The sequence below is a fragment of the Bradyrhizobium sp. CCBAU 25360 genome (assembly GCF_028128695.1).
Classification (GTDB): domain Bacteria; phylum Pseudomonadota; class Alphaproteobacteria; order Rhizobiales; family Xanthobacteraceae; genus Bradyrhizobium; species Bradyrhizobium ottawaense.
Genome location: NZ_LBJA01000039.1, coordinates 229976 through 285957, shown reverse-complemented (window position 1 = coordinate 285957; position 55982 = coordinate 229976). Strand labels below are relative to the sequence as shown.

At 64.8% G+C, this 55982-nt stretch carries 54 protein-coding genes (2 of these 54 running past the window's edge); 11 read left to right on the top strand and 43 right to left on the bottom strand.

Going from position 1 to position 55982, the window contains the following annotated elements:
* From XH81_RS19065 to tolQ, 5 genes are all read right to left on the bottom strand, one after another.
* On the bottom strand, positions 1 to 324 hold the start of the coding sequence (locus XH81_RS19065; RefSeq protein WP_038974611.1) for a putative bifunctional diguanylate cyclase/phosphodiesterase. It extends 2007 nt beyond the left edge of the window; 324 of the gene's 2331 nt are visible here — the first part of the coding sequence; the start codon lies at positions 322 to 324; its stop codon lies beyond the left edge, outside the window.
* A gap of 252 nt (positions 325 to 576) precedes the next feature.
* Complete coding sequence (gene tolB / locus XH81_RS19060; RefSeq protein ID WP_028140320.1) at positions 577 to 1923, bottom strand: Tol-Pal system beta propeller repeat protein TolB; 1347 nt, start codon at positions 1921 to 1923, stop codon at positions 577 to 579.
* A gap of 41 nt (positions 1924 to 1964) precedes the next feature.
* Positions 1965 to 2924 carry a hypothetical protein gene (locus XH81_RS19055; RefSeq protein WP_028140321.1) on the bottom strand — a complete coding sequence of 320 codons (960 nt, stop codon included), beginning with the start codon at positions 2922 to 2924 and terminating at the stop codon, positions 1965 to 1967.
* A 3-nt stretch (positions 2925 to 2927) separates the two neighbouring features.
* Positions 2928 to 3377, bottom strand: coding sequence for a protein TolR (gene tolR / locus XH81_RS19050; RefSeq protein WP_028140322.1), 450 nt, complete (start codon positions 3375 to 3377; stop codon positions 2928 to 2930).
* A gap of 43 nt (positions 3378 to 3420) precedes the next feature.
* Entirely contained in the window at positions 3421 to 4137 is a 717-nt protein-coding gene (gene tolQ, locus XH81_RS19045) for a protein TolQ (protein ID WP_018317771.1), read from the bottom strand.
* 523 nt (positions 4138 to 4660) lie between these two features.
* Here tolQ and XH81_RS19040 point away from each other — a divergent pair.
* Positions 4661 to 5179, top strand: coding sequence for a DUF2231 domain-containing protein (locus tag XH81_RS19040; protein ID WP_028140323.1), 519 nt, complete (start codon positions 4661 to 4663; stop codon positions 5177 to 5179).
* Positions 5180 to 5272: 93 nt separating this feature from the next.
* On the opposite strand, the gene XH81_RS19035 is transcribed toward XH81_RS19040, so the two are convergent.
* A complete protein-coding gene (locus XH81_RS19035) occupies positions 5273 to 6037 on the bottom strand; it encodes a serine O-acetyltransferase (protein WP_028140324.1) in 765 nt (254 codons plus the stop codon).
* A 320-nt stretch (positions 6038 to 6357) separates the two neighbouring features.
* Between XH81_RS19035 and XH81_RS19030 the strand changes: the two genes are divergently transcribed.
* Entirely contained in the window at positions 6358 to 7521 is a 1164-nt protein-coding gene (locus tag XH81_RS19030; RefSeq protein ID WP_028140325.1) for an acyl-CoA desaturase, read from the top strand.
* A 90-nt stretch (positions 7522 to 7611) separates the two neighbouring features.
* Here the strand turns inward: XH81_RS19030 and XH81_RS19025 are convergent, their stop codons facing one another.
* From XH81_RS19025 to XH81_RS18995, 7 genes are all read right to left on the bottom strand, one after another.
* Positions 7612 to 8376: a peptidoglycan-binding domain-containing protein gene (locus XH81_RS19025; protein WP_080670080.1), complete on the bottom strand. Its 765-nt coding sequence runs from the start codon at positions 8374 to 8376 to the stop codon at positions 7612 to 7614.
* Positions 8377 to 8420: 44 nt separating this feature from the next.
* Positions 8421 to 9314: a peptidoglycan-binding protein gene (locus XH81_RS19020; RefSeq protein WP_049801846.1), complete on the bottom strand. Its 894-nt coding sequence runs from the start codon at positions 9312 to 9314 to the stop codon at positions 8421 to 8423.
* A 394-nt stretch (positions 9315 to 9708) separates the two neighbouring features.
* Positions 9709 to 10194 (bottom strand): DUF2852 domain-containing protein, encoded by a 486-nt coding sequence (locus XH81_RS19015; protein WP_271596322.1) that lies wholly within the window; start codon positions 10192 to 10194, stop codon positions 9709 to 9711.
* A 122-nt stretch (positions 10195 to 10316) separates the two neighbouring features.
* Complete coding sequence (locus XH81_RS19010) at positions 10317 to 11057, bottom strand: TetR/AcrR family transcriptional regulator (protein ID WP_028140328.1); 741 nt, start codon at positions 11055 to 11057, stop codon at positions 10317 to 10319.
* Positions 11058 to 11186: 129 nt separating this feature from the next.
* Positions 11187 to 11552, bottom strand: a complete 366-nt coding sequence (locus tag XH81_RS19005; protein WP_028140329.1) for a YciI family protein — start codon at positions 11550 to 11552, stop codon at positions 11187 to 11189.
* A 58-nt stretch (positions 11553 to 11610) separates the two neighbouring features.
* On the bottom strand, positions 11611 to 12015 hold the full coding sequence (locus XH81_RS19000) for a YciI family protein (RefSeq protein WP_028140330.1): 405 nt from the start codon (positions 12013 to 12015) through the stop codon (positions 11611 to 11613).
* A gap of 125 nt (positions 12016 to 12140) precedes the next feature.
* The gene (locus XH81_RS18995; RefSeq protein WP_028140331.1) at positions 12141 to 12503 is read right to left on the bottom strand and encodes a nuclear transport factor 2 family protein; all 363 of its coding nucleotides are present in this window, start codon (positions 12501 to 12503) and stop codon (positions 12141 to 12143) included.
* A 316-nt stretch (positions 12504 to 12819) separates the two neighbouring features.
* On the opposite strand from XH81_RS18995, the gene XH81_RS18990 reads away from it, so the two are divergent.
* From XH81_RS18990 to XH81_RS18975, 4 genes are all read left to right on the top strand, one after another.
* Complete coding sequence (locus XH81_RS18990; protein ID WP_028140332.1) at positions 12820 to 14484, top strand: methyl-accepting chemotaxis protein; 1665 nt, start codon at positions 12820 to 12822, stop codon at positions 14482 to 14484.
* Positions 14485 to 14592: 108 nt separating this feature from the next.
* On the top strand, positions 14593 to 15381 hold the full coding sequence (locus XH81_RS18985) for an SDR family NAD(P)-dependent oxidoreductase (RefSeq protein ID WP_028140333.1): 789 nt from the start codon (positions 14593 to 14595) through the stop codon (positions 15379 to 15381).
* A gap of 128 nt (positions 15382 to 15509) precedes the next feature.
* Positions 15510 to 15947 carry a hypothetical protein gene (locus XH81_RS18980; protein ID WP_028140334.1) on the top strand — a complete coding sequence of 146 codons (438 nt, stop codon included), beginning with the start codon at positions 15510 to 15512 and terminating at the stop codon, positions 15945 to 15947.
* Positions 15948 to 16490: 543 nt separating this feature from the next.
* Entirely contained in the window at positions 16491 to 16853 is a 363-nt protein-coding gene (locus XH81_RS18975; protein WP_028140335.1) for a hypothetical protein, read from the top strand.
* A gap of 112 nt (positions 16854 to 16965) precedes the next feature.
* On the opposite strand, the gene XH81_RS18970 is transcribed toward XH81_RS18975, so the two are convergent.
* From XH81_RS18970 to XH81_RS18955, 4 genes are all read right to left on the bottom strand, one after another.
* The gene (locus XH81_RS18970) at positions 16966 to 17379 is read right to left on the bottom strand and encodes a VOC family protein (protein ID WP_028140336.1); all 414 of its coding nucleotides are present in this window, start codon (positions 17377 to 17379) and stop codon (positions 16966 to 16968) included.
* Positions 17380 to 17409: 30 nt separating this feature from the next.
* Positions 17410 to 17949, bottom strand: a complete 540-nt coding sequence (locus XH81_RS18965) for an SRPBCC family protein (RefSeq protein WP_028140337.1) — start codon at positions 17947 to 17949, stop codon at positions 17410 to 17412.
* 207 nt (positions 17950 to 18156) lie between these two features.
* The gene (locus XH81_RS18960; protein ID WP_095426686.1) at positions 18157 to 19449 is read right to left on the bottom strand and encodes an RNA polymerase sigma factor; all 1293 of its coding nucleotides are present in this window, start codon (positions 19447 to 19449) and stop codon (positions 18157 to 18159) included.
* The gene (locus tag XH81_RS18955; protein WP_028140339.1) at positions 19446 to 19814 is read right to left on the bottom strand and encodes a YciI family protein; all 369 of its coding nucleotides are present in this window, start codon (positions 19812 to 19814) and stop codon (positions 19446 to 19448) included. The genes XH81_RS18960 and XH81_RS18955 overlap by 4 nt, the downstream gene beginning before the upstream one ends.
* A 142-nt stretch (positions 19815 to 19956) precedes the next feature.
* Between XH81_RS18955 and XH81_RS18950 the strand changes: the two genes are divergently transcribed.
* Together XH81_RS18950 and XH81_RS18945 are read left to right on the top strand one after the other, a co-directional pair.
* Complete coding sequence (locus XH81_RS18950; RefSeq protein WP_212429075.1) at positions 19957 to 20922, top strand: 2-hydroxyacid dehydrogenase; 966 nt, start codon at positions 19957 to 19959, stop codon at positions 20920 to 20922.
* A gap of 302 nt (positions 20923 to 21224) precedes the next feature.
* The gene (locus XH81_RS18945; protein ID WP_161966359.1) at positions 21225 to 23192 is read left to right on the top strand and encodes a methyl-accepting chemotaxis protein; all 1968 of its coding nucleotides are present in this window, start codon (positions 21225 to 21227) and stop codon (positions 23190 to 23192) included.
* Between the two features lie 167 nt (positions 23193 to 23359).
* On the opposite strand, the gene XH81_RS18940 is transcribed toward XH81_RS18945, so the two are convergent.
* Entirely contained in the window at positions 23360 to 24022 is a 663-nt protein-coding gene (locus XH81_RS18940; protein WP_095426688.1) for a TetR/AcrR family transcriptional regulator, read from the bottom strand.
* A 103-nt stretch (positions 24023 to 24125) separates the two neighbouring features.
* Between XH81_RS18940 and XH81_RS18935 the strand changes: the two genes are divergently transcribed.
* Positions 24126 to 24770 (top strand): glutathione binding-like protein, encoded by a 645-nt coding sequence (locus XH81_RS18935; protein WP_095426689.1) that lies wholly within the window; start codon positions 24126 to 24128, stop codon positions 24768 to 24770.
* A gap of 980 nt (positions 24771 to 25750) precedes the next feature.
* On the opposite strand, the gene XH81_RS18930 is transcribed toward XH81_RS18935, so the two are convergent.
* From XH81_RS18930 to XH81_RS18890, 9 genes are all read right to left on the bottom strand, one after another.
* Positions 25751 to 27055, bottom strand: coding sequence for a TRAP transporter large permease (locus XH81_RS18930; RefSeq protein ID WP_095426690.1), 1305 nt, complete (start codon positions 27053 to 27055; stop codon positions 25751 to 25753).
* Between the two features lie 31 nt (positions 27056 to 27086).
* The gene (locus XH81_RS18925) at positions 27087 to 27680 is read right to left on the bottom strand and encodes a TRAP transporter small permease subunit (RefSeq protein ID WP_038951026.1); all 594 of its coding nucleotides are present in this window, start codon (positions 27678 to 27680) and stop codon (positions 27087 to 27089) included.
* Between the two features lie 7 nt (positions 27681 to 27687).
* Complete coding sequence (locus XH81_RS18920) at positions 27688 to 28686, bottom strand: TRAP transporter substrate-binding protein (RefSeq protein WP_095426692.1); 999 nt, start codon at positions 28684 to 28686, stop codon at positions 27688 to 27690.
* Positions 28687 to 28719: 33 nt separating this feature from the next.
* Complete coding sequence (locus XH81_RS18915; RefSeq protein WP_038951027.1) at positions 28720 to 30378, bottom strand: hydantoinase B/oxoprolinase family protein; 1659 nt, start codon at positions 30376 to 30378, stop codon at positions 28720 to 28722.
* A gap of 2 nt (positions 30379 to 30380) precedes the next feature.
* Positions 30381 to 32465 carry a hydantoinase/oxoprolinase family protein gene (locus XH81_RS18910; protein ID WP_028140348.1) on the bottom strand — a complete coding sequence of 695 codons (2085 nt, stop codon included), beginning with the start codon at positions 32463 to 32465 and terminating at the stop codon, positions 30381 to 30383.
* A 141-nt stretch (positions 32466 to 32606) separates the two neighbouring features.
* Positions 32607 to 33428 (bottom strand): NAD-dependent protein deacetylase, encoded by an 822-nt coding sequence (locus tag XH81_RS18905; RefSeq protein ID WP_028140349.1) that lies wholly within the window; start codon positions 33426 to 33428, stop codon positions 32607 to 32609.
* 76 nt (positions 33429 to 33504) lie between these two features.
* A complete protein-coding gene (locus tag XH81_RS18900) occupies positions 33505 to 35304 on the bottom strand; it encodes a cation:proton antiporter domain-containing protein (RefSeq protein ID WP_028140350.1) in 1800 nt (599 codons plus the stop codon).
* Between the two features lie 116 nt (positions 35305 to 35420).
* On the bottom strand, positions 35421 to 36257 hold the full coding sequence (locus XH81_RS18895) for an SDR family oxidoreductase (protein WP_028140351.1): 837 nt from the start codon (positions 36255 to 36257) through the stop codon (positions 35421 to 35423).
* A gap of 73 nt (positions 36258 to 36330) precedes the next feature.
* The gene (locus tag XH81_RS18890) at positions 36331 to 37650 is read right to left on the bottom strand and encodes a solute carrier family 23 protein (RefSeq protein WP_028140352.1); all 1320 of its coding nucleotides are present in this window, start codon (positions 37648 to 37650) and stop codon (positions 36331 to 36333) included.
* A 140-nt stretch (positions 37651 to 37790) separates the two neighbouring features.
* On the opposite strand from XH81_RS18890, the gene XH81_RS18885 reads away from it, so the two are divergent.
* Positions 37791 to 39125 carry a dicarboxylate/amino acid:cation symporter gene (locus XH81_RS18885; protein WP_028140353.1) on the top strand — a complete coding sequence of 445 codons (1335 nt, stop codon included), beginning with the start codon at positions 37791 to 37793 and terminating at the stop codon, positions 39123 to 39125.
* A 186-nt stretch (positions 39126 to 39311) separates the two neighbouring features.
* Here the strand turns inward: XH81_RS18885 and XH81_RS18880 are convergent, their stop codons facing one another.
* The 10 genes from XH81_RS18880 to XH81_RS18835 all read right to left on the bottom strand — a co-directional run bounded on the left by XH81_RS18880 (position 39312) and on the right by XH81_RS18835 (position 49295).
* The gene (locus XH81_RS18880; RefSeq protein WP_028140354.1) at positions 39312 to 40925 is read right to left on the bottom strand and encodes an ABC-F family ATP-binding cassette domain-containing protein; all 1614 of its coding nucleotides are present in this window, start codon (positions 40923 to 40925) and stop codon (positions 39312 to 39314) included.
* Positions 40926 to 41086: 161 nt separating this feature from the next.
* The gene (locus XH81_RS18875; RefSeq protein WP_027545617.1) at positions 41087 to 41434 is read right to left on the bottom strand and encodes a RidA family protein; all 348 of its coding nucleotides are present in this window, start codon (positions 41432 to 41434) and stop codon (positions 41087 to 41089) included.
* Positions 41435 to 41451: 17 nt separating this feature from the next.
* Complete coding sequence (locus tag XH81_RS18870; protein ID WP_028140355.1) at positions 41452 to 42573, bottom strand: NAD(P)/FAD-dependent oxidoreductase; 1122 nt, start codon at positions 42571 to 42573, stop codon at positions 41452 to 41454.
* Positions 42570 to 43988, bottom strand: coding sequence for an FAD/NAD(P)-dependent oxidoreductase (locus XH81_RS18865; protein ID WP_028140356.1), 1419 nt, complete (start codon positions 43986 to 43988; stop codon positions 42570 to 42572). The genes XH81_RS18870 and XH81_RS18865 overlap by 4 nt, the downstream gene beginning before the upstream one ends.
* Entirely contained in the window at positions 43985 to 44281 is a 297-nt protein-coding gene (locus XH81_RS18860; RefSeq protein WP_028140357.1) for a (2Fe-2S)-binding protein, read from the bottom strand. The genes XH81_RS18865 and XH81_RS18860 overlap by 4 nt, the downstream gene beginning before the upstream one ends.
* 29 nt (positions 44282 to 44310) lie before the next feature.
* A complete protein-coding gene (locus XH81_RS18855) occupies positions 44311 to 45507 on the bottom strand; it encodes an NAD(P)/FAD-dependent oxidoreductase (RefSeq protein ID WP_028140358.1) in 1197 nt (398 codons plus the stop codon).
* An 8-nt stretch (positions 45508 to 45515) separates the two neighbouring features.
* Positions 45516 to 46325, bottom strand: a complete 810-nt coding sequence (locus XH81_RS18850) for an ABC transporter permease (protein ID WP_018317729.1) — start codon at positions 46323 to 46325, stop codon at positions 45516 to 45518.
* Positions 46322 to 47197 (bottom strand): ABC transporter permease, encoded by an 876-nt coding sequence (locus XH81_RS18845; protein WP_028140359.1) that lies wholly within the window; start codon positions 47195 to 47197, stop codon positions 46322 to 46324. The genes XH81_RS18850 and XH81_RS18845 overlap by 4 nt, the downstream gene beginning before the upstream one ends.
* Positions 47194 to 48234: an ABC transporter ATP-binding protein gene (locus XH81_RS18840; protein ID WP_028140360.1), complete on the bottom strand. Its 1041-nt coding sequence runs from the start codon at positions 48232 to 48234 to the stop codon at positions 47194 to 47196. The genes XH81_RS18845 and XH81_RS18840 overlap by 4 nt, the downstream gene beginning before the upstream one ends.
* A gap of 26 nt (positions 48235 to 48260) precedes the next feature.
* Positions 48261 to 49295, bottom strand: a complete 1035-nt coding sequence (locus tag XH81_RS18835; protein WP_028140361.1) for an ABC transporter substrate-binding protein — start codon at positions 49293 to 49295, stop codon at positions 48261 to 48263.
* A gap of 273 nt (positions 49296 to 49568) precedes the next feature.
* On the opposite strand from XH81_RS18835, the gene XH81_RS18830 reads away from it, so the two are divergent.
* Positions 49569 to 50486, top strand: coding sequence for a LysR substrate-binding domain-containing protein (locus XH81_RS18830; protein WP_028140362.1), 918 nt, complete (start codon positions 49569 to 49571; stop codon positions 50484 to 50486).
* On the opposite strand, the gene XH81_RS18825 is transcribed toward XH81_RS18830, so the two are convergent.
* The 6 genes in view from XH81_RS18825 to XH81_RS18800 are tightly spaced (at most 40 nt apart) and all read right to left on the bottom strand, a layout consistent with a single transcriptional unit that may run on beyond the window.
* Positions 50476 to 51849 (bottom strand): amidohydrolase family protein, encoded by a 1374-nt coding sequence (locus tag XH81_RS18825; protein WP_097668339.1) that lies wholly within the window; start codon positions 51847 to 51849, stop codon positions 50476 to 50478. The genes XH81_RS18830 and XH81_RS18825 overlap by 11 nt on opposite strands.
* Positions 51846 to 53429 carry an ABC transporter substrate-binding protein gene (locus tag XH81_RS18820; RefSeq protein WP_028140364.1) on the bottom strand — a complete coding sequence of 528 codons (1584 nt, stop codon included), beginning with the start codon at positions 53427 to 53429 and terminating at the stop codon, positions 51846 to 51848. The genes XH81_RS18825 and XH81_RS18820 overlap by 4 nt, the downstream gene beginning before the upstream one ends.
* 40 nt (positions 53430 to 53469) lie before the next feature.
* A complete protein-coding gene (locus XH81_RS18815; protein WP_028140365.1) occupies positions 53470 to 54126 on the bottom strand; it encodes an aspartate/glutamate racemase family protein in 657 nt (218 codons plus the stop codon).
* A gap of 8 nt (positions 54127 to 54134) precedes the next feature.
* The gene (locus XH81_RS18810) at positions 54135 to 55019 is read right to left on the bottom strand and encodes a polysaccharide deacetylase family protein (protein WP_028140366.1); all 885 of its coding nucleotides are present in this window, start codon (positions 55017 to 55019) and stop codon (positions 54135 to 54137) included.
* Complete coding sequence (locus XH81_RS18805; RefSeq protein ID WP_028140367.1) at positions 55006 to 55821, bottom strand: ABC transporter substrate-binding protein; 816 nt, start codon at positions 55819 to 55821, stop codon at positions 55006 to 55008. The genes XH81_RS18810 and XH81_RS18805 overlap by 14 nt, the downstream gene beginning before the upstream one ends.
* A 14-nt stretch (positions 55822 to 55835) precedes the next feature.
* Positions 55836 to 55982, bottom strand: the end of a protein-coding gene (locus tag XH81_RS18800; protein WP_028140368.1) for an amino acid ABC transporter ATP-binding protein. The gene runs 618 nt beyond the window's last position; the window shows 147 of its 765 coding nt (coding positions 619–765); its start codon lies off the right edge, out of view — the gene reads right to left on this strand; its stop codon occupies positions 55836 to 55838.

Sequence of the window (55982 nt, the reverse complement as noted above, 5' to 3'; positions counted from 1 at the left end):
ACCGAGCACGGCCGCATAGCTCAGCGCGCCGATCCAGTAACGCGGCTCCAGGTGCTTGGCCTCTTCGAATGACAGCACCTCGGTGCGGTTTTCATATCCGCGCATCTGGAAGGCCCGCGCGGTGCCGATGGCAATCAGCAGGAATGCGAGCGGCCACAGCCAGACGTCGCCCGTCTTCAACGCAGTCATCACCGCGGCCACGGCCGCGGAGGCCGAGCCGAGGAAGATCGCCCAGAAATTCTGCACCATGGAGTTGATGAGAGCGGCGTAGAGTATCGGCTCCAGCTCGTCTCGATCACTCTGCTTCTGGTCGGCCAGTTGCATTGGCTTGTTACGCGTCCTGTTTGGCGCGTAGTCTTACCCAGCCCAGATGAAGTCTTTCTGAGGGAACATCGTTAAAGTCGAGTTGTTTTTCGGTATCAGCGAACCGATTTCCGCTTAAATATCAAGCAACTAGGCAAGCCTTGCCGGGCACAAGGTGAAGGAAGGCTTGCTTTGCGCAGAAAAGTCGAAAAAATCGGCGCGTTTTTCGACAACATCGCGCGTCTGAACGCGCGATGTTTTAGCGCTCTCTTGTCAACCCGCCGTCGAGGATAACAGCGGCGACCATGCCGGGTCGGAGGCGAAGCCGGGCGTCGGCACCTTGAGCTCGTTGCGGCCGGAGATGTCGACGCTGTACAGCGACGGCCCGCCATTGCCGCCGGGATCGCGGAAGAACATCAGCACGCGGCCGTTCGGCGAGAAGGTCGGGCCCTCATTGTGGAAGCCGGAGGTGAGCAGCCGCTCGCCGGAGCCGTCGGGCTTCATGACGCCGATCGAGAATTGCCCGCCGCCCTGCCTGGTGAAGGCGATGTAATCGCCCTTCGGCGACCATACCGGGGTCGAATAGCTGGCGTTGGTATCGTCCTTGGAGAAGGAGATCCGCTGCGCCTGTCCTCCGCCCGCGGCCATCACATAGATCTGCGACCTGCCGCCACGATCGGACTCGAAGCAGATGCGGGTGCCGTCCGGCGAGTAAGACGGCGAGGTATCGATCGCCGGCGTGTCGGTAAGGCGCGTGGTCGAGCGCGAGCGCAGATCCATCACGAACAGGTTGGAATTGCCGCCCTGCTGCAGGCTCATGATGACGCGCTGGCCATCCGGCGAGAAGCGCGGCGCAAAGGTCATGCCCGGGAAGTTGCCGACGATCTCGCGCTGGCCGGTCTCGATGTTGAACAAATAGACCTTCGGATCGCCCTGGCCGAACTCCATATAGGTGATCTCTTGCGAGTTCGGCGAGAAGCGCGGCGTCAGCACGAGGTCGGAGCCGCGGGTCAGGTAGCGCACATTGGCGCCGTCCTGGTCCATCATCGCGAGCCGCTTGACGCGACGCTCCTTCGGGCCGCTCTCGTCCACGAACACCACGCGGCTGTCGAAATAGCCCTTCTCGCCCGTCATGCGCTCGTAGATCTGGTCGGAGATGATGTGGGCGATGCGGCGCCAATATTCCGGCGAGGTGAAATATTGCTGTCCGGCGAGCTGCTGGCCGGAGACCACGTCCCACAGGCGAAATTCGGCCTTGAGCCGTCCATCTGATTGCCGCGTCATGCGGCCGGTGACGAGGGCCTGCGCGTTGAGCGTCTTCCAGTTCTGGAATTGCGGCGCGACGTCGATGTTGCTGATGCGCTCGATGAAGGCGGCCTGGTCGATCGGGGCAAACAGGCCCGAGCGCTTCAGATTGTTGGTGATGACCTGAGTGACGCCGTTGCCGACGTCGCCGTCGGACGGCGAGCCCGGCACGAAGCCGGTGATCGCGATCGGGATCGGCTGGAATGCCGTGGGATCGATGCGGATGCGGCCGTCCTGGCCTTGAGCGAGGGCACGTCCGCCCCCGAGCATCGCGAGCGTCGATCCGGTCAGGGTCATGAAGCGGCGGCGGTTCATCGATCGGACGTCATTCATTGCAAAATTCTTTTGTTCGGATGTCACAACATATCTTTCAGGCCGAAAGTCATCGGAATGAGCTTCCAGCTCTCGTACTGCTGCTTCGGCATGAACGCGTAGACCTGACACTGCACGATGGCGCGCCTGGCGCTCTCCGCCACCGCCTGGGCGATCGACCGCGACGGCCCCCTCACCGCGACCACGATGGGTTCGGACGCCAGCGATCCGTCGATCTTCATGGGAATGTCGATGTCGGCTTCGTACTGGTCGGCGTCCTGCCCGTTATAGGTCGGCGTGAAGCAGCGCTTGACCGCGGCCTGGAACGCACCGCGCCAGGTCGCAATGTTGTTGGCGGCAGTGCCGGTCGCCGATCCCAGCGAGGCCGAGGCGTTCAGCGCCGTTCCCGTGAGCTCGTGCCGGGTCGCGGCACGCTTGTCGAGGTCGCGCTGGATCTGCGCGGGATCGAAGCTGCGCTCCTTGGGCTTGGGCTGCTGCTGCGGCTGCACCGCCGCAACCTTCTGCTCCACGGGCTTGGGCGGCGGCTTCTTGGTCTCCAGCTTCTTCTGCAGCTCGGCGATCGGATCTTCCTTGGCCGGATCAGGCTTCTTTTCCTGCGGCTTCGGCTCTTCCTTCGGCTTCGCCTCGGCCACAGGCTTCGGCGGCTCGGGTTTCTTCTCCACCGGCTTCTCGACCGGCTTCGGCGGCGGCTCTGGCTGCGAATTGGTCTTGATCAGCTCTTTCTTCTCGGTGACCTTGCCGACGGCGTCTTCCTCCGGCTTGGGCTCGGCGATCTTCTCGACCTTGGGCTTGGGCTCTTCCTTCTTGCCGGTCTTTTGCCCGGCCATCATCTTCGCGAGCTGATCGGTCGAGATGATGTCGATCGGAAGTGACTCTTCCGGCGCGACGTAGGCCTTGCTGCTAAAGGTGACCAGCCCCCATCCCAGCACGAGGACATGCAGGGCAATCGACGCAACGAGTGTCTTGTCGACCTTCACCTTCACGGCCTACCCCTGATCCGCTTCCGTGACGAGTGCGAGCTTCTTGAATCCGGCGCCGGACAACTGGCCCATCACCCTGGCCACCGTGCCGTAATCCGCCTTCTTGTCGGCGCGCAGATAGATGCGCTCCTCGAGCCCGCCGCGCGCGTCGGTGATCGCCTTCAGCTTGGGTATCAGCTCGTTGATCGCGATCTCGGCGTCGTTGATGAACACCTTGCCCTTGATGTCGATCGACATCTGGATCGGCTTCTGGTCGTTGTTTTCGAGGCTCTTGGCCTGGGTCTGCGGCAGGTCGAGCGGCACGCCGACCGTCAGCATCGGCGCCGACACCATGAAGATGATGAGCAGCACCAGCATCACGTCGACCATCGGCGTGACGTTGATCTCGGCCACGACGGGCTTGCGCCGGCCGCGGCGGCCGCCGCCTCCGGACGAACTCGCAACGTTCATCGCCATGATCGCGTGCCCAAATTGCCCTTCACACTATACATGCCGCCCGTCAGCCCCGCTCGTCGATCTGACGCGACAGGATGGCGGAAAATTCATCGGCGAAGCCCTCGAGCCGCTGGGCCTGCCGGTTCACCTCGGACGTGAACTTATTGTAGAAAATAGTGGCAGGAATGGCGGCGATAAGGCCGACCGCGGTCGCAAACAGCGCCTCCGCGATGCCCGGCGCGACCACCGCCAGAGAGGTATTTTTCGACGCCGCGATCGACTGGAAGCTCGACATGATGCCCCAGACGGTGCCGAACAGGCCGACGAAGGGGCCGGCGGAGCCGACGGTCGCAAGCACCAGCAGGCGGCGTTCCAGCCGCTCGACCTCGCGGGCGATCGAGACGTTCATGACCTTGTCGATGCGCATCTGAAGGCCGGCGACCGAGCGGGCCTGGTTCTCGAACGAGCGCTTCCACTCGCGCATCGCCGCCACGAAACAGGCCGCCATCGAATGCGTCGGCTTGGCAGAGAGGGTGCGATAGAGCTCCTCGATCGATTCGCCGGACCAGAACGCCTGCTCGAAGCGGTCCATCGAGCGGCGGGTGCGGGCAAACAGGAAGATCTTGTCGATGGCGATCGCCCAGACCCAGACCGAGCAGGACAGAAGTCCCAGCATCACCGCTTTCACGATCCAGTGAGCCTGCCAGAACAGCGCGATCAGCGACACGTCCGCGGAAGCGGCAACCGGAAGGGCTGACTGAGCCACGTCGGCCGGATTCATAAGCAGTATCCTCTCAAGGCGATCGTTACCCGATGTGCCGGCCAGCAAATGGCTGCCGGTTCCCCAATGGCCGCGCTAGCACCGGCGCGGCCGGCAAGCCCGCTCAAAGCCTTGTCTTTCTGGGTGCAGGGGCTCGTCCAGAGCCGGCCGTCTGCATTCCCTGCCAAGATGTCAAAACTATGGGCCTTTGGCCCCGGGCCTTGACGGTCCCTGGCTTCGGGCTTTGGGCGCGATTGTCCGCCCTTACCAGAGCCCGCCGTTGGTTAATGCGGGGTTACCAGGGGTGAATTTGGTTGCCGGAAAGGTAGGTGGCGCAGGGGGATGGGCGGACAGGCCTAGTCCGTGTCCCGGACCCGGGATGCGGCGTGCATGTGCGGTGAGATGGGCCCCGGCTCAGCAGCGCATCGTCAAAGAGACGCTGCGGTGCGTCCGGGGCGCGAGAGTTCCGCGTGTCCGTGCGACCGGAGGAACCAGCCCTCGCCCGAAAAATTGTCCCAAAAATCACTTTCCGCGAGGTGTTGCCATGACCATCAACCCCAAGACGACCGCCGCCATCGGCGATCACCCGCTCCACCCCATGCTGATCCCGTTTCCGGTCGCATGTCTGGTCGGCGCGCCCATCGCCGATCTGGCCTTCATCGGAACCGGCGACAATTTCTGGGCCAGAGCCGCGATGTGGCTGATCGGGGCTGGCATCGTCATGGCGCTCGTCGCGGCTGTGGCCGGCTTTACGGACTTCTTCAGCGAGCCCCGCATCCGCCGCCTCAACGATGCCTGGTACCACATGGTCGGCAATCTCGCGGCGGTCGTGCTGGCGCTGATCAATTTCTACCTGCGCTACGCGCAAGGCGCCGAGGCTGCGATCAAGCCGGGGGGCGTGGTGCTCTCCCTGATCGTGGTCGGCATCCTCCTGTTCACGGGATGGAAGGGCTGGGAGATGGTCTACCGTCATCACGTCGCGGTGCTGGATGCGCCGGGCCAGACCAGCTCGGAGCCGGTCACGCCCCAGCATGGCGGCGAGAGCCATCGCCGCGCCGCCTGAGGCAACGGGATGTCGCCGGGGGCAGACCTCGGCGACCCTGCCTTTGCGGCTGATCGGGCCGCGCTCCGCCGCATCTCATGACGTGACGGCGCCTCAGGCCGCCGAAGCGGGCGCGGGACAATTGGTCAACCGCGCAGGATTTCCAACCGCGGTGCAGCCGCCGGGAACGTCGGAAGTCACGACCGTGTCGGCGCCGATCCTGGCGAAATCGCCGATCCGGATATCGCCCAAGATGGTCGCGCCGGCGCCGATGAAGACGCCGCAGCCGATACGCGGCGAGCGCGTCGGCAGTTCGCTGCCGCGGCCGATGCTGACATTCTGGAGAATGGTGACGTCATCGCCGATCAGCACATTGGCGCCGATCACGATCCCGGTGGCGTGGTCGAGATACACGGACGAGCCGATGCTGGCCGCCGGGTGAATGCTGACCTGCAGGACGTTCGCGGCCTCGTTCTGAAACAGCAGCGCCGCGTCGCGCTGGTCATGACGCCAGAGCCGGTGCGAGACGCGCCAGGCTTGTAGCGCCACGTAGCCCTTGAAATGCAGCAGCGGCGGCAACAGGCCGGCGACGGCGGGATCGCGGAGCACAATCGCCTGCAAGTCGCGGCCGGCCGCTTCGATCAATTCCGGCGCGCCACGAAAGGCGTCGATAGAAAAGGCCGTGAAGCGTGCCTGCCCGGCGGCGTTGCCGCCAAGCCTGCGCCCGATCAGATCGGCCAGAGCCGCGGCAAAACTATCATGCGCCAGCACTGCATCGGCAAGCGACTTGCTGAAGACGGGATCGGATTCGCACACGCGCTGCGCCTCCGCGCGTATGTTCTGCCAGAGGCGATCGTTCGTTGCGGTCGCAGCTGCCATCAAGGCCGCCTCCGGTGCTTTGGTGCTTCCTTCACGTGTCGAATATAGGCCGCGGACGACCCGCGCGCCACGCGGCAGCCGCCGTGACTACCTGAGCACCATGCCGCAGCTCCCCGTGAGGCTACGAGCTTGCATGCCAGCCATCCGCGCCCATATATTCAGTCGGATTTTCGGCTGATGCTGCTTTAGCCGGGATAACACGCAAAGCAGCTCGCTCAAGCCCCGCGGTGGTCCGCCATCCGCGGGTTTTTCGTACCCGGCAGCCCTCGGTGCTGCCGATGCAAATTCCGGATCCCCGTTACCTGAGGTCACGCTGAAACATGTTGCCCAACGCGCCCGCCGACGACCACCACGACGACGTCATGTACCCCTCCGCCATACCGTTCGTGCTGGTCCATCTCGGATGCTTTGCGGCGATCTGGTCAGGCGTCACGTGGCAGGCCGTCGCGATCTGCGGTTCACTGTATGTCGTGCGGATGTTTGCGATCGGCGCCGGCTACCACCGCTATTTCTCCCATCGGGCTTTCGCCACCGGCCGCGTGTTTCAGTTCATCCTTGCCTGCCTTGCGCAAAGCACCGCGCAGAAGAGCGTGTTGTGGTGGGCGGCCAAGCATCGGCATCATCATCTGCATTCCGACACCGAACTGGATGTGCATTCGCCGCGTCAGCGCGGTTTCCTGTACAGCCATCTCGGCTGGATCTTTTACCGGGAGCACGACGCGACCGATCTCGTGAAAGTCGGCGATCTCACGGTTTATCCTGAGCTGATGTGGCTGCATCGGCTGGAGCTGCTGCCGGCCTTCGTGCTTGCAGCGCTCTGCTTCCTGGTGGCCGGGTGGTCGGGTCTGATCGTCGGCTTCCTGTGGAGCACGGTGCTGGTCTATCACGCGACCTTCTGCATCAATTCGCTGGCCCATGTGCACGGACGCAAGCGCTACGTGACGGGCGATGATTCCCGCAACAACTGGCTGCTGGCGCTGCTCACCATGGGCGAGGGCTGGCACAACAATCACCACGCCTATCAGAGCAGCGCGCGGCAGGGTTTTCGCTGGTGGGAGATCGACGTCACCTATTACGTGCTGACGGTATTGTCCTGGTTCGGAATCGTCTGGAACATGAAGGCGCCGCCCGAACAGGTGCTGCGCAATGAGCAACCGCTCGGCGCCCGCGTCATCAATCGGGCCGCCCGCGAGCTTGCCGGGCGGTTCGACGCGCCGAAGCTTGCACACGCGATCTCTTCGGCGCTGCACCGGGCCGACCCGACCCAGCTGCAGCTGCCGACGCTGCACGACATCCTCAATCGCGCGCATGACGGCGTCGACGCGCTGACACACCTGCATCTGCCGAAGATACCGACCCGCGAGGAGTTTCTCGCCGAGGCCAAGGCGATGTTCGCACGAACGCGATCGCTCAACGAGATCGTGGATCACGCCTACGAACAATTCCTGGCTTCGGTTCACGCGCAGCTGGCCACCGCTCGCTGAAGCTGGCGGTCATGCGATGCAGCCCGGCGCCAGTCATGCCGCCGGGACGCCTCCGTCGCGCGCGGAGCAGGTGGAAGAATCCGCCGATCCCTAGAGTTCGATCTTCAACCGTTTTGCCGTCTGCGGTCCTACCTGTCCGTCAACAATGAGTCCTTTGGTCGCCTGAAACGCTGCGACCGCCGCCACCGTCAGGTCATTATATTCACCGTTGATCGGCCCCGGATTGAGCCCCAGCTCTTTCAACGCGCGTTGGATGTCCCGAACGACGGACGCCTTCATATTCGGCTGCCCAAGCGCATACAGCTGGCTCGGCTCAACCAGGTCGAGTGCTCCGCCCGCCGCCCCATACGTGAAGTTCGGCAGCAAGACGCCGGTATCCCAATTCCGGCCCGACACCTTGCCGCGACGAACGCCATAGGCCGTTCCCATCGCCTCCACGGTGCCGCCCTCGCCGTCACAAACGACGATGTGCCCCATCATGCCCGGTCCGGGCGGATAGCGGAGAAGAATGCCTCCCACCGTAGAGGCTGCCTGCCGCCACGGCACGCGCTTTCCAAGTTTTTGTGAATCGCTCTTCCAGGCGCCGGTATAGGCCTCGACCGTTGCTGGATTGCCGTTGTCGTCGACGCATCCATACAGGAATCCACCGACCTGATACACCAACCAGGACATGAACTCCGCGCAGTCCCATGGACCGTGCCAGTTCTTGTTGTTTTTCGGAACGCAGACATTGACGTATTTCTCGCCGATGCGGGACTCGGCCAGCTTCAGCATCTTTTCGCCGTCGGTCATGCTCAATTCCTTCTGCGTAATAAGACTTGCTAAAATTCGACCTTCAATAATCGAGACATCCATTTGCGAAGCTCCGGCGACCTTCGCGCGTCAAAGGCGGCACGCTCTCAGGGGCGCTCTGAAGCCGTCCGGGAATTCAGGCGGAGATTCAACGCCGCCTGCGTCACCACGCCTGCATTTCCATCGACCGGGATCTTGGCGTGGTTTTGAAACCACTCGACCGCCTGCGCGGTGGCGGGACCATATCGTCCATCCACGACAAGCGCCGGCTCAGCCCCGAGATCGTTCAGGGCCTCCTGAAGCTCGCGCGTTTCGTCCGACGCGGTTGCGGCTTTCCAGGCCACCTGGTTCGCGCCGCTCTTGCCGATCGCGCTCCACACGATCTCGAACAGTTCCGTGCGGCCGCTCAAGCCGTTGTAACCGCCGTTAATGGTCCGCGTGATCGCACGGATGTTGTTCTGATCCGCATAAGTGTTCATGCCTCCCTCATTCCATTCGTTGAGCGCGGGAAGGAGGGCCGCTTCTGGAGCGACAATCAGATCCGGGTTGTTGTAGAAATCCACGCCGGCAAGTTTGCCCATGCGTGCGTAGTTGGCTCCGCCCGTCGTCTGCAACAGGCCGCCGCCGCGATATTTGTATCCGTCTCCTTGCTTGGTATTGCCGAGCTCCTTCGCCTTCTTCGGATTGCCCAGTCCATAGACGCGCTCGGCCAAGGCGCGATCGTTGTTGAGATATTGATCGACTTCATCGGGCCGGATCGCCGCGCTGTGACGGCCGATGCCGAAAATCTCGAGAAGTCGCGCCGCGGTTTTGTATTTGAGGCTCTCGAACAGAACCGTACCGCGGCCGGTTTCATATAGCGCCTGAGCCAGGAAGTGCGCGATGCGAAGCGGAGTGTTGATCTTGAAGCGGTCGAAGATTTCGTCGCCGTCTTCAAAAGCCTTGAGGTAATTGGGATAGCAGCGAGGGGCTACCTTCCGAACGATCGTTACGATCCGCACGAAAATACTCCCTAATATTCAGCCAAATATCATCGATTGAAAAACGTCCCAAGATTATGCACAACACCCTTTGGTTGCAAGAGGAGATTCGATTTTCCGGACAGGCCACACCGCCGCAACCGGGCGGCATTCTCGGCAACGTCCGGTCTAGTGCTTGTCAGTTGCCACCGCGATAAATTGCAACCTGCATCTCGCGACAGGACTAGGCGCGGCACGACGAGCAATGCGAGCAACGATGGCGGCCGAAGCCGGCCGATGCCTGCTCTCGCGCGCGCGAGAGATTGAACCAAAAAACCAAACCGCCCGCCTGCGGGTTGCGCAGACGGGCGGCTCGGGGCCATCAGGACTTTGGGGGCGTACGCCTGAAGGCTTTGAGAGGTGTCAGCCTTGAAGGTCAGCCCTGCTGCTGGTCGGTCGGCGGCGGGGTTGGACGTGTCTTGTGCTGCGCCATGAACTGGTCGAACTCTTCCTTGTCCTTGGCGTGACGCAGACGGTCGAGGAAGTTCTTGAACTCGACCTGCTCCTCCTCGAGCCGCTGCAGCGTTTCCGAGCGGTACTCGTCGAAGGCGCGGTTGCCGGAGGACGGCGGGCCGAAGCCGAAGCCGCGGCGCTCCATGCGGCCGCGCATGCGGTCCATCTTGTACTGCATCTTTTCCATCTTGTTCTGCCAGCGATCCTGATGGCTCCAGCACGACATTCTTCTGCTCCCGAGTGTGAAAAAGAGAAGGGCAAGTCCGATCGGCCACCAGATGATGAAGCCGAGGATGGTCACGGCGATCCAGCCGGGATGCCAGGGCGTATCGAGCATGCGGGGACGCTCGTATTGTTGGTATTGGTCCGAAGGGCCGCGCCAGCGATTAACGTCAGCGGTGTAGGCCATTTCCCATCTCCATCACGGCACCAGCGCCGTTGTGAATGTAAATAACATTTACATAGCTAGACCATCCCGCGATTTTGTCAAGCTGGCCGCCAGACACGCCCGCGTGATTATTTTGCGCAATCTTATTTCGGCTTGCCCCAGGGACCAGCCGGCGGCACACCTGAACCGGAGGACGCCTCCGGCGGCACCGGCGGCGGCTCGGCGCCCTTGCCTGCAGGACGGCGGTCGGTCGGGAAGCCGAGGCCGCGCAGATAGATCAGCACCTCGGCCTCGAGCAGTTCGTCCGGCGACATCGGCAGTTTTCGTCGCGCGGCGTCGCCACGGGAGAACAGCGAAGCCACGCCGTGCGCCATCGACCAGATGTGCAGCGCCATCATCATCGCCGGCGGCCGCGGCCTACCCGGCGGCGTCAGCGCCGCGAGCCGCTCGGCTGCAGCGCGAATGATGTTGAAGGCGCGTTCGCTGGCGGCCTGAAGTGCGGGATTGGCGTCGACCGGCACGCCCGACTCGAACATCGCGTTGTAGAACGCGGGCTCCTCACGGGCGAAGGCGAGATAGGCTTTGCCGACGCGCTCGAACGCGGTGACCGTGTCGGGGCGTCCGTCGTCCCAGGCCGCGGTCAGGCGCTGCTCGAACTGCTCGAAGCCGCGCTGCGCGATCGAGGACAACAGCTCGTCGCGGTCGCGGAAATGCCGATAGGGCGCCGCTGCGCTGACGCCGGCCATGCGTGCGGCATCGGCGAAGGTGAAGCCAGCCGCGCCCTTCTCGGCGATCAGCCCGAGAGCGGCCTGCAACAGGGCTTCCTTCAGATTTCCGTGGTGATAGCCGCGCTCGGCGCGGCGCTGCTCCTTGCGCCAGCTCATGTGAACGATCTTTACATGAGCCGGCGGTGAAGGTCACTAGCAGGAATCGGGCGTGATTAACCCCGTACTTTCACGGGCGATGCCGGCCCGGAGCGACGGCATCGCACCCGGAATTGACCTCGTCCGCAGCTACATCTGCGGAATCGGAAGCACGGGCATGACCTCGATCGCCTCGCCCGGGAAGATCGCAAAATGCGGATGGTTCTCGAACAATTTTGCAGCTTCCTCCTGCGAGGCGGCCCGCACCACCGTGAAGCCGGTCAGCGCATTGCTGATCTCGGCAATGCCGCGTCCGTCGATCCGGCGGGTCTTGCCGAGCGGGCCGCCCAGCTCGACGATGACATCCTTGTGCTTCTCGACCCAGCCGTGCCAGGCGGCCATGCCTTCGCGCTCTTTTGCCTTCCGTTCAGCCTCGGGCATCGCATGCCAGGCCTTCATCTTTTCGCCGCTCGTGCTGCCGAGATAGACGGCGAGGAATTTATGTTCGGTGCTCATCGGTTCTCTCCTTGCTGATTGACTGACGACAGACGCGATTTCATCGCGATCGCTGTGGCTACCTCTTCAGGTCGCCGAAACCGGCCGCGGCCTCCTGCACGTTGGGCGGAAAGTCGCTCATCTCCTGGACTTGCCGGATCTCGATGATCTCGTTGGCCGAAGCCGGACACTTCTTCGCCCAGGCAATCGCCTCGGCGCGCGAGGCAACCTCGATCATCCAATAGCCGCCAAGGACTTCCTTGGCTTCAGTGAATGGGCCGTCGGTCACGACAGGCTCGCCGGTCGCAAACGAAACCCGCGCGCCCATCGACGGCGGATGCAGGCCATCGAGCGTGATCAGCACGCCCGCGTCCTTCAGCGCCTCGTTGTAGCGCATCATCGCCGCGACGCGCTCGGGATCGAGCTGGACGTCCGGCGGCGCGGCCTCGTAGCCGAGCGGGATCATCAACATCATGAATCGCATGGGTCGTATCCTGGCTTCTGCGGTGGTTCCGGGATGCGCCGTGAGGCGCAGGCCCGCTCGCCTTCAAGACGAACGAACTCTCACCGAACCGACACGCCCGCGGAAATAATCTGAGGGGCCTGGCCCTAGCGCGGCTGCGGCAGGAAACGACCATCCTGCCGGGCAGCGCCGAAATAGACATCGATGCGCCGGATCTTGCCGCTTGCGAAGGTGAAGAACTCCGTGTTGCGAAAACTCCTGCCATCTGTCACAAGGCAGAGATAAGTAACGAAGGCCTCCTCGCCCCGGGCGAAGATGCGCTCGATGTCATGCCGTGCAATCCAGCCGCTGTCGCTCCAGCAGCGTTCGAAATAGGTCGCCTTGTCGAGGTCGTCGTCGAACGGACTGGTGAAGCGGAAATCGTCGGCCAATGCGTCGGCGACCCGCTGCCGGTCGTTGGCGAGATAGGCGGCGAAGAGGTCTCGGATCAGGCATTCATGGTCGGGCATCGCTAGTCTCCGCAACGAGGCATCCTGTTAAAGACGGTTCGCCCCTGACCGCGCCGACACCGCCATGCAAGGCGGCGCGAAAAATATCTCGGCTGCGCCCCCGTACAAGTACGGCTCCGCATTGTGAACTCCACCGTGCATATAAACCAAGAGCAGCTGTCAGTTGAAGTAGTTGGCTGTCGCACGCGGACTCGCGGAGCTCGTCGCAGCGTTATTCAGGATTTACCGATGCTCAACGATAGCAATGCAACTTTTCAGCTCAGGGGAAACGGTATGGCGATCCTATCGGATCGCATCCGAGCATTGCGGGGCTTACGTGTTCAATTTCCTGAGCAAGAAGGTCAGGCACGCCATCGCGGAGGTCGAGGCGCTCGACCGGTCGCAGGCGGTCATCGAATTTGGGCTCGACGGCACCATCCTCGATGCCAATGAGAACCTGCTCAAGATGAGCGGCTACACGCTCGCGGAGATCAAGGGCAAGCACCACAGCATCTTCGTCAGCCCGGCCGAGCGCGAAAGCGCCCGCTATCGCGACTTCTGGGCCAGCCTGAACCGCGGCGAGTTCCAGACCACGCAATACAGGCGCTACGGCAAGGACGGCAAAGAGCTCTGGATCCATGCCTCCTACGCGCCGCTGCTCGACGAGACCGGCAAGGTGACCAGCTTCATCAAGTTCGCCACCGACATCACGGCCTACAAGATGCGGACCATGGAGGACGCGGGGAAGCTCGCGGCGATCAGTCGTGCGCAGGCCATGATCGAGTTCAACATGGACGGCACCATCGTCACCGCCAACGAGAACTTCCTCAAGACGATGGGATACTCGCTCGACGAGATCAAGGGCAAGCACCACTCCATGTTCGTGACGCCGCAGGACCGCGCGGGCTCCGCCTACAAGGATTTCTGGGCGCGGCTGAACCGCGGCCAGTTCGAGGCGGCCGAATACAAGCGGCTCGGCAAGGGGGCTCAGGAAATCTGGATCCTGGCGACCTATAACCCGATCCTCGACGAGATGGGCAGGCCGCTCAAGGTGGTGAAGTTCGCCACTGACGTCACCGCGCAGAAGATGAAGGCAGCCGACAATGACGGTCAGCTCGCCGCGATCCAGAAGTCGCAAGCGGTGATCGAGTTCAACATGGACGGCACGATCCGCACCGCCAACGAGAATTTCCTGAAGGCGATGGGCTATTCGCTGGCCGAGATCAAGGGCCAGCACCATTCCATGTTCGTCGAGCCGAACGAGAAGAATTCGGCCGCCTACCGCCAATTCTGGGAAGCGCTCAATCGCGGCGAATACCAGGCGGCCGAATACAAGCGCATCGCCAAGGGCGGCCGCGAGATCTGGATCCAGGCGTCCTACAACCCGATCTTCGATCTCAACGGCCAGCCGTACAAGGTGGTGAAATACGCCACCGACATCACCGCGCAGGCGATCGGCCGCAAGAAGGCCGACAACGCGCGCGGGATGATCGAGGCGGTCGCCGCCGGCAGCGAAGAGATGAGCGCATCGATCCGCGAAATCTCCGAGACCATGACGAAGTCGCGCGAGACGTCCAAGGTCGCGACCACAAGGGTCGAGTCCGCCGACCTCCAGGCCCAGAAGCTGACGGCCGCCGCACAGGCCATGAGCGGCATCGTCGAGATGATCTCGGGCATCACCAACCAGATCAATCTGCTCGCGCTCAACGCCACGATTGAATCGGCCCGCGCCGGCGAAGCGGGACGCGGCTTTGCGGTGGTGGCGTCCGAGGTGAAGAACCTCGCGAGCCAGGCCAAGCAGGCGACCGACACGATCACGTCCGAAATCGACGCGCTGAACACAATCTCCGGCGACGTCGCGAGCTCCCTGACCGCGATCAAGGCCGCGATCGCAGGCGTCAACGAGTTCATCGCCTCCACCGCAGCCGCGGTCGAGGAGCAGAGCATCGTGACCGCGGACATGTCGGCCAACATGCAGCGTGCCTCGGCGGAGCTGGCGTAAGGGCGACTTCCCCTCCAGCCCTCGCCTGCCCCTTCCTCGCCAGCATAAAAGCGCAGTAAAAGGAGCCTGCATTCCTGCGCCCATATGCTACTCGAGGACAAATCTCCCATGCCGCAAGCCCCGCAAAAAATCGCTCTCGTCACCGGAGCCGCCCGCGGCATCGGGCTTGCGACCGCGAAGAAGTTCCTTGGCGAGGGCTGGCGCGTGGCGCTGCTCGACATCGAGGGCGAGTTGCTCGGCCGGGCGGTCGCCGAAATCGACCAAAGCGAGGCGACGTTGGCGCTGACCTGCGACGTCTCGGACGCCGCCGCGGTGAGCGATGCAATGGAGTCGGTCGAGCGCCGGTTCGGCCGACTGGATGCACTGGTCAACAATGCCGGCATCGCGGTGTTCGCACCGCTGATGGAGACGTCCGAGACCGATTGGCGCCGCGTGCTCGAGGTCAATCTCACCGGCCCGTTCCTCTGCACCAAGGCCGCGGTTCCCTTGATGCGCGAAGGCCATGGCGGCGCGATCGTCAACATCACCTCGATCTCGGCGGTGCGCGCGTCGACGCTACGCTCGGCCTACGGCACCAGCAAGGCCGGGCTCGCGCACCTGACCAAGCAGCTCGCGGTCGAACTCGCCTCCCTCAACATCCGCGTCAACGCGGTCGCGCCAGGACCGGTCGACACGGCGATGGCGAAGCAGGTGCATACCAAGGAGATCCGCGCCGACTATCACGACGCCATTCCGCTCAACCGTTACGGCCTGGAGGAGGAGCTTGCGGAAGCGATCTACTTCCTGTGCTCGGAACGATCGAGCTACATCACCGGTCAAATTTTGGCCGTTGATGGCGGGTTCGATGCGGCGGGTATCGGCCTGCCGACGCTGCGCGGGCAAAGGCGGAACGGGTAGGCACAGTTTCTGTAGGGTGGGCAAAGGCGCTCTTGCGCCGTGCCCACCACGTTCTTCCGGATCTGCGATGCTGAAGGTGGGCACGCTACGCTTTGCCCACCCTACGAAACCGAGTTGGTGGAGAGTTCATGCGACGCGTCACCTCCCTCAAAGCCCTGATCCTCGCATCCGCCCTGCTCGCCGCCGCGCCCGCGTCCGCTGAAATCCGCATCATCCAGTCTCCGGGCGGACAGGTCGGGCCGTTCCTCGATTTGTTCGAGAAGGTGCGCGAGAGCGGCGAGCGCGTGGTGATCGATGGTCCCTGCCTGTCTGCCTGCACGCTGGTGCTGAGCATCGTGCCGGGCGAGCGCATCTGCGTCACCAAGCGCGCCGTGCTCGGCTTCCATGCGGCACGTTCGGTCGACCGGCGCGGGCGCTTTTATGCCGAGCCGGAAGCATCGGTCGCGGTGCTTGCCGCCTATCCCGGCCCAGTGCGCGACTGGATCAGCCGCCGTGGCGGCCTCACTTCGCGGCTACTCTTGCTCAAGGGGCGCGATCTCGCCGCGATCTATCCGCGCTGCCGCTGACGAATGTGGCAGCCGCCACGCATGTGACGTGAATGAGTTCTGTGAACCGCGTCACGTCACATCAAAGGCATTGGCCTGGCCGGCCCGAGGCCACACGGCAGGTTCCCTGTGCTCGCACCCAATGTGCGCACCGGGGTCTCCACGCCATTACACTTTGGCTGCCGTCAATAAAGAGTCTGGATCACCGGCCCCAGCTTCATGCTGACGCAGATAAGCATCCCCCACAGGGCAAAATTGATCTGTAGCGCCGCCGCCATCGGTCGCTCCCCTTCCAAGTGACGTCCACCCCAGCTTTTTAGATTTTGTGAGTCACCAATAGCGATTCTGACGTGCAGATTACAGCCCAATATTGCGTCAATTGTTGTGCGATGCAGTCCGCATGGTTTCACGAAGCGGCCTCACTGCTCCCGCAAAGTGATGCGAATCGCGCGTTCATTCCTCGGCCACGCCGGCCAATCGTTTGCCTTAAGTTCCATTTGACCGACACGATGCAAGTTTCCCGTGCGGAAGCTTGCGCATTGCGCATCGAACTTTGGGTCCGGCATGATACGACGCGGCTTCATTTTGCTTACTTTCTGCACAGCGCTGCTTGGATGTGCAGTCGCACCGGCGCAGGAGCGCCGCCCGATCGCATGGGATGGCCTCGGCCAGGACCCCAACAAAGGCTCGAACCGCCCGCATGCCGCCAAGCGGCGCGCGACGAACCCCGCGCCCGCGGCAAGTGATCCCAATCAGGAGCGGCAACGAGTGCTCGGCACCTTGCGGCCATACTCGGAGGCGTGGTGGGCGGTCCATGACGAGATCGAAGCCGAGAACGACAAGCAGCTCGGCACCAAGCTCGTGATCTGCCCTCGCTGCGTTCAGCCGCCGCAGCAAAGCGAGGACGCGACCGGATCGATCCGTTGAGCGAGCGCACGACCGATCCGGATATGACGCGATAAATCCAGGCGTCCCCTCTCGCGCGACAGTGCAGAGAGGGGATTGCGGACTCAACAGATCATGCAGGCGGTCGCGCCTGTCACATCCCTTCGGCCGGGCAGTTCACCATCCAGGGAATGCCGAACTTGTCGACGCACATGCCAAAGCCCTTGGCCCAGAACGTCTTGCTGAACGGCATGGTGACGGTGCCGCCATCGGCGAGCGCGTTGAATTTACGCTCGCCATCTGCGGGATCCTTGACCGTGAACGAGATCGAAAAACCTTGTGGCTTGGCGAAATGCTCCGGCGGCGCGTCGGAAGCCATCAGCACGCTGCCGTCGGGCAACGACATTCGCGCGTGCATGATCATCTTCTCGCGGCCGGGCGCGGCGGGCATGTCCGGCGGCGCGTCCGATGACCGCATCATGGCGTCGATCTTGCCGCCCAGGACCTTGGCGTAGAAGTTGAACGCAGCTTCGCAGGTGTCCTGATAGAACAGATAAGCGTTGAGCATCGTTTCTCTCCTCTTCGTTTGCAGTGAGGCTTATTGCTTCTCGGTCAGCTTCTTCAGGCTGGCGAGGCCGGCATCGAAATCCTTGCCGATCATGCTGTCCATGTTGATGAACACCTGCATGATCTTGGACATGAACGGAGCCGGACCGTACATCGCCCATGTGACCAGAGTGGCATCGCCTTGCGGCACAAAGGTGAACTCGGCGGTGTTGTGACCTTCGAACGGCCGCTCGAAATCGAGCTTGATGCGAAGCTTGGACGGCCCCGTCGCCTCGAGGATCTCCATGCGGCCGGCGCCGACATTGTTGTTGCCGTCCCAGGCATAGGTCGCGCCCTTGCCTCCCTCAGATCCACCGAAGGTGCGCTTCATGGCGGGATCGCGGGTCTCATAGGGGGACCAGTTGGTCCAGCGGCGGAAATCGGCGACCTGCGGATAGATCGCACCGGCCTGCGCCTTCACCGCGAGGCTCCGCTCGACGCGGAACGTGTCAGGTTTTGTCAGGGCAAAGGCGAGGACGCCCGCAAGTCCGGCGGCGAGCAGGATGGCGATGACGGCAACGGCTTTCAGCATGAGGAGCTCCGTGGATACGGGCTTAGGACGAACGGGAACGGCGGAGGCCGACAATTGAAGACGAAATTATTCTGCCGTCATTCCGGGGCACCCGAAGGGTGAACTATGGTGCGCTGTTGCGCACCTGAGAATCTCGAGATTCCCCGGTGCGCCAGTGCGCACCTGAGGTCTGGCCCTTCGGACCATCCCGGAATGACGCGTGCGGCGTCACTTCACTTTCGCACCCTGCCGCGCGCCAGCCTTCGGCTGGCTGTCCCGGATCAGGCGATCGATGTGCATGCGGATGTGGGCCGCTTCTGCGGACGTGTTGGCAAGCGCGATGGCGCGGTCGAAGGCGACACGCGCCTCCTCGTTGCGGCCGAGTTGCATCAGGAAGGCGCCGCGCACGCCGTAGAAATGGAAGTAGTTGGAGAGCTTCGGCGCAAGCGGCTCGATCAGATCGAGCGCGGCTTGCGGCCCCCGCACCTTGGAGACCGCGACCGCGCGGTTGAGCGTCACCACGGGAGACGGCTGCACAACTTCCAGTGCGCCATAGAGCAGGTCGATCTGCGTCCAGTCGGTTTCCTCCGGCGTCGACGCGCGGGCATGCAGCGCGGCGATCGCGGCCTGGATCTGATAGGGCCCGCTGCGGCGGTGGCGCATCGCCTTGTCGATCAGCGCCAGCCCTTCCGCGATCATGGTGTCATTCCAAAGCGAACGGTCCTGGTCGTCCAGCAGGATCAGCGAGCCGTCGGCGGCAAAGCGCGCGGCACTGCGTGCATGCTGCAGCAAGATGAGCGCCGTGAGCCCCATGATCTCCGGCTCGCTCGGAAACAGCCTGAGCAGCAGGCGCCCCAGCCGGATCGCCTCCTCGCAAAGCGGCTTGCGGATCTCCGCGGTGTCGCCGCTCGCCGAGTAGCCCTCGTTGAAGATCAAATAGATCATCGCCGCGACACCGGCGAGCCGCTCGGAGCGCTCGATTGCGCCGGGCGCTTCGAACGGCGTCCCGGCTTCCGCGACCTTCGCCTTGGCGCGGGTGATGCGCTGCTCCATCGCCGCGTCCGACACCAGGAAGGCGCGCGCGATCTGCTTCACGGTAAGCCCCGAGACGATGCGCAGCGCCAGCGCGATCTGCTGCGTCGCCGGCAATTGCGGATGGCAGCAGATGAACATCAACCGCAGGATGTCGTCGCGGTAGTGCGAGCCGTCCAGCCGTTCGGCCAGCGCGCCTTCGGCGTCGTCGAGATCGGAGATCGCCTGATCGTCCTCCGGCAGCGGCTGCTGCTTGCGGGTCCGGCGCACCTCGTCGATGGCGGCATTGCGGCCGACCATGATCAGCCAGGCCGCAGGATCGCGCGGCGGTCCGTTCTGCGGCCAGGTCTTGAGCGCGCGCAGGGAGGCGTTCTGGAACGCCTCCTCGGCGGTGTCGAGATCGCGGAAATAACGCAGCAGCGCGCCGACCGCCTGGGGGCGCGCCGAGGTCAGCGCGGTCTCGATCCAGGCGGTGTCGGTCTCGCTCACGTCAGGTTTCCTCCGGGCCGGAACACGCCGACGGGACGCACCTCATAGGCGCCGCCGGGATTGGCCGCGCCAAGGTCGCGGGCGACGTCGAGCGCCTCATCGAGATTCTTGCAGTCGACGATGTAGAAGCCGAGCAGCTGCTCCTTGGTCTCGGCATAGGGGCCGTCGAGCACCAGCGGCGGATCTTCCTTGCGCAGGGTCGCCGCTGCCGTGGTCGGCAGCAGCCGCGCGACCGGCCCGAGCCGGCCCTGCTGGGTGAGCTTCTCCTGCACCACGGCGAGCTTCTTCATCACGGCCTCGTCCTGCTCCTTGCTCCAGGAGCCGACAAAGTCCTCATCGTGATAGCAAAGGATTGCATAAAGCATGGGCGACATTTTCCTCGGGTCTTGTTGTGAAGACGATCCACTATGCCCCGGTCCGACAGGACTGCGGAAAAAAATAGCAGGAAAAATCCGGCAGGTCGTGCCAAGGAGGGCCTTCTTGAGCGGAACCGACGAGGCACTTCGAATGACCAAGGGCACACTGGCCGTCCTGATCAACAGCACGCAGCAGAACTGGTTGCCCGAGCGCTGGAAGGCCCGGTTTGACGCTGTCTGCGGCGGCCGCCGTGTGGTGCTGCTGCCGGATTCCACGCTCGATCCCGCCGAGGTGCACTATGCCACGGTGTGGAAGCCGGTGCCCGGCGATCTCGGCGCCTTCCCCAATCTGCGGGCGATCTTCAATCTCGGCGCCGGCGTCGATGCGCTGATGGCGGACAAGAGCCTGCCCGATGTGCCGCTGGTCCGGGTCGCCGTACCCGACCTGACCGGCCGCATGACTGAATATGTCGTGCTGCACGTGCTGATGCATCACCGCCAGGAGCTCTATTTGCGGGACTCGCAGCGCGCAAAACGCTGGGAGCCGAAATATCAATGGCCTGCGAGCGCGGTCACGGTTGGCGTCATGGGGCTCGGCACGTTAGGAGCGGATGCGGCCGACGTGCTGCGCCGGCTCGGCTTCCGCGTCGCCGGCTGGAGCCGCAGCCAGCGCGCGATCGATGGTGTCGAATGCTTCCATGGCTCGGCCCAGATCGATGCATTCCTGCGCGCGACGGATATCCTGGTCTGCCTGCTGCCGCTGACGCCGGAGACGCACGGCATCCTCAACCGCGACGTCTTCACCAAGCTCAACCGCAACAGCCCGCTCGGCGCGCCGGTGCTGATCAATGCCGGCCGCGGGGGCTTGCAGAACGAGGCCGACATCCTCGCCTGCCTCGACGACGGCACGCTGGGCGCCGCCTCGCTCGATGTCTTCGTGCAGGAGCCGCAGCCGGCGGACAGCCGGTTCTGGACCCATCCCAAGGTGGTGCTGACGCCCCACAACGCAGCCGACACCGACGCGGACGCGATCTCGGCCTATGTCGCCGAGCAGATCGCACGGTTCGAGGCCGGCGGCACGCTGGAGAACGTGGTGGACCGGGCCAGGGGCTATTGAGGCGCTCGGAATTTTGCGAACGCTGGTTCTGCAAATTCCGTGTCATCCCCGCGCACGCGGGGATCCATAACCACAGGGTGAAGTTTTGCGAAAAGTCGCAGCTCGGTACTGCGACTGCCTTTACTTGATAGATTCCGCGGTATGGGTCCCCGCGTTCGCGGGGACGACCCCGCTTGTGGGGAGGCAACCGGGCTGGCCTAACGATCGCTCACAACCACAGCGCTCCGCCGGTATCCCGTTCACCCTCTCTTAGCGAGAAGTTGATAAGCGTTGTTAACCAACGCTCAAACAACGAGTCGAACATGCGCGCGAGCCTCGGCCTCAGGATGCGGATCACGGTTGCCCTCGCGGTGACGGCGGCGGCAACCGCCCTGTTTGCGGTGCTCGGGGCGATGTGGATCATCGCGGGGATCATCGACCGCGCCGACCAGCGCGAGCTGCACAGCCATTATGATGCCCTTCAGTCGCGCATCGCCGAGGAATCGCACCGGGCCGCCGCCATGAGCACGGTCGTGGCCGCGATGCCGGCGACGCAGGATGCGATGGCCAAGCAGGACCGCAACGCCCTGATAGCCCTGTTCGGGCCGGTCTTTGCCGCGACCAAATCGGAATACGGTGTCGAGCAGTTCCAGTTCCATGTGGCGCCGGCGACCTCGTTCCTGCGCGTGCACCAGCCCGCCAAGTTCGGCGACGACCTCAGCGGATTCCGCAAGACCGTCGTCGTCGCCAACCAGGATCGCAAGGTCGTGGTCGGCCTCGAAGGCGGCGTCGCCGGGCTCGGCATCCGCGGCGTGGTGCCGATCGCGCAAGGAGCCAAGCAGCTCGGCTCGGTCGAATTCGGCCTGACCTTCGGCCAGTCCTTCCTCGACGATTTCAAGACCAACCGCCATGTCGACGTCGCCTTCCACCTCGCCGACGGCTCGGGCTTCAAGCTGTTCGGCGGCACGCTGAAGGGCAAGAGCTTCTTCGACGCGGCCGATTACGGCCGCGCTACCACAGGCAGCTTCACGGTGAAGCGGGCCAAGCTCGACAATACGCCGGTGGCGGCGCTGCTCGGACCGATCAGGGATTTTTCCGGAAAGCCGCTCGGCGCCGTCGAACTGGTGATGGACAATGCCGATTACGAGGCCTCGGCCGACCGCGCCTGGATGCTCGCGATTGCGATCGCCGCGATCGGGCTCGTGCTTGCCGCCATCGTCGGCTATCTCATCGCCCGCAGCATCTCGCGTCCGATCCTCTCCATCACGTCCGTCATGCGCGAGCTCGCAGACGGCCGGACCGACGTCACCATCCCCGCCAGCAAGGCGAATGACGAAGTCGGGGCGATGGTGAAGGCGGTCGCGGTGTTCCGCGACAACGCCGTCAACTTTGGCAAGCTTCAGGCCGAGCAGCTGGAGGCCAAGGCGCAGTCCGAAGCGGAGAAGCGGCGTGCCTTCGCCGCGCTTGCCGACAATTTCGAGGCCAGCATCCGCGACGTCGTCACCACGGTGTCCTCGGCTGCGGTCGAGATGGAGCATACGGCGCGCTCGATGTCGGCCATCGTCGAGCAATCCCGACAGCAGACCGGCGCCGTATCATCCGCGTCGGCGCTGGCCTCGGAAAATGTGCAGACCGTCGCCGCAGCAGCCGAGGAGTTGTCCTCGTCGATGACCGAGATCAGCCGGCGCCTCGCCCACGCGACCGAAGTGGTGGGCAAGGCCGCGAGCGACGGACGGCGCTCGAACGAGCGCGTGCAGAGCCTGGCGGACGCGGCGCAAAAGATCGGTGACGTCGTCTCCTTCATCAACGGCATCGCGGGCCAGACCAACCTGCTGGCGCTGAACGCGACGATCGAAGCGGCGCGCGCGGGCGAAGCCGGCCGCGGCTTTGCCGTGGTCGCTTCCGAGGTCAAGGCACTGGCGACGCAGACGGCGAAGGCGACCGAGGAGATCGGCGCCCAGGTCAACGCGGTGCAGGGCGAGACATCAGGCGCTGTGGACGGCATCCAGTCGATCTGCGCGACGATCCAGCAAGTCGACGAAATCTCCGCCGCGATCGCCGCAGCCGTCGGCCAGCAGGGCACGGCGACGCAGGAGATCGCACAGAACGTCCAGCAGGCGGCCGCCCGCACCGGCGAGGTCTCGCAGAACATCTCCGGTGTCACTGCCGGCATCGCCGCAACAGGCACGGCGGCCGAGGAGGTGCTGGGTTCGGCGATCGAGCTGTCGAAGCAGTCGCAGCGGCTGCGGGACGAGGTGGATCGCTTCCTCGCGCAAATCCGCGCGGCGTAGTTGAGCGCGGGATCGGGCGACATACTCGCTGTCGTCCCCGCGAAGGCGGGGACCCATAACCCCAGGGAGAAGTTTGTTAGGCGAGCTGGTAACTCCTAGTCTTCGCCAAACACCTCCCTGTGGCTATGGGTCCCGGGCTCGCGCTACGCGCGCCCCGGGACGACAGCCTAACTCCTGGCCCCCACCATCACGTCGATCGCCCCCTTCACGATCGCCTCCAGCTCCTTGCGCGATACACGCGCGCGCGAGCGGATGGCGATGGTGTGGACGGTGGCTGATGCGATCTGCGCCAGCACGACCGGATCGGCGCTCGCCGGCAGCTCGCCGTTCTCCTTGGCGCGGCGGAAGCAGTTTGCAAAGGCCTTGTCGAGCTCGTTGAGACCGTCGAGCACCATGGCGCGGATCTCGGGATCGTCAACGGCTTCTGACGCCGCGGTCACCACCGTAAAGCAGCCGCGCGGACCGGTCTCGCCCGAGAGATAGATGTTCAGCGCGGAGGCGAAGATGCGTTCCAGCCGCTGACGCACCGGCATCTCCTCGCGGAAGATCGCAGCCATGGAGGCCCGCGCATCCTCGCGGTAGCGCTGATAGCTCTTGATGTAGAGCTCCCGCTTGTCGCCGAAGGCGCCGTAAAGGCTCGGGCGGTTCATCCCGGTCGCTTCGCTGAGATCATCGAGCGAGGTCGCGGCAAAACCCTGCCGGCGGAACAGATCCAGCGCCTTGCCGAGCGCGATATCGGGCTGGTAGGCGCGCGGACGGCCGCGGCGCTTAGGTTGGCCGGCGCCCTCGGGTTCATTGGCAGCAGCTGGCGGCTTCGATTTTTGTACCATTTCGCAAACTAATCCTTGACCGATCCCATATTATGCAACATGGTACAAAAATCAATCTGGCCAGGTTGAGCGAAATCTCAGAAATTGCCCAAGGAGGCTACAGATGGATCTCTATTTCTCGCCGCTCGCCTGTTCGATGGCAACACGCGTCGCGCTGTATGAAGCCGGCGCCGAAGCGAACTATCTCGAGGTCGACCCGCCGACCAAGACCGTGCTGAGCGACGGCTCCGACTTCCGCGCCGTCAATCCGATCGGCCTGGTGCCGACGCTGCGCACCGACGAGGGCGTGGTTCTGACCGAGAACGCGGCAATCCTGCAATACGTCGCCGACCGCTTCCCGCAATCCGGGCTTGGCGCCGCAGAGGGCATCGAGCGCACGCGGCTGCATCAATGGCTGTGCTTCATCGGCACCGAACTTCACAAGGGCCTCTTCATCCCGGTGCTCGATCGCAAGGCCCCGCAGGAGACCAAGGCCTATGCCCTCGAGAAGAACCTGTCGCGGCTCGACTATCTCGACAACTACCTGAAGGGGCGCGACTTCCTGCTCGACCATTTCAGCGTTGCCGACGCCTATCTGGTCACGGTCATCAACTGGACCATGGCGACGCCGCCGATCGATCTCGCCAAATGGCCGAACGTGAAGGCCTATTACGAGCGCCTGCGCCAGCGGCCGTCGGTCGCGAAGGCGGTTGCAGAAGAGTTCGAACTGTACAAGGCCGAGCTCGCGCGCAAGAAGGCGGCGGCCTAGGCCGGGCTGAACACCCCTTCGCTCTTGCTCGCGCAAGTCGTCCCGGTCGACAAGCCGGGACGACGTTTGGCGCGCCTCTCTCGTGTCCCGGACGCGCTGCAGCGTTCTTACGCTGCTGCGCAGAGCCGGGACCCAGAAGGCTACACACTTCGCTGATGCATGGGCCCCGGCTCTGCAGCGCACCACGCCGCGAAGACGCGGCGCGTTGCACTGCGTCCGGGGCACGAGACCGTTGTTTAGCGATGGACATGACTGCTTATTCTCGCGGCCTGACTTGCCCGAGCTTTGCTGATCTCTTCCGCCCTTTAAAAGCAAGGGCGCAGGGAAGGCCGGGCGCCGGCTGGCACCCGAGGTCCCGCGTGTGCGAAAGAAACGCGCACGGGGTGGACGACAGGTGATGCCGGTCGCCCGGCCTTCCCTGCGCGATGGTTTTCACGGTGTCCTTCGTGCTCTCCCCGGGGAGCGATGCACTATTGCCCCCGTCGCCTTGCAGATGGCTGATGCACGCGCCCGGTCGGGCCGCCACATCACCGCAAGCCTTGACGCACAGACCCCGGGCGTCAGGACCACACGACTTCTCCGTCCGCGCACATCCCCATCCGCATCCCCGACGGCTGGCGTGCGCTCGCCATCGGGGCCGAACAAGGACGCTGTCAGCGCCGTGTCGTATCGCGCCTGTCGCTGCTCACGGTTTCCCGCCCTGCAGCCATCATCGCGCGCCGACGCCGTCGCGGCCACCGCATCCCGGCCCGCGTCCCGTGACGATCGCGAAACGCCCCTTGTGGCGGGCGGGATGTGTTGGCTTGTACGGCAAAACCGAATTTCTGTAAATGCGAATATTTTCGCGCACGGGTATCGACCCAGCGCTGGAGTGTTTTGCCCGTCAGGCAACACAACGGATGGTAGGTGGGCAGGCCTGCGATCCCCGCCGCACCGCAACGCCATTCCGCTGACGGCTGCGGCACCCGCCCTCGACCAATCTACCCGTACAGCACCCGCGGCAGAATCGTGACGATGCCGGGCCAGAGCGTCAGCAGCAGCACGAAGCCGATCATGATGACGAGATACGGCAGCGTCACGCGCGCGATGTAGCCGAGGCCGTCCTCGGTGAGGCCCTGGATGACGAACAGGTTGAAGCCGACGGGCGGCGTGATCTGCGCCATCTCGACCGCGAGCACGAGGAAGATGCCGAACCAGATCTCGTCGAAGCCTGCCCCCTTCACGATGGGCAGCACGATCGGCAAGGTCATCACGATCATCGAGAAGCCGTCGAGGAAGCAGCCGAGGATCAGGTAGAAGACGATCAGCACGACGATCAGCATGAAGGGCGACAGGCCGAGCCCCTTGACGAAGGCGGCGACGGCCTGCGGGATGCCGAGAAAGGCCGCGGCATTGCCGAGGATCGAAGCGCCGAGCACGATCAGCGCGATCATCGAGCAGGTCACGACCGAGCCGATGAGCACGTCGCGTATCACCTGCTGCGACATCGAGCCCTGCGCCCAGGCGACCAGCGCCGCGCCGAGCACGCCGACGGCGGCGGCTTCCGACGGGGTCGCGAGCCCGCCATACATCGAGCCGAGCACGCAGGCGATCAGGAACAGCGCGGGCGCGAGATCCTTCAGCGCGGCAAAGCGCTCGCGCCACGGCACCTGCGACAGTTTGGCTTCCGTCTCCGGCACCATGCTGCGGTTGAGGGTCGTGTGCAGCATCACCCAGCCCATGAAGGTTGCGGCGAGCAGAAGTCCGGGCAGCACGCCGGCCGTGAACAGTTTCAGGATCGAGACGTCGCCGAGCACGCCGTAGATGATCATGATGTTGGACGGCGGGATCAGGAAGCCGAGCGTGCCGGCACCGGCGAGCGAACCGATCGCGATGTCGCGCGAATAGCCGCGGCGCAAGAGCTCGTTGAGCGACATGCGGCCGATCACCTGCGTGGTCGCGGCCGACGAGCCCGAGATCGCCGCGAAGATGGTGCAGCCGATCACGTTGACATGCAGCAATCGGCCGGGCAGCAACCCCGCCCAGGGCGCCAGCCCCTGAAACAGCGAGCGCGACAGGCGGGTGCGGAACAGCAGCTCGCCCATCAGGATGAACAGCGGCAGCGCCAGCAGCTCCTGCGTGGTCAGGATGTTCCAGGCGTATTGCGGCAACAGCTTGTCCAGCGGGATCGAGCGGAACATCGCGAGCAGCAATGTCGCTGTCAGCGCGAGCGTGAGGCCGATCCACACGCCGCAGGCCAGCAGCGCAAACAGGATCGCGAAGAGGGCGACGACTTCGATGGTCATGCGATCTGGAATCCAGGAGCGAGCAAAGCTGTCATTCGACGGGCGAGGCCTTCATGCGGTGATCCTCCAGCGGCAGGCCGAGCACGGCCTGGATCGCGCGTGCCAGGAATTGCAGCGTGAGCAGCAGCATGCCGAAGGTGACGACGGCTTCCGGAAACCACAGCGGCGTGTCGCTCGAGGTCGAGACCTGGCCGCGCACATAGGCGCCGAAAGCGAACTTCGCCATGGCCGAGGTCAGGAACGCCATGAAGGCAAAACCGGCCGCGGCCGACAGGATCTCCAGCGCCCGTTGCAACGGCGCCGGCGCGTTCTTGAGCAGTAGCACGACACGGATGTGGCCGCCGACACGCAAGGTCATGGCGGCTCCGAAGGTGAAGGACGCCGCCATCAGATAGGATGAGTATTCCCAGGCAATCGAGATCGTCGGCGGGAAGAACGACAGGAAATTCGAGAGGAAGCGCGTTGCGACCTCGCACAGCATCAGCAGTGTCAGCGTCAACAGGCAGCCGCCGCCGATCCAGCCGTCGAGCCGGCCGAGACGGTCGATGCCGTCGAGCAGAATGCGCAGCGGCGCCGGCGCCGCGGCGTTGAGACTTTGTGAAGCCGCGGGCGAAACGCTGACCATATCGGCCTCAGCGCTTCATTTCGGCGAGATAGGCCCGCACCGGCTTATCGGCCGCCGGCACGCGCTTGAGGAAGGCGTCGAGCTGCGGCGCGGTCTTGGCCCGGATATCCGTCATCATCGCGCCCGAGACCGGCACCACCTCCATGCCGCCCTCCTTCAGGCGGTTGAGGCTGTCGGCATCGGCCTTGAGCGAGTTCGCCCAGAACCCCGGCTCCATCTTCGCGGCGATGCCGGCGACCATCTGCTGTTGGTCGGCGCTCAGCGCCTTCCAGGAATCGAGATTGACGGTGAGCATCTGCGAGGACCAGACGTGATTGGTCGGGTAGACGTATTTCAGGAATTCCCAGAACTTGCCGTCGACGCCCGAGACCGCCGAGGTCGAGACGCCCGCGACGGCGCCCGAGGCGAGCGCGGGGATGGTCTCGCCCCAGGGGATCATCACCGGCGCCATGCCGACCACGGCCAGCATGTCGACGGCGTTCTTGTCGGGCACGCGGATCTTGATGTTCTTCAATCCGTCGACATCGGCGACCTTGACCTTGAGATGCAGATACTGCGTCGGCCACGGCACGATGTAGAGGATCTTCTGGTTGTTGCGTGCGGCGACTTTCTCGTATTCGGGCCGCACATATTTGTGCAGCACCTTCAGTTCGTCCATCGAGCTGCAGAGGAAGGGAATGCTCTCGACGCCCATGAAGGGCTCGTCGCCGACCTGCTGGATGTTGAGGACGTCGGCAAGCGGCACCAGGCCGTCGCGCACGGCGCGCAGATGTTCGGGTCCCTTGAAGCCGAGTTGGCCACCGGCCTTCACGGTAATCGCGACCGAGCCGCCGCTCTGCTTCTTCACTTCTTCCGCGAAGGCCATCGCGTTCTGGGTGTGGAAATTGCCGTCGGGCCAGACCGTCGACATGTCCCAGCTCGCCGTCGCCGCCCGGGCGCGGGTCGAGATGTGGCCGGCGGCGAGCAGCGTCGCTGCGCCCGCGGTGAAGTTCCGTCGCGTGATCATTGCTCCCCTCCGTTTACCAAGCGCACTGGTTTGTCAGCGCGGGTACCCATAAACTGCAGCCGCATTGTCGGCGGACACGAGCCCGCTTTCGATGTCGTCCCTGACCGCCGCGCGATCGCGCGTCGTGGGGGCGCCGATGCCGGCGCCGCCCGGCGTCAGCACAACAAGCCGGTCGTCCGGCGGCACCTGCTGAAATCCTTTTCCACGCAGCTTCTTGCCTGACTTGAGGCCGACATAGCCGGCCTCGCCGTTCTTGCCGCCATCGCGCCCGCGCGGCGGATGATCGATGCGGTCGAACGCCGCCAAGATGTCGAACGGCGCATCGACGCCGCTGCCGACCTCGATGATCTGGCCGAGGCCGCCGCGGGTGCGCCCTGCCCCGCCGGAATCCGGACGCAGCTCCTTGCGCCAGAAGATCAGCGGCGTCTGCGTCTCCGCGATCTCGACCGGCGTGCCGCGCACGCCGCTGGGATAGGCGGTGGCCGACAACCCATCCTTGCCGAAGCGCGCACCGGTGCCGCCATTGGAGGTCACCGCCATCGAGAATCCGTAATTGCCGCCGACGCCGGAGCGGGTCTGGCCGCGGACGTTGAGATTCCACAGGCACGAGGTGCCTTCGGCCGGAACGCGCTCGGGAATGATCTGGCGCAGGCAGCCGAACACCACGTCGGGCAGCATCTGCCCGATGATGTGGCGCGAGGCGACCGGCGCGGGCTTCGGCGCATTCAGGATCGCGCCTGCGGGTGCCGACACCGTCAGCGGCGACAGCGAGCCGGCATTGTTCGGGATCTGCGACGCCACGACACAGCCGAGGCCGAACACAGTGTAGGCGGTGGTGTAGGACAAGGGCACGTTGATGCCGAATTTCGAGGCCGCGGAGGTGCCGTCGAAATCGACATGGATGCCCGCATCCGAGATCGTCAGCGTCGCAGCCAGCGTCACCGGCGCATCATAGCCGTCGACCACCATGGTGTTGCGCCAGCTGCCCTTCGGCAGCTTTGCGATCTCGGCCAGCACGGCCTCGCGCGAACGGTCGCAGATGTAGTCGCCGAGCCCGTCGAGCGTGTCGATGCCGAACTCGGTCATCATCTCGACCAGGCGCTCGCAGCCGACGTCGTTGCAGCCGGCGAGCGAATAGGTGTCGCCCTCGGTATCGATCGGCAGCCGCGTGTTGGTGCGGATCATCGCCATCAGCGTCTCGTTGACGACGCCCTGGTCGATCAGCTTCAGCATGGGGATGTAGAGCCCCTCCATGAACACGTCGGTGGCGTCAGGCCCGAAGCCGATGCCGCCGATGTCCATCAGGTGGCTGGTGCAGGAGAACAGCGCGACCGGTTTGCCGTCCTTGAAGCAGGGCGTGGTGACGACGAAGTCGTTGAGATGACCGGTGCCCATCCAGGGATCGTTGGTGATGTAGGCATCACCCTCCTTCATCGTCTCGATCGGGAAGTGGTTGATGAAGTGCTTGACCGATTCCGCCATCGAGTTGACGTGACCGGGCGTGCCGGTCACCGCCTGCGCCAGCATCCGCCCCTTGAGGTCGAACACGCCGGCCGAGAGGTCGCCGCATTCGCGCACGATCGGGCTGAAGGCGGTGCGGAGCAGCACCTGGGCCTGCTCCTCGACCACGGCGATCAGCCGGTGCCACATGATCTGAAGGTCGATCAGGCTCGCGCCATTTGCCTTGCTCATGATCAGGCCGCCTTCCGTTCCATGACGATGCTGCCGGCACCGTCGATATGGGCATCAAAACTGGTGGAAACGAAGGTAGAGGTCTCGTCCTCCGCGATCACGGCCGGGCCTGCGATGGTCGCGCCCGGCACCATGTCCTCGCGGCGATAGAGCGGGATCTCGATCACCTCGCCGGCGCGGCCGTCGAAGAATTTGCGGCTGCCGACAGCCTTGCCGGCAGGCTTGCGCGTGACGGCGGCGACAGCAGATGGATTGCGCGCCTCCGTCGTAGCGAGCACCGACCAGCTCAACACCTCGATCGCGGCGCCCGGGATCGGCCGCTCGAACATCGCGGAATAGTCCGCCTCGAACTTCTGGCGCAGGCCGGCGAGATCGGCCCCCGTCAGCCGCCGGTTCGGCAGCTCGACCGAGATCTCATGGCCCTGGCCGACATAGCGCATGAAGGCGGCGCGTCGTTCGCGCACCGGCGCACCGGCAGCACCAGGCTCGACCAGCGCGCGCGCCTCGGTCACCATCTCCTGCAGGAGATCCGACACCGCTTCGGTGTCGAAATCGTCGAGCCGGACATGGCGACTGCGCACCAGCTCATAGGCGATCGGTGCCGCAAGGAAACCGACGGCCGAGCCGACACCGGCATTCGACGGCACGATTACCCGGGAGACGCCGATCTTCTCGGCGACGCGCGCCGCATGCAGCGGTGCCGCGCCGCCAAAGGCGATCAGCGTGTGCTGGCCGACGATCTCGCCGCGCTCGACCGCATGGACACGCGCCGCACTCGCCATGTTCTCGCAGACGACCTCGTGCACGGCATAGGCCGCAGTCTCTGCCGACAGGCCGAGCGGCTCGCCGACGCTGCGCAGCAGCGCCTGCTTCGAAAGTTCAGGGTCGAGCTTGATCGTACCGCCGGCAAATGCGTCGGGATCAATCATGCCGAGCGCGACGTCCGCATCGGTCACCGCCGGACGCTGGCCGCCGCGGCCGTAGCAGGCCGGGCCCGGCTCGGACGATGCACTCTCGGGCCCGACGGTGACGCGCTTCATCGCGTCGACATGGGCGATCGAGCCGCCCCCGGCGCCGATCTCGACCATCTCGATCACGGGGATGCGCACCGGCAGGCCGGAGCCTTTGAGGAAGCGCGCGGCGCGATCGACCTCGAACACGCGCGAGGTCTCGGGCTGGTACTTTTCGATCAGGCAAATCTTTGCCGTGGTGCCGCCCATGTCGAAGGACAGCACCTTGCTCTCGCCAAGACGCGCCGCGATCTGCGCCGCGAAGATTGCGCCGCCGGCAGGCCCGGACTCGACGAGGCGCACCGGAAAGCGCCGCGCCGTCTCGATCGAGGTGACGCCGCCGCCTGAGGTGACGAGATAGATCGCGCCGCGGAACTGCTCGACCTGCAAGGCGTCGGCCATGCGGGCGAGATAGCCGTCGATCAGGGGTTGCACATAGGCGTTCGCGACCGCTGTCGATGTGCGCTCATACTCGCGAATCTCCGGGCAAACGGCCGAGGACACCGTCACGGAGATATCAGGCATCTCCTCGGCCAGGATCGCGGCCGCACGTCGCTCGTGCTCGGGATTGGCATAGGAGTGCAGGAACGCGATCGCGACGCTCGCGACGCCCAGCTCACGCAATTTCGGCGCGAGTGCACGCACCGACGCTTCGTCGAGCGGGAGACGGACGGCGCCGTGGGCGTCGACGCGCTCGGGCACGGTGAAACGCAGGCTGCGCGGCGCCAGCGGCCTCGGTTTGTCGATGCCGAGATCATATTGATCGTAGCGGCTCTCGGTGCCGATATCGAGCACGTCGCGAAAGCCTTCGGTCGCAATCAGGGCCGTCTTGGCACCGCGGCGCTCGATGATGGCGTTGGTGGCGAGCGTGGTGCCGTGAATGAAGACGTCGATGTCGCTGATATGAGCGCGCGCATCGGCGAGAATGAGACGCATCCCGTCCAGCACGGCCTGTTCGGGGCGCTGCGGCGTCGTCAGCAGCTTGCGCGTCTTGCGATCCTGCCCCACGTCCAGCACGATGTCGGTGAACGTACCACCGATATCGACGGCAAGCCGCACCTCGGCTCCCTCAAGCATTCCAAATTCTCCGCGCTGATCGTCAAGACTGAGGTCGAAAGCGCAGCAATTTCCATGCCATGGACGACGAGGACAACGCCGCGCCCGGCCATTCTGCTTGGCACCTATGCAATAGGCAAGCTGAGTTCACCGCCTGCGCGATCAGAGCAGGAATGCAAGCGCCGCCTCGCAGCGCTCCTCGACCTTCAGCGTCAGGAGATCGTCGGCGCGGGTGCGGCCGAGATTGACCGCCGCAATCGGAATATTGCGCTGCGCGGCAGCCTGCACGAAGCGGAATCCGGAATAGACCATCAGCGAGGAGCCGACGATCAGCATGGCGTCGGCCTGCGCCAGATGATCCTGCGCGGTGGCGACGATGTCGCGGGGCACGTTCTCGCCGAAGAACACGACGTCGGGCTTGAGGATGCCGCCGCAGGCTTCGCAAGGAGGTACCTGGAAGGACGAAAACTCCTCGTGCTCCAGATCAGCGTCGCCATCGGGTGCATCGGCCGCATCGAGCGTCAGCCACGCCGCATTCGCGCGACCAAGCGCGTGCTGAAACTCATCGCGCGGCGTCTTGCGGCCGCAGCCCATGCAGCGAACCAGATCGAGCCGGCCGTGCAGGTCGATCACCTGGCGGTGGCCGGCCGACTGATGCAGCCGGTCGACGTTCTGGGTCAGCAGCATCCCGCACCGGCCGTTCGCCTCGAGCCGGGCCAGCGCACGATGCGCATCGTTCGGGCGAGCCTGGCCGAACCGCCGCCAGCCGATCAGGCTGCGCGCCCAATAGCGCCGCCGCGTATGCTCGTCCGACATGAAGGACTGGAAGTTGACCGGCTGGGTCCGCTTCCAGTTGCCGTTGCTGTCGCGATAATCGGGAATGCCAGAATTGGTGCTGCAGCCGGCGCCGGTCAGCACGAACAGTTTTTCGTGCCGGCCGACGAAATCCTGGAGCGGGGAGCTTGCCAGTGGAGCGTTTGCCATGGCGCAGATGTAGTCTGCGCGGGCGGGTTTTGCCAGATCATCGCAGTCCGCAGCGCATAGCGACCCGGATGGGCGGTTATCGCGGGGACCGGCGCCCCGTGAGATCGAGCGGGCGCACTTTCTCCTGTCCGGCAATGCGGGCGGCTTGCTGCAGCGTCAGCCGGAATTCATCCCGCTTCTCGTGCACCGAGGCTATCGCATTCCCGACCGCAACTCCGAGGCCGACCAGTGCGGCTTCGGAAAGCTGCAGGCTTGCCTCGATGGTTTCCGGCACCGCATCGGTTGCGCCGATCGCATAGAGGTGACGGGCATGGTCGGCATCCCGCGCACGTGAAACGATCAGCACATCCGGCCGCACCGCCCGGATCCGCTCGACGACAGCATCGATCGCCGGCCGCGACTGGATGGTGATGATCACACCGGTCGTCTGCATCAGGCCGCAAGCCTCGAGGAAACCGAGCTCTGTCGCATCGCCAAAATAGACCTTGTGACCGTCGCGGCGGTCGCGCGCCACGGCGACGGCCTCGTGATCGACCGCGATGTAGTTCAGGCCGTGGCTGGTCAGCAGCGAACAGACGACTTTTCCAACGCGGCCGTAGCCGACCACGATGGCCTGCGCCCGGTCGCCGGGCGGCCGGACCGCCAGCTCTGGATCGGGCGAGCGCTCAGGACCCAGCTTCGCGGCCAGTCGGCGTCCGAGCGCGCCCAAAAGCGGCGTCAAGGCCATCGTCACGGCGGTGATGGCGACGGCAAAGCTCGACACGCGCGGCTCGATCAGACCGCCGGCCGCCGCCATTCCGATGCTGACGAACGCGAATTCGCCGACGGGACCCAGCAGGAAGCCGATCTCGATCGCCGTCGCCCAGGACAGCCTGAAGAGCCGGCCGAGCATGATGAGCACGATCGCCTTGCCGACGAGAATGCCGATGACCGCAGCCAGCAGCCAACCAGGCTCGCGCATGAACACGCGGAAGTCGATGGCCATGCCGACCGTGAAGAAGAAGATGCCCAGCAGCAGGCCCTTGAACGGCTCGACGGTGGCCTCAATGGCCTTGCCATACTCCGTTTCCGCCAGCATCAGTCCCGCAACGAATGCTCCGAGCGCCATCGACAGGCCCGCCTGGTGCGCGGCAATCCCTGCGCCGACGATGACGAACAAGGTCGCGGCGACAAACAGCTCCGTCGAGTGGGTGCCCGCAACCATCTGGAACAGCGGCCGCATCAGCAGCCGTCCGAGCAGAGTGAGGACAGCGACCGCCAGCGCGGCCTTCAGGATCGCGCTGGAGATGTGCGCCAGGACGGAGCCGCCACTCTCCGCGCCGAGCACCGAGACGAAAACCAGAATGGGAACGACTGCGAGGTCCTGGGCCAGCAGCACCGAGAAGCTGGCGCGACCGGCAGTGGTCGCAAGTCGTTTCTCGGTGGACAAAAGCTCGAGCACGATCGCCGTCGAGGACAACGCAAGGCTCGCGCCCAGGATGACGGCCGTATCCGAGCTCTGCCCGGAGAGAAGCGTCACGCCGAAAATCATGGCGGACGTCGCCAGCACCTGCAGGCCACCAAGCCCGAACACCAGGCGCCGCATCGTGACGAGCCGCCTGAAAGATAGTTCGAGCCCGATCAGGAACAGCAGGAAGACGATACCGAGATTGGCGATACCCTCGACATTCTGCGCGTCGGCGACGGTGACCCAGTACAGCAACGGGAGCTGCTGAACGAGCGAGCCGAGCCCGAGCGGACCGAGAATGGCGCCGGCACCGAGATAGCCCAGCACGGGATTGATGCCCCAATGGCGGACAATCGGCACCACGACGCCGGCAGTGCCGAGGACCACCAGCGCGTCGCTGTAGGCATTGATGTTGATGGTTGTGGTCACGAGCCCTTCATGTGTCGACGCTTGCCAATAGCGGCAGCGTCGTCCACGGTCGATAGCACACGGCGCCGCAGACCCCTACCCGGCCCGACCGCCATCCTCACAGTCCCAAACTGAGATCAACTCGCCCAGTTCTCGCGGAATTCCGGAAAGAGCGTCAGGCCTCCGCAGGCGTAGAGGGTCTGCCCGGTGATGTAGCTCGCATCGTCCGAGGCGAGGAAGGCGAACACGGCGGCGATCTCCTCCGGCGTACCGACGCGTCCCATGGGAATGTGGCTGGTGACGACGCCGCGCTTTTCGGGATCGCCGGTCCAGGCCGCGTTGATCGGCGTGTCGATCGCGCCGGGCCCGACCGCGTTGACGCGAATGCCGCGGCCGGCGAACTCCAGCGCCAGCGTGCGCGTCAGATTGGCCATGCCGCCCTTGCTGATCGAATAGGCGAGATAGCCGGGTTTCGGGATGATCTGGTGCACGCTGGAGCAGTTGATGATGGAGCCCCCTCCCCCGCGCGCCACGAAATGCGCGAGCGCCTTCTGGGCGCAGAGCACGGCGCCGTTGAGGTTGACGTCGATGATGCGCCGATAGGTCTCGACGTCGAGCGCCTCGCTCGGTGATTCCTTCTGGAAGCCGGCATTGTTGACGAGACAATCGAGGCGCTTCCAGCGCGCCAAAATCGTCTCGAACATCGCGGCGATCTCCTGCGCGTTGCCGACATTGGCCCTGACGATGAGATGATCGAGCTTGCCATGGCCACGATCGCCCGATGCCGTGCGTGCATGCGCCAGCGTCTCCTCCGCCCGCTCCTCGTTCTCGAAATAATTGATCGCAACAGTCGCACCTTCCTGGGCGAGCCGGATGGCGACGGCGCGACCGATGCCTTGCGAGGCGCCGGTCACCAGGGCGTATTGGCCAACGAGGCGCGAGGGAAAGGAGGTCGAGCGATCGGTTTGCGGCATGGGTTCTCTCCGGGATGTCTCATCATCGATGGAACCGGCGTTTTGTTCCATCCCTTTCGTGCATCCCTGGGAATCACTCCGCGCGCCGCGCCAGCGGCGAGGTCAGGATCTGGTAGAGGATGATGGCGCCAAAAGTTGCCGTGCCGATCCCGCCGATCGTGAATGCGCCGAATTTGAGCGTGAGGTCGCCCGCACCGGCGGTCAGCGCCACGGCGACGGTGATCAGGTTTGCAGGATTGGCGAAATCGACCTTGTTCTCGACCCAGATCCGGCCCGCCATCGCCGCGATCAGTCCGAACAGCACGATCGAGAGGCCGCCGATGACGGGTCCCGGGATCGACAGGATCAGCGCGCCGAATTTCGGCGAGAAGCCGAGCAGGATCGACACCATGGCGGCGAAGGCGAACAGCAATGTCGAATAGACCTTCGTCGCCGCCATGACGCCGATGTTCTCGGCATAGGTGGTGACGCCGGTGCCGCCGCCGCAGGCCGCCACGATGGTAGCTAAGCTGTCGGCGAACAGGGCGCGGCCGAGATAGGCGTCGAGACTCCGGCCCGTCATGGCGCCGACGGCCTTGATGTGCCCGAGATTCTCGGCAACGAGAATGATCGCAACCGGCGCGATCAGGAAGATCGCATCGGCCTGGAATGTCGGCGTGGTGAAGCTCGGCATGCCGAACCACGGCGCGGCTGAAAGCTGAGTGAAGTCGATCGGCTTGCCGAAACCGAGCCCGTTGGCGAACAGCAGGTACAGAAGATATCCGCCGATCGCGCCAAGGATGATCGGCAGGCGGCGCCACAAGCCTGGCGCCGCAACGGCCACCACGCCGATGATCAGAACGGTCGCAAGTCCGATTCCGGTATCGAACGCATTCGCGCTCACCGCCTTGACCGCCACGGGCGCGAGGTTGAGGCCGATGGCTGCGACCACGGCACCGGTGACGGCCGGCGGCAGCAGCCGCTCGATCCAGCCGACTCCCGACCACATCACGATCAGCGCGATCACACCATAGAGCACTCCAGCGGCAACGATGCCGCCGAGCGCGACCGAAATATTGGGATTCGCCCCCTGCCCGGCATAGCCTGTGGCCGCGATGACGACGGCGATGAACGAGAAGCTCGAGCCGAGATAGCTCGGCACGCGCCCGGCGACGATGACGAAGAAGATCAGCGTGCCGATGCCGGAGAACAGGACGGCGACATTGGGATCGAAGCCCATCAGCAGCGGCGCGATGATCGTCGAGCCCGACATCGCGACGCAATGCTGGAGACCGGAGACGATGGTCTGGCCCCATGACAGCCGCTCCTCCGGCATGATCACGCCTGAGGTCTTCAACGTCCAACGCGGGAAATAGCCTCGCTGTTGCCGGCCGGCGCCTGATGAAGTCGACATGTTCCCCCCAGTTGCGGTGCAGCGACCGATCTTCGTGCGAACAGACAAAAATGTGATTGTCGCTTCTGCGGCGACCATCACATGATGCAAGCCATGCAAGATCGAAATCACGCAAAATCAATGCGTTCCGGGGCCACTCTATGACACAAGTCGCGATCCAGCCAGCCATCCATCGCCGGCAACAGCCCTGGTACAAGATCCTCTACGTGCAGGTGCTGATCGCGATCGCGCTCGGCGTACTGATCGGCTATTTCTACCCCGATCTCGGCAAGGCCTTGAAGCCGCTCGGCGACGGCTTCATCGCGCTGATCAAGATGATGATCGCGCCGGTGATCTTCTGCACCGTGGTGCACGGCATCTCCTCGATGGGCGACCTCAAGCGCGTCGGCCGGGTCGGGCTGAAGTCGCTGATCTATTTCGAGACGGTCTCGACCGTCGCGCTCGCGGTCGGCCTCCTGGTCGGTGAGATCCTGCAGCCCGGGCACGGCTTCAACATCGATCCCGCCACGATCGACCCGAACTCGGTCGCCACCTACGTCACCAAAGCCAAGGAAGAGGGCATCGTCGCCCATCTGATGGCGATCATCCCCGACAGCTATTTGGGCGCGATCGCGCGCGGCGACCTTTTGCAGGTGCTGCTGATCTCGATCCTGTCCGGCTTCGCCATCGCCTTTCTCGGCAAGGCCGGCGAGCCCATTGCGGACGCGATCGACAAGGCCGCCAAGATGTTCTTCGGCATCATCCGCATCATCGTGCGCGTGGCGCCGATCGGCGCCTTCGGCGCGATGGCGTTCACGGTCGGCGCCTACGGCCTCGGCTCGCTGATCAATCTCGCCGCCCTGATCGGCACGTTCTATCTCACCAGCATGCTGTTCGTGCTCGTGGTGTTAGGTGCGATCGCGCGGCTCGCCGGCTTCTCGATCCTCCGCTTCATCGCCTACATCAAGGACGAGCTGCTGATCGTGCTCGGCACGTCGTCCTCCGAGACGGTGCTGCCGCAGATGATCCAGAAGATGGAGCATCTCGGCGCCTCGCGATCCGTGGTCGGCCTCGTGATTCCGACCGGCTACAGCTTCAACCTCGACGGCACCAACATCTACATGACGCTGGCGACGCTGTTTCTGGCGCAGGCGACCAACACGCATCTGACCATCTGGCAGGAGCTCGGCATTCTGGGCATCGCCATGATCACCTCGAAGGGCGCCTCCGGCGTGACCGGCGCGGGCTTCATCACGCTCGCAGCGACACTCTCGATCGTGCCTGACATCCCGATCCAGTCGATCGCGATCCTGGTCGGCATCGACAAGTTCATGAGCGAATGCCGCGCGCTGACCAATCTGATCGGCAACGGCGTCGCCTGCGTGGTCATCAGCATCTCCGAAGGCGAGCTCGACCGCGAGGCGCTGCACGAGACCATGGCCCACCCGCTCGAGATCGGCGAAGCGCTCGAGCCGGGCGGGAGTGCAGCATCGTAGGTTGCAAACCAGCCGGCTCAGCGCGATTCCGACGCGGTAGTTTCCCGGAGTGGTCAATTGCTGCGGGACGCGTCACAACAGTTGCGTTGGGATCACGGATTGATACTCATTTTTTCCACCCGACGCGCTGGGGGCAGGGCGTCGGGTTTTTGAAAATCACTGCCATATCAGGACCGCCGGCCGGGATCAGACGATCCCGCCGTGAGTGCGCAACACCTTGGCGGCGAGGTCGAGCCGCCGCGTGACCCCAATCGCCTGCAGGAACGCTTCGTCATGACTGACGACGAGCAGCGCGCCGTCATAGGCCCTCAAGCCGGCTTCGACCGCTTCGATGGACTCGATGTCGAGATGATTGGTCGGCTCGTCCAGGATCAGCAGCGACGGCGGCGATGACCCGCCCAGCACGCAGGCGAGGCCCGCGCGAAACATCTGCCCGCCACTCAGGCTTCCGGCGACTTGCAAGGCGGCATCGGCGCGAAACATGAACCGCGCCAGCGCGGCATGGCATTCGTTCGCTCCCGCCTTCGGATTGAGGCGCCGAAAATTCTCCAGGATGGAGATCGAGGGATCGAGCAGGCTGACCTTCTGGTCGAACAGCGCGAAATCCGGCCTGACCCGCAAGGTGCCCGAGAGCGGACGCAGATCCCCCGCGATGAGTTTCAACAGCGTCGTCTTGCCGGAGCCGTTGGGCCCGACCAGCGCGACCCGCTCCGGGCCGACGACGGCAAATGAGAGATCGCGCAGGACCGGCTGCTCCGGCCGATAGCCGGCGCTGACGCGGTCGAGCCAAAGCACCTCCCTGGCCGCCGGCAGGCCGGTCGCGGGCAGCTTGACGGAGAGCGGCTGAAGAATTTCGATGCGCCCGCGCGCCGTGTCGACGGCTTGAAGCGCTTCCACGCGCAGCCGCTCGGCGATTTGTGCGGTCTTGCCGCCGGTATCCTCGCTGCGATCCTTGCGCGCCCCCGCCAGGATGCGCGGCATGTCGCCCTTGGCGCGCTTCTTCCTGCCGCCACTGTCCTTGCGCGCTTTCTTCTCCGCGGCCTCCTGCGCCTTGCCGTCGATCTCGGATAATCGCCTCTCGGCATGCGCGAGGTCGTGCCTGACGGCGGCGAGCTCGACCGCTTTCTGTTCGCGGTAACGGCTCCAATTGCCGCCGTATCGCGTGGCTCCGAGCGACGTCAGCTCGACAATCGCATCCATCGTATCGAGCAGGCGCCGATCGTGGCTGACGACGATCGCACCGCCGCGCCAGGCCGCGAGGAGATCGATCACGGCCTTGCGGCCGTCCTGGTCGAGATTGTTGGTTGGCTCGTCCAGCAGCAGGAAGTCCGGCTCGGCAAAGACCAATGCGGCGAGGCGAACCCGCGTGATCTGGCCGCCGGACAGCCGCTCCAGCTCGGTGTCGGGAGCGAGATCAAACCCGAGACGTGCAAGCGCAGCCTGTAGGCGTGCCTCGAGAGTCCAATCGACCTCGGCGAGGTCGTCGGCCGAGACTTCCCCCCGCTCGGCGCGGCGAAGCAGCGCGAGGTGACCTCGCACTCCGAACAAATCGGCCACCGTCGCACCGGCAAGGAGCTGGATATCCTGGCGCAGCAAACCGACTGTTCCGTTGACGACGACGCGCCCCGCCTGGGGAAGATGCTCCCCGGAGATCGACGCGAGCAACGTCGTCTTCCCGACGCCATTGCGACCGACGAGGCCGGTCCGCTCGGCGCCGAACGTCAGATCGATGTTTGAGAGAAGAGGACGGCCGTCAGGCGTGGACAGCGACAGATTCGACAGGATGATTGAAGCAGGCATGGAATTCCCCGTGAGCAAGGCGGATGGGCTTTGCGGTCGGGGTAAAATCCATGGCTGCGAAGTTCCTGATCGGGGACCCTCTAACTAGTCCCATCGAAGCGCGAGATCAAGGCGCGGCTCGAGGGACGACGGCGCGGAGAGCGCCGACGTCCCTGTCGCGTTCAGCCCTTGAGCGCGGTAACCACCACCTCGATCAGCGCGCTGCCGCCGAGATCGGCGACGCCGACCGTGGCGCGGGTCGGCAGATTGTCACCGAAGAATTCGGTCCAGGCCGCGTCCATCTCCTTCTTCTTGGAGAGATCCGTGACGAAGATCGACGCGCTGACGACGCGGCTCTTGTCGGTGCCGGCTTCCTTCAAATAGCCGGCGATCTTGCCCAGGATGTTGCGGGTCTGGTCACCCATCGAGACCGAGGTGTCGTCGGCGATGGTGCCGCCGAGGAAGACGAAGCCGTTGGCCTCGACGGCGCGGTGCATGATGGGCGTGCGGATGCTGCGGGTGATGCTCATGAGATATCCTCTTGTTGCTAGGGCGTTGAGGGATGGAAGCGGTCGATGCCGAGATCACCGACGCGGGTCTGGGTGCCGCCGTTGACGATCAGCTCCGCCATCACGGCACCGGCGCCGGGGCCGAGCTGAAAGCCGTGCAACGAGAAGCCGAACTGGTGATAGAGGCCCTTGTGACGGCTGCTCGGTCCGAACACGGGAATATCGTCCTTCATCTTCGCTTCGATCCCGGCCCAGGCACGGACGATGGTGGCGCTGCGCATCACCGGAAACAGCTCGAACACGGTGCGTGCGCTGGTCGCGAGGCTCTTCCAGTCCAGCACCGTCTCGTTGCGATCCTGATAGGGCGTTGCCAGATGACCGCCGCCGATCAGCACCGTGCCGTTGGAGAATTGCTTGAACGAGAGTTTACGCCCACGCAGGATCACGACGGGGTCGATGAAGTGCGGCACGCGCGAGGTGATCATCAGCATCGGCGCCACGGTCTCGACCGGCACGGGCTCGCCGAGCGCCGCCGCGATCTTGCCGGCCCAGGCGCCGGCGGCGTTGACCAGCACCGGCGCGGCAAAGGTTTCAGTGCCGACATCGACATGCCAGAGCCCATCGCTGTACCGGATGTTGCTGGCGGCCATGCCCTCGCGCACGGTCGCGCCGAGCTGCTGGGCCTTGCGCCGGAACGCCGTCGTCGTCTGCGCCGGATTGGCCGCGCCGTCACGGCGCGAAACCACGCCGCCGGGACAGCTTTCAGCCACCGCCGGCACCAGCCGGCGCAATTCAGTCGCGTCGATCAGCTCTTCGTGGGTGAAGCCGAGCGCATTGAGCTCGGCCACGCGCACGCGGCAGACCGCGAGCTCCTCCTCGTTCTCGGCGACCAGCACCTGGCCGTGGCTCTCGAAACTGCAATCGTCGTCGAGGAGATCCTTGATCTTCTCCCAGATTCCCATCGAGCGGATCGAGAGCGGAATCTCCGGGATGTGCCGCGCGAGCTGGCGGACGCCGCCGGCATTGACGCCCGAGGCGTGGCGACCGGCATAATCCTTCTCGATCAGCACCGGTTTCAGGCCGGCGAGGCACAGATGCAACGCGGTCGAGCATCCGTGGATGCCGCCGCCGACGACGATCGCATCCACGCATCTTGTCATCCGCGCACCACCGCCTTGACGTCGACCTCGCTCTTCGGAACGGCCGCGAGCTCGGCAAGCGTGATTGGCTTCACCGGCGCGCGCAGCCGGTAATAGCCGATCTCCTGCGGAGACTTGCCGCGCGCCTGCGCCATCAGCTCGGTGACGGTGAGGCCGCAGAGCCGGCCCTGGCACGGGCCCATGCCGGTGCGGCGATAGGCCTTGAGCTGGTTCGGCCCGGTCGCGCCGATCGCGACGGAATGGAGAACGTCCTTTGCCGTGACCTCCTCGCAGCGGCAGACGATGGTGTCGCCGGAGGGAATACGGAACTGCGGCGCGGGGCGGAACAGCGTATCGAGGAAGATACGACCACGCTCGGCCTTGGCGAGATCGGTACGCAACGCTGCCATCGACGGAAATTTTGCGGCAGCCGCGGGTGCCAACGCTTCGACCGCCGCGCGCGCCGCGATGCGGCCGCGCACCACGGCGGCACTGGCACCACCGATGCCGGCGCCGTCGCCGGCGATCGCAATGCCGGCGACCGACGAACTGCCGCTGGCATCCAGCACCGGCGACCAGCACAGTTGCAGATCGTCCCAGCGATGCTCGACACCTGCGGACATCGCGAGATTAACGTTGGGCACGACGCCCTGATGCAGCAGCAGAAGGTCAGCAGGAATGGTCTCGCGCTTGCCGCCCGCGACATAGCTGACGCTGGCGAGCTGGCCGTCGCCGGCCGCCGAGAGCTCCGCGACGCCGGAGACGACCTGCACCTTGGCCTTCACCTCGCGCATCATCGCGAGACCCTTGGCGAAATAGGGTGAGGTCAGGAACGCGAAGGCGTGCGGAAGCGCCGCAAAGTAATTGCCGCGCTCGGTGGTGTCGAGGATGCGGTCGATGCGGCCGCCGAGGCGCAGGATCTGCGCGGCGAGCAGCCACAGCAGCGGCCCCTGCCCCGCGATCACCGTACGACCATCAGGAACCAGCGCCGATGATTTCAGCATCGTCTGCGCCGCGCCCGCGGTCATCACGCCCGGCAGCGTCCAGCCGGGTATTGGAAACGGCCGCTCCAGTGCGCCGGTCGCAAGGATCACGCGCTGCGCCTTGACGAAGGCGGACGCACCGCCGACCGAGACGGCGATCTCGAGGTTGCGGTCGAGGCTCCAGACCGTGGCACGATGGATGACCTCGGCGCTGGTCGCACGCAGCGACTGCACGAGATCGGCACCGACCCAATAATCGGCGCCGAGCTGATTGCGATCGGTTACCGGCGTCGAAGAGATCGCGCGAAACACCTGACCGCCCGGGCCGACATTCTCGTCGAGCAGCAGCGTGGACAAGCCGGCTTCGGCGGATGTCGCAGCGGCGGCAAGGCCCGCTGGTCCCGCGCCGATCACCACGACGTCATAGTCTTCGCGCTTGGGAGCCACAGTCATTTTCCGATCTCCCGCTTGCCCTTCTGGATCTCGATCTGCATGCCTTCGGCAACGGGCACGAGGCAGCCCTGGCGGTTGCCGACACCGTCGATGGTGACGAGGCAGTCGAAGCACACGCCCATCATGCAATAGGGCAGACGCGGTGCGCCGCTCACAGCGGTGGAACGCCGTGCGTCGCGGCCGGAGGCCAGTAGCGCAGCCGAGACGGTGTCACCCTGGCGCGCCGCAACGGCAACGCCGTCGACGAAGATCTCGACCTGCGGTCGCTTGTCCTGTTCGGATCGTCTAAACATGGGGATGCCTCTTGGCTCCTTCAAAATCTCTAATAACCGCTGTTGTTCGCAGCGCCCGCGGCGCCGAAACGGCTAGCCGAGAACGCGCCGACCAGTTCGGGCTCGAGCGCGCCCTGCGCCACCATGCGCGCGATCTCGAAGGCGTGGTTGGAGGCCAGCGTCACGCCGGAATGGCAGCAGGCGACGAAGGCGCCGGGATGCGTCTTCGACTGGTCGTAGATCGGAAAGCCATCCTGCGGCATGACGCGGATGCCGGCCCAGCTCCTGACCACGTTGAGCCGCGCCAGATGCGGGAACATGCGCTGGGCGCGATCGGTCATCACGGCGCTGATCGAATGCTTCAGCGCCCGATCATCGAGCTCGTCTTCCTTGCTGTCGCCGATCATCACCGTGCCCTCGTCGGTCTGGCGGATCGTGGTCAGTGGATGCGGCAGGAACGGCATGGTGCGCTCGGTCACCACGATCTGGCCGCGGGTCGGGCCCATCGGCGCGTAGAGGCCGACCATGGGCGCCAGCGTCTGATTGGCATTGCCGGCGGCGAGCACGATCTTGGCCGCGCGCAGCTCGCCCTTCGGCGTGGTCAGGCGGAATTCGCCGCCGCTCCTGCTGATCGCCGAGACCGGACGCTCCGGAAAATAATCGATGCCGAACGCCCTGAAGCCGGTGTGGAAGGCGCGGAACGTGCGCAGCGAATTGACGTGGCCGTCGAGCGGGCAATAGCTGCCGCCGGAGACCTCCGGCCCGATCAGCGGCAGCGACTTCTTGACCTCGGATGCGGAGAGCATCTCCATCTTGTAGTCGGCTGCACCGGCCTGGTTGTGCATGCGCTTGACCAGCTCGGTGCGCTGGCCGAACTCCTCTTCACCAAGGGTGAGATGAAAACCGCCATTCTGCTGAAGCGAGACATCAAGGCCGGTCTGTTGCTTTAACTCCTCCGCCAGCCGGCCCCACGCCTGCGACGCCTGCACGGTCCACACCGTATAGGCGGGCATGCCGAGCCCCTTGCTCTGGACCCAGACCAGCGCAAAGTTGGCGCGGGAGGCGCGTTTGGTGATGTCGCCTTCGTCGAGCACGGCAACGGACTTGCCGAGCCGGCCGAGGCCCCAGGCAATCGCGGAGCCGAGCAACCCGCCGCCGACGACGGCGACGTCGTAATCAGATTTTTGTTTGGACGCGTTTTCTTTACGCGAACCGGCGTCCACTTCGCTCGAAAACGCTTTAGACATAAGTTCTCCTATCGCCCCGTATCGCCGCCCTTGCCGGCGAGCACACGGTCGAGCCCGTAGAAGCGGTCGAGCAGAATGAGGGCGGTCATGGTCACAGCGATCACGCAGGCCGAGACCGACGTCACCAGCGGATCGATGTTGTCCTGGATATAAAGGAACATGCGCACCGGCAACGTCTCGGTACCGGGTGCCGCGAGGAAGACGGTCATGGTGAGATCGTCGAAGGACTGGATGAAAGCGAGCGCCCAGCCGCTGATGACGCCGGGGAGGATCAGCGGCAAGGTCACGCGGCGAAACAGCGTCCAGCCGCCGGCGCCGAGGGAGACCGCGGCTATCTCGACGGTGCGGTCCATGCCTGTCGCTGCCGCAAGCGTCAGCCGCAGCGCGAACGGAAACACGATGATGACATGCGCGATGATCAGCGCGGCAAAACTGCCGCCCAGGCCGGCCGAGGTGAAGAAGCGCAGGAAGGCGATGCCTAGCACGACATGCGGGATCATCAGCGGCGACAGGAACAGCGCGGCGAGCGCATCGCGGCCGCGGAATCGATAGCGCGCGATCGCCAATGCCGCCGGCACCGCGAACAGGAGCGCGACGAAGGAGGACAGCGCGCCGAGGCCAAGGCTGACCCAGAAGGCGTGGATGAATTCGGGGTAGTTCGCGATCGTCCTGAACCAGCGCAGCGAAAAGCCGTTGGTCGGCAGCGACAGGAAGCCTTCGGGCGTGAAGGCGACGAGACAGACCACCAGGATCGGCGCCACCATGACGATGACGAAGAAGGTATGGAAGATCAGCGCCAGCGGGCCGTTCCGTCTCATCGGAACACCTCCGCGTAGCGCCGCTCGATCAATGCGTTGCTGCCGACGACGATCAGCACCAGCGCGACCAGCAGCAGTGTCGCGACCGCTGCGCCGAGCGGCCAGTTCAACGTGTTGAGGAACTCGTCATAGGCGAGCGTCGCGGCGACCTTGAGCCGGCGGCCGCCGATGATCGCGGGCGTCGCAAACGCGCTGGCCGAGAGCGAAAACACGATGATCGCACCCGACAGCACGCCCGGCATGATCTGCGGCATGATGATGCGGCGAATGATGGTGGCGGGGCCGGCGCCGAGCGACATCGCGGCATTCTCGATCTGCGGATCGAGCCGCTGCAGCGCAGCCCACACCGAGAGCACCATGAACGGCATCATCACGTGTGCGAGCGCGACCACCATGCCGGTTTCGGTGAACATGAAGGGAATGGGCGAGCTCATCACCCCGAGCGACATCAAGAGCTTGTTGACGAGGCCGTTGTTGCCGCCGAACAGCAGCGCCCAGCCCAGCGTGCGGGCCACCACGGAGATCAGAAGCGGCCCGAGGATGACGAGCAGGAAGAAGCTTTTCCAACGGCCGCTCATGCGGTTGAGGATGTAGGCTTCGGGCGCCCCGAGCAGCGCGGTGAGCAGCGTGGTCAGGATCGCGATGCGAAAGGTGCGCCAGAACATCTCGGCGTAATAGGGATCGGTCGCGATCTCGTGCCAGTTCTTGAGGATGAAGACCGGCTCGATGCCCTTGTACTGGCCCCAATCGTGGAACGACAGCATCACCGTCATCGCCAGCGGAATCAGCAGCACGCCGACGAACAGCATCAAGGCAGGCGCCGTCAGCGCCCAGGGCGCACGCGCGCTGCGTTCCTCGGCGACTGCGCTCATGCGCCAGCCCTCGCGCGGACGCTCATATCCTCGGGCCGCCAGGTAAGACGAACCGTCTCGCCTTCGGCCGGCTGCGCCTTGCCGTCATTCTGGCGGATCACGATTGCCGGGCCGCATTCGCTGTCGCACTGGAACAGCCAGTGATTGCCCTGGAAGATGCGGGTGACGATTTTTGCGCTGAGGCCGGCATCGCCGAAGCCGATTCTCTCGGGGCGAATGCTGACGGTGACGGGACCGCTGAGGCCCGCCGGGGCCGGCGCACTCCAGGAGCCCGCCGTCACCCGCGCTGGCGTGGCGGTCCGATCGACCGCCGCGGCGAAATCGTTGGTCTTGCCGAGGAATTGCGAGACGAAGGCCGAGGCCGGCTTCTCATAGGTCTCCTGCGGCGTCCCGATCTGCTCGATCTTGCCCTGGCTCATCACCACGATGCGATCGGACAGCGACATCGCCTCGTTCTGGTCATGGGTGACCAGGATCGTGGTGGTGCCGATGGTGCGCTGGATCTGACGCAGCTCGATCTGCATCTCCTCGCGCAGCTTGGCGTCAAGGTTGGACAGCGGCTCGTCGAGCAAGAGCACGCTCGGCTTGATCACCAGCGCGCGGGCGAGTGCCACGCGCTGCTGCTGGCCGCCGGACATGCGGCGGGGATGGCGGTCCTCAAAGCCGGCAAGGCCGACCATCGCGAGCGCGGCACGAACGCGCTCGGCTCTTTCAGTGCGCGGCACGTTGCGCATATCGAGACCGAAGGCGACGTTCTCCGCCGCCGTCATGTGCGGAAACAGCGCGTAGCTCTGGAACACGATGCCAAGGCCACGCTTGGCCGGATGGATCGCGGTCAGGTCCTTGCCCTCCAGGCGGATCGCGCCGCGGGTGGGATCGAGGAAGCCCGCGATCATCTGCAACGTCGTGGTCTTGCCGCAGCCGGACGGGCCGAGGAAGGAGATGAACTCCCCCTTCCCCACCGAGAGACTGAAGTCATCGACCACAGTCTGCGCCCCGAATTGCTTGGCGACCCGATCGAGCTCGAGATAGGCCATACGCTGTCTCCGCTGCGACGATCAGATCAACGCTCGACCTCGCGATTCCAGCGCTTGGTCCACTCCTCGCGCTTCTCGTTGATGACGGTCCAGTCCGGATTATAGAGCTTGGCCGCACGCTCGCCGATCGGCGCCATCTTGCCGAGCTCCGGCGGGATCACCAGCGACTTCAGCACCGGGCCGTAGCCGTAATCCTTCAGCATCACGAGCTGGATCTTGGGGTCGAGCAGCATCTTGACGAAACTTGATGCCAGCGGCGAGGCGCTCGGCTTGGTGATCGGACACGCCGTGGTCAGCAGCGTCGCAGCGCCTTCCTTCGGGTAGACGAAGTCGACGGGGAAGCCGGTATTGGCAAAGCTCTGCACGCGGCCGGTGCCCCACACCGCGATCACGGCCTGGCCGGACTGGAACAGCTCGGTCATCTTGCCCGGCGACGGCTCGTAAGCGAGCACGTTCGGATTGATCTCTTCCTTGAAGATCTTGAAGCCGGAATCGACATTGGTCTCGCCGCCGCCGTTCATCTTCGACAGCATCACCAGCGCTTCGAGACCGTAGGTGTTGTTGATCGGCGGGATCACCAACTGTTTTGCGTATTTCGTATCCTTCAGGTCATTCCACGAGGTCGGCGGCGCCCAGCCTTTCTCCTTGAACACCTTGGTATTGTACATCAGCCCGGTCGCGACGATGCCGATGGCGACTGCGCGATCGTCCTTGAAGCGCGCGGTGTCGTAGAGATCGGCCGGCAGTCCCTCGAGCTTGCCGCAGAAGCCGAGCTGGATCGCCTGGTACATCGGGCCGTCATCGACGATGGCGACGTCGATCTGCTGGTTGCCCTTCTGCGCCTGGAGTTTTGCCAGCGTGTCGGTGGAATTGCCGGCGACGTATTCGACCTTGACGCCGTTCTCTTTCTCGAAGGCCGGGATCACCTCGTCGCGGATCGTCTTCTCGAACGAGCCGCCATAGCCGGCGACGTAGAGCGTCTTTTGCTGGGCCGAAGCGGCCGACGGGGCGGCAATGAGCGCTGCGATGCTGACCGCGGTCAGAAGGCTAAGAGTCTTCATGTGGACCGATCTCCATACCGGAATGAGGTGACGTGCCGACGAGTCTCGCTGGCTGAAGCCTCTTCCGCATTTCCTTCCGCGCAATCCCGTCTCCAAGCAGGCTCCGGCGCCCGTACGGCGGGTTTTGGCGCGATCTGGAGGCTTTGAACCCCTCCAATCTGCCGAAAAAGCGGGCCGTCTCCAGTCCTGATGAAAAAGATCGCAACCTATACTTCCATCGTCCAATGAATAATGGCAACCTCTGTATGCCTAAATGTTATGGATGGATTTGGGATGGCGCGGATCAATTCGCGGCAGGTAGAGGCCTTCCGCGCGATGATGTTGACCGGCAGCGTCACCGAGGCCGCGAAGCTGATGGTGGTGACGCAGCCCGCTGTCAGCCGGTTGCTGCGCGACTTCCAGGCCCTCTTGAAGATGGAGTTGTTCGAGCGGCGCGGCACCGGCCTCGTGCCGACCGCCGCGGCAATGGCGCTCTATACCGAGGTCGAACGGTCCTTTGTCGGTCTCGAACGCATCACGGCTGCGGCCGAAGAAATCCGTGGCCGCCGCACTGGCTCGCTGCGCATCGCCGCGCTGCCGGCGCTGGCGAACGGCTATCTGCCACGACTTGCCGGTCATTTCCTGATGGAACGGCCCAACCTCAACCTGGCCTTCTTCGGCGTGATCTCGCCGATCGTGGTCGACTGGGTCTTGAACAATCAATGCGACATCGGCTTTGCCGAGGTGCCGATTGCCCATTCCGGCCTGCCGAGCCTGCGGCTGCCGGCCCTGGCGCGCGTCGCGGTGCTGCCGACCGGACATCGCCTCGCGGAGAAGGAAGTGCTGGAGCCGCGCGATTTCGAGGGCGAGACGTTCATCTCGCTGTCGGCGGGATCGTCGAGCCGGCACCTCGTCGACCAGGTGTTTCACCGCAGCGACGTCCGCCGCGTGCTCAGGGTCGAGACCACGCTGTCGGAGATCATGTGCGGGATGGTGTCATCGGGGCTCGGGGTCTCGATCTGCGATCCCTTCACCGCACAGGAGTTCGCGACGCGCGGCGTCGTCGTGCGGCGCTTCCTGCCGCGCATCGACTTCGAATTCTCCGCCGTCTTCCCGGCGCAGCGCAGTCCGTCGCCGGTGGCGCTGGATCTGGTGGAGACCATGCGCAAGGCGCTGATGGAGTTCGAGGGCGACGCTGGCCTCAGCCGTTGAACGCGGCCTGCGCCTCCGGCAGATCCCAGATCTTGCCGATCGCGGCGCTGCCCGCTGCGGTGATCGCCGCTTCTTCGGCGCCGAGATAGCGGCCGGCATCGACCAGCACGCGGCCATCGACGATCACCTGATCGATATTGGCGCGGTTGGCGAGCGCGATCAGCGCGCGGCGGGGATCGAACAGCGGCTGGAGATGCGGATGGGTGAGATCGACCACGGTGAGATCGGCGGTCGCGCCCGGCTCGATCCGGCCGAGATCCGGTCGCTTGATGACGTCGGCGGCCACGGCCGTGTTCGCTTCGATCAACTCGGGCGAATTGGCGACATCGGCGCGCTGCGAGGTGGTCTTGGAGATCAGTGACGCCGCATTGAGCTCACCGAGCAGATCCATGTTGTAGCCGTCGGTGCCGACCACGGTGCGCACGCCATGCTCGGCGAACCGGCTGAAGGCCGCGGTGACGCCGGCGCGCGCGAACACGCGCGGGCAATTCAGAACGGTCATGCCGCGCGCGGCCATCAGCTTGAGATCGTCGTCGCTGCTGAACATGCAATGCGCCGCCATCAAATCGGGCGCGAGCAGGCCGAGCCAATCCAGATATTGCGCCGGCGTGCGGCCGCCATAGCGCCTGCCGATGGTCTCGACCTCGGCGCGGCTCTGCGCCATATGCGTCGTGACGGGCACGCCGAGCTCGCGCGCTCGCACGGCGCAAGCTCTCAGGAGGTCGGGGCCGCAGGTGTCGGTGGCGTGCGGGCTCATGGCGAGGCCGATGCGGCCGTCGCCGCGATTGTTCCAGCGCTGGTAGAGCGCATCCCACGTCGCCATGTCGGCGGCGCCGTCATCGCCGGAATATTGCACTACGCCGTCGGGGCCGGCCTTGGCGTCCGACGTCGAGAACAGATAGGGCGCGCCATAAAAGCGAATGCCCATCTCCTCGGCGGCGTCGAACATTTCAGGGATCGAATTGCGGAACGGCTCCATCACCGTGGTGGCACCACCCTTGAGGAGCTGGAGGATGCCGAGCCGCGCCACCGCCATGCGTTCTTCCGCCGACAGCAGATCGGCGCCGCGCTTGGTCAGCGGCAGCAGCACCGTATAGACGATGCTCTGGTTGTTCTTGCGGCCGTTGCCGTCCTCGGTGTGGCTGCGCGCTACCGCTTCGGAGAAACAGTGATTGTGCAGGTTGAGCAGGCCCGGCAGCACGAAGCGGCCGGGGCGGTCGTAGACCTCGTCCGCGCGCGGCCTGTCGCGCGTGACCGCGGCGATCCTCTTGCCTTCGATAAGGACCCAACGGTCGCGCAGCACATCCTGCGCGCCGTCTTTCCGTGACAGCACATAGCTGCCGAAGATTGCGATCGTGCTCATGCGGGGCGTACGTTCCAGAAGACGGCGGTGCCGTCGAGAATGCCGGTGATGGCCTTGCGATAGGCGGTCGGCTGCTTGTACAGGCCGATCGGGATGTAGGGAATCTCCTCGAACGCCACCGCCTGGACCTGGCGGCAGATGCGCTGCTGCTCGGCGAGCTCGGAAGCGGCCAGCCATTGGCTGCGCAAGGCGCCCATCTTCTCGCTCGCATACCAGCCGGCGACCTTGCCCTCGCCGCGGATGTTGGTGTTGCCGGCCGGATTGAGCCAGTCGATGCCCTGCCAATTGCCGACCGCCGCGCTCCAGCCGCCCTGCCCGACCGGATCCTTCTTGAGCTGGCGCTGTAACACGACGGCGAAATCGAGCCCGGCATATTCGACGTTCATGCCGGCCTTGCGCAAGCTATCGACCGCGATCTCGCCGAGCGGCTTCTGCGCCAACGAATTGGTGGGCACGAGCACCACGATCTTCTCGCCATTATAGCCGGCCGCCTTCAGGTCGGCCTTGACCCTGGCGTAGTCGCGGGGCCCGCGGAACACATCGAGGCCGACCTCGTTCGCCATCGGCGTACCGGGCGCGAAGTAGCCGATCGGCGAGATCTGAAAGGTGGGATCGACACCGGCCACCGCCGTCATGAACGCGGACTGGTCGATCGCACCGAGCAGCGCGCGGCGGATGGCGGGATTGTCGAACGGCGGCTGCAGGTGATTGAGCCGCAGCATGCAGGCGTAACCTCTGGGATCGAGGATGCGCGTCTCAATGTCACCGGCGGCCTTGATCACCGGCAACAGATCGTGCGGCGTGGTCTCCTGCCAGTCCTGCTCGCCGGTCTGCAGCGCGGCGACGCCGGTGCCGGCATCGGGCGTGGTGGTCCAGACCACGCGGTTGTAGTGCACGATCTTCGGGCCCGCGGTCCAATCCGGCTTGCCGTCGGTGCGGGGCTGATAGCGCTCGAATTTGGCGTAGGCGTTGCGCGCGCCCTGCACGCGCTCGTCGGCGAGGTAGCGGAACGGGCCGCTGCCGATCACCTCGGTCAGCGGCTTGAACGGATCCTGGCTCGCCAGCCGCTCCGGCATCATGAAGCAGGCATTGATCGCGGCCTTGCCGAGCGCCTGCGGCAGCAGCGGGAACGGACGCTTGAGACGGAAGCGGATGGTGCGATCGTCGGCGGCGGACAGCTCGTCGGTCGCCTCCATCAGTTCGCCGCCAAAGCCGTCGCGCGCGGCCCAGCGCCGGATGCTCGCCACGCAGTCGCGCGCGAGCACGCGCTCACCATCGTGCCAGAACAGGCCGTCGCGCAAGCTGAGATCCCATTGCAGCCCGTCACCGGAGATGACGTGGCCCGACAGCATCTGCGGCGAGACCTGGAGCGAGGCGCTCATGCCATAGAGCGTGTCGTAGACCATGAAGCCGTGGTTCCGCGACACTTGCGCGGTCGAGTAGATGGGATCGACGAAGGCGAGATCGATGACGGGGATAAAGCGCAGCGTAGACTGGGATTCAGCACGGACAATGCCCGGCAACGACAGTGCTGGAATTGCTGCTGCGGCCTTGAGGAGCGAGCGGCGAGAAACGGGCATTACAAGAGGCTCCTGAAGAGATCGAACTTCATCGTTCGTTTTACGTGTTCAACAAGACCGCGCCGATCGCAGCAGCCACCGCCTGCTGCGCTGGCTCGACCACGGGCACGCCGATCGCGTCCGCGATCGCCGCGCGGTGCGACGCCATGCCGGCGCAGCCCATCACCACGACATCGGCGCGGCATTGGGTGACCAGCGCACGGCCTGCGTCGATCAGGCGACCGCGGATGTCCGCGCCTGCGGTTTCCGCCGCGCTCGCGCCGACCGACCAGCTTCCGGCATAACGGCTGTCGACGCCCATCACCCGCGCCATGCGCTGCTGGCGGCGGATGCTCGACGGCGACAGTGCGATAATTCCAAAGCGTTCGCCCAGCATCAGTGCGCGGAAGATGCCGCATTCGGCGATGCCCAGCACGGGGCGGCCACCGGCCGCCTCACGCACCGCATGCAGGCCGGGATCGCTGAAGCAGGCGAGCACGAAGGCGTCGGCATTGTCGCGCGACACGCGGTTCACCAGCGGCATGACGACGCTGTCGGCGTCGCGCTGCGAGCTGATGCCCGGCGGCCCCTCGGCAAGGCCCACGACCTCGATGTCAGGCCCGCCGGCGATGCGCAGCGGCGCCACCGCGTCGTCGATCGCCGCCGTCACCGATGCCGACGAGTTGGGGTTGATGACGAGGATGCGGCGACGGGTCATGGCTTGGCTCAGCGGCTGGCCGCTTCGTGGCGGAGAAAATTCTCCGCGATCTTTTCGCCGGTCGTGATCCAGACGTCGGGACACGACTTTACGTAGGTGAGGAACTCGCGCAGCAGGCGCAGGCGCATCGGACGGCCGCTGCATTGCGGATGCAGCACGGTGGTCACCATCGCGCCCCAGTCGCGGACCTCGTCCAGTTCGTCCTTCCACATCGAGAGCACATGCTCCTTCGGGAAGATCGAGCGCGGGCTGAAGCGGGCGGACAGGCCGTGCATCCAGTCGTCATAGCTCGCGGTGACCGGCAGCTCGATCGTGCCCGGCTTGCCGTCGGCGAGCCGGTGGCGATAGGGCCTGACGTCATCGCGGAACGAGGACGTGTAGACGATGCCGTGGCGCACCAGCGCGACGCGCAGCTCCTCGGTGAACTCGCCGTAAGGCGCGCGATAGCCGGTCGGCCTGACGCCGAGCCGACGCTTCAGCGCCTCGAAGCCGCGCTCCAGCTCCTCCTCGATCCAGGGATCGCCGGGATCGGGGAGCAGATGGTGATACCCGTGATGGCCGATCTCGTGGCCGGCCTTGAGAATGGATTCGGCCATCGCCGGGTGCGCATCGACCGACCAGCCCGTGACGAAGAACGTCGCCTTGAGATCGAGCTGGTCGAGCAGCTCCAGCAGCTTGGGCGTGCCGACACGGGCCTCATAGCCGCCATAGCTCATGGTGATGAGCCGCTGGGCGTGACCTGCGTCCTTGCTGGTCCACGCGCTCTCGGCGTCCACGTCGAACGACAGGAACATCGCCGAATTGTACGGCTTCGGCCAGGGATAGTCCGGCGCGGGATCCGCGGTGTTGGCCGGGACGAGCGGGATGCTTTGGAGTGCTTTACTGTCCAGCATTGATGGTCGCCTTCTCGAGTGCGTTGTCCGTCAGTTTCCACTTGGCGAGCAGCGTGCGATAGGTGCCGTCCGCGATCAGCGCGTCGACCGCCTCCAGCATCGCCTGCTGCAACGCCTTTTCCTTGACCGGCAGCGCGATGCCGGTGAATTGCTGTGCGATGGGCTCGCCCACCGTTGCATAGGTGCCGGGCTCGAGATCCATGATGTAGGGCAGCGTCTCGTTGCCTTGGGCGGCGGCATCGATGCGGCCTTGTCTGAGCTGGGTGCGGGCGTCGGCTGAGCCGTCGGTGCCGACGAACTGAATCGGACTGCTGCCGCAATTCTTTTCGCTCCACGCCGCGATCTGCGCCGGGAACATGGTGCGGCGACTGGCTCCGACCTTCTTGCCGCAGAGCGATGCGGCGTCCTTGAACTCAGCCTTGCGCGACTGCTGCACGAAGAACTGCGGACCGCTGCGTAGATAATCGACGAAAGACGCGACCTCGTGCCGGCTGGCATAGTCGGTGAAGCCGGACAGGATGGCGTCCACGCGCCCCGTCGAGATCGACGGCATGAACTCGGCAAAGCTGGTTTCGGTCCATTCGATCTTGACGCCAAGCTTGCGGCCGATGGCTTCGCCGAGATCGATGTCGAAGCCGGACAGCGCGTTGGTCGCGGGATCGCGGAACTCCATCGGCGGATAGTTCGGCACCAATGCCACCTTGATGCTGCCCCGCTTGGCGATCTCCGCGGGCAGATCGATCGCCATCACCGACGCGTTCATGACGCCGAGGAACGCTGCCGCAACCAAAAGTCTCTTCATCAACACGCTCCCATTCAGATCACAGCGGAAAGAAAAGCCCTGGTGCGCTCCTCGCGCGGGGCGCCCAATACGTCCGATGCGCGGCCCTGTTCGACGATCGCGCCCTGGTCCATGTAGACGACGCGATCAGCGACCTCGCGCGCGAAGCCGAGCTCGTGCGT

What these genes read in the sequence shown, in the direction of transcription:
- tolB (WP_028140320.1), bottom strand. Translation starts at nt 1,923, where the DNA reads ATGAACCGCCGCCGCTTCATGACCCTGACCGGATCGACGCTCGCGATG.
- tolR (WP_028140322.1), bottom strand. Translation starts at nt 3,377, where the DNA reads ATGGCGATGAACGTTGCGAGTTCGTCCGGAGGCGGCGGCCGCCGCGGC.
- tolQ (WP_018317771.1), bottom strand. Translation starts at nt 4,137, where the DNA reads ATGAATCCGGCCGACGTGGCTCAGTCAGCCCTTCCGGTTGCCGCTTCC.
- XH81_RS19040 (WP_028140323.1), top strand. Translation starts at nt 4,661, where the DNA reads ATGACCATCAACCCCAAGACGACCGCCGCCATCGGCGATCACCCGCTC.
- XH81_RS19035 (WP_028140324.1), bottom strand. Translation starts at nt 6,037, where the DNA reads ATGGCAGCTGCGACCGCAACGAACGATCGCCTCTGGCAGAACATACGC.
- XH81_RS19030 (WP_028140325.1), top strand. Translation starts at nt 6,358, where the DNA reads ATGTTGCCCAACGCGCCCGCCGACGACCACCACGACGACGTCATGTAC.
- XH81_RS19025 (WP_080670080.1), bottom strand. Translation starts at nt 8,376, where the DNA reads ATGGATGTCTCGATTATTGAAGGTCGAATTTTAGCAAGTCTTATTACG.
- XH81_RS19015 (WP_271596322.1), bottom strand. Translation starts at nt 10,194, where the DNA reads ATGGCCTACACCGCTGACGTTAATCGCTGGCGCGGCCCTTCGGACCAA.
- XH81_RS19010 (WP_028140328.1), bottom strand. Translation starts at nt 11,057, where the DNA reads ATGAGCTGGCGCAAGGAGCAGCGCCGCGCCGAGCGCGGCTATCACCAC.
- XH81_RS19005 (WP_028140329.1), bottom strand. Translation starts at nt 11,552, where the DNA reads ATGAGCACCGAACATAAATTCCTCGCCGTCTATCTCGGCAGCACGAGC.
- XH81_RS19000 (WP_028140330.1), bottom strand. Translation starts at nt 12,015, where the DNA reads ATGCGATTCATGATGTTGATGATCCCGCTCGGCTACGAGGCCGCGCCG.
- XH81_RS18995 (WP_028140331.1), bottom strand. Translation starts at nt 12,503, where the DNA reads ATGCCCGACCATGAATGCCTGATCCGAGACCTCTTCGCCGCCTATCTC.
- XH81_RS18985 (WP_028140333.1), top strand. Translation starts at nt 14,593, where the DNA reads ATGCCGCAAGCCCCGCAAAAAATCGCTCTCGTCACCGGAGCCGCCCGC.
- XH81_RS18980 (WP_028140334.1), top strand. Translation starts at nt 15,510, where the DNA reads ATGCGACGCGTCACCTCCCTCAAAGCCCTGATCCTCGCATCCGCCCTG.
- XH81_RS18975 (WP_028140335.1), top strand. Translation starts at nt 16,491, where the DNA reads ATGATACGACGCGGCTTCATTTTGCTTACTTTCTGCACAGCGCTGCTT.
- XH81_RS18970 (WP_028140336.1), bottom strand. Translation starts at nt 17,379, where the DNA reads ATGCTCAACGCTTATCTGTTCTATCAGGACACCTGCGAAGCTGCGTTC.
- XH81_RS18965 (WP_028140337.1), bottom strand. Translation starts at nt 17,949, where the DNA reads ATGCTGAAAGCCGTTGCCGTCATCGCCATCCTGCTCGCCGCCGGACTT.
- XH81_RS18955 (WP_028140339.1), bottom strand. Translation starts at nt 19,814, where the DNA reads ATGCTTTATGCAATCCTTTGCTATCACGATGAGGACTTTGTCGGCTCC.
- XH81_RS18950 (WP_212429075.1), top strand. Translation starts at nt 19,957, where the DNA reads ATGACCAAGGGCACACTGGCCGTCCTGATCAACAGCACGCAGCAGAAC.
- XH81_RS18945 (WP_161966359.1), top strand. Translation starts at nt 21,225, where the DNA reads ATGCGCGCGAGCCTCGGCCTCAGGATGCGGATCACGGTTGCCCTCGCG.
- XH81_RS18940 (WP_095426688.1), bottom strand. Translation starts at nt 24,022, where the DNA reads ATGGTACAAAAATCGAAGCCGCCAGCTGCTGCCAATGAACCCGAGGGC.
- XH81_RS18935 (WP_095426689.1), top strand. Translation starts at nt 24,126, where the DNA reads ATGGATCTCTATTTCTCGCCGCTCGCCTGTTCGATGGCAACACGCGTC.
- XH81_RS18930 (WP_095426690.1), bottom strand. Translation starts at nt 27,055, where the DNA reads ATGACCATCGAAGTCGTCGCCCTCTTCGCGATCCTGTTTGCGCTGCTG.
- XH81_RS18925 (WP_038951026.1), bottom strand. Translation starts at nt 27,680, where the DNA reads ATGGTCAGCGTTTCGCCCGCGGCTTCACAAAGTCTCAACGCCGCGGCG.
- XH81_RS18920 (WP_095426692.1), bottom strand. Translation starts at nt 28,686, where the DNA reads ATGATCACGCGACGGAACTTCACCGCGGGCGCAGCGACGCTGCTCGCC.
- XH81_RS18915 (WP_038951027.1), bottom strand. Translation starts at nt 30,378, where the DNA reads ATGAGCAAGGCAAATGGCGCGAGCCTGATCGACCTTCAGATCATGTGG.
- XH81_RS18910 (WP_028140348.1), bottom strand. Translation starts at nt 32,465, where the DNA reads ATGCTTGAGGGAGCCGAGGTGCGGCTTGCCGTCGATATCGGTGGTACG.
- XH81_RS18905 (WP_028140349.1), bottom strand. Translation starts at nt 33,428, where the DNA reads ATGGCAAACGCTCCACTGGCAAGCTCCCCGCTCCAGGATTTCGTCGGC.
- XH81_RS18895 (WP_028140351.1), bottom strand. Translation starts at nt 36,257, where the DNA reads ATGCCGCAAACCGATCGCTCGACCTCCTTTCCCTCGCGCCTCGTTGGC.
- XH81_RS18890 (WP_028140352.1), bottom strand. Translation starts at nt 37,650, where the DNA reads ATGTCGACTTCATCAGGCGCCGGCCGGCAACAGCGAGGCTATTTCCCG.
- XH81_RS18885 (WP_028140353.1), top strand. Translation starts at nt 37,791, where the DNA reads ATGACACAAGTCGCGATCCAGCCAGCCATCCATCGCCGGCAACAGCCC.
- XH81_RS18880 (WP_028140354.1), bottom strand. Translation starts at nt 40,925, where the DNA reads ATGCCTGCTTCAATCATCCTGTCGAATCTGTCGCTGTCCACGCCTGAC.
- XH81_RS18875 (WP_027545617.1), bottom strand. Translation starts at nt 41,434, where the DNA reads ATGAGCATCACCCGCAGCATCCGCACGCCCATCATGCACCGCGCCGTC.
- XH81_RS18870 (WP_028140355.1), bottom strand. Translation starts at nt 42,573, where the DNA reads ATGACAAGATGCGTGGATGCGATCGTCGTCGGCGGCGGCATCCACGGA.
- XH81_RS18865 (WP_028140356.1), bottom strand. Translation starts at nt 43,988, where the DNA reads ATGACTGTGGCTCCCAAGCGCGAAGACTATGACGTCGTGGTGATCGGC.
- XH81_RS18860 (WP_028140357.1), bottom strand. Translation starts at nt 44,281, where the DNA reads ATGTTTAGACGATCCGAACAGGACAAGCGACCGCAGGTCGAGATCTTC.
- XH81_RS18855 (WP_028140358.1), bottom strand. Translation starts at nt 45,507, where the DNA reads ATGTCTAAAGCGTTTTCGAGCGAAGTGGACGCCGGTTCGCGTAAAGAA.
- XH81_RS18850 (WP_018317729.1), bottom strand. Translation starts at nt 46,325, where the DNA reads ATGAGACGGAACGGCCCGCTGGCGCTGATCTTCCATACCTTCTTCGTC.
- XH81_RS18845 (WP_028140359.1), bottom strand. Translation starts at nt 47,197, where the DNA reads ATGAGCGCAGTCGCCGAGGAACGCAGCGCGCGTGCGCCCTGGGCGCTG.
- XH81_RS18840 (WP_028140360.1), bottom strand. Translation starts at nt 48,234, where the DNA reads ATGGCCTATCTCGAGCTCGATCGGGTCGCCAAGCAATTCGGGGCGCAG.
- XH81_RS18835 (WP_028140361.1), bottom strand. Translation starts at nt 49,295, where the DNA reads ATGAAGACTCTTAGCCTTCTGACCGCGGTCAGCATCGCAGCGCTCATT.
- XH81_RS18830 (WP_028140362.1), top strand. Translation starts at nt 49,569, where the DNA reads ATGGCGCGGATCAATTCGCGGCAGGTAGAGGCCTTCCGCGCGATGATG.
- XH81_RS18825 (WP_097668339.1), bottom strand. Translation starts at nt 51,849, where the DNA reads ATGAGCACGATCGCAATCTTCGGCAGCTATGTGCTGTCACGGAAAGAC.
- XH81_RS18820 (WP_028140364.1), bottom strand. Translation starts at nt 53,429, where the DNA reads ATGCCCGTTTCTCGCCGCTCGCTCCTCAAGGCCGCAGCAGCAATTCCA.
- XH81_RS18815 (WP_028140365.1), bottom strand. Translation starts at nt 54,126, where the DNA reads ATGACCCGTCGCCGCATCCTCGTCATCAACCCCAACTCGTCGGCATCG.
- XH81_RS18810 (WP_028140366.1), bottom strand. Translation starts at nt 55,019, where the DNA reads ATGCTGGACAGTAAAGCACTCCAAAGCATCCCGCTCGTCCCGGCCAAC.
- XH81_RS18805 (WP_028140367.1), bottom strand. Translation starts at nt 55,821, where the DNA reads ATGAAGAGACTTTTGGTTGCGGCAGCGTTCCTCGGCGTCATGAACGCG.